Annotated in this window: 52 protein-coding genes (1 of these 52 only partly in view); 26 read left to right on the forward strand and 26 right to left on the reverse strand. The window is 68.7% G+C overall.

What is annotated here, in order from left to right; translation table 11 throughout:
- Positions 1-237: 237 nt before the first annotated feature.
- Together ABZ345_RS16205 and ABZ345_RS16210 are read right to left on the reverse strand one after the other, a co-directional pair.
- On the reverse strand, positions 238-1,191 hold the full coding sequence (locus ABZ345_RS16205) for a Rieske 2Fe-2S domain-containing protein (protein ID WP_359848366.1): 954 nt from the start codon (positions 1,189-1,191) through the stop codon (positions 238-240).
- Between the two features lie 66 nt (positions 1,192-1,257).
- Complete coding sequence (locus ABZ345_RS16210) at positions 1,258-2,463, reverse strand: hypothetical protein (protein WP_359848368.1); 1,206 nt, start codon at positions 2,461-2,463, stop codon at positions 1,258-1,260.
- A gap of 205 nt (positions 2,464-2,668) precedes the next feature.
- Between ABZ345_RS16210 and ABZ345_RS16215 the strand changes: the two genes are divergently transcribed.
- Positions 2,669-4,813 (forward strand): MMPL family transporter, encoded by a 2,145-nt coding sequence (locus ABZ345_RS16215; protein WP_359848370.1) that lies wholly within the window; start codon positions 2,669-2,671, stop codon positions 4,811-4,813.
- Positions 4,814-4,861: 48 nt separating this feature from the next.
- Here ABZ345_RS16215 and ABZ345_RS16220 read toward each other — a convergent pair whose 3' ends face one another.
- Together ABZ345_RS16220 and ABZ345_RS16225 are read right to left on the reverse strand one after the other, a co-directional pair.
- Positions 4,862-6,298: a HAMP domain-containing sensor histidine kinase gene (locus ABZ345_RS16220; RefSeq protein ID WP_359848372.1), complete on the reverse strand. Its 1,437-nt coding sequence runs from the start codon at positions 6,296-6,298 to the stop codon at positions 4,862-4,864.
- Positions 6,295-6,978, reverse strand: a complete 684-nt coding sequence (locus ABZ345_RS16225; protein ID WP_359849067.1) for a response regulator transcription factor — start codon at positions 6,976-6,978, stop codon at positions 6,295-6,297. The genes ABZ345_RS16220 and ABZ345_RS16225 overlap by 4 nt, the downstream gene beginning before the upstream one ends.
- 254 nt (positions 6,979-7,232) lie before the next feature.
- Between ABZ345_RS16225 and ABZ345_RS16230 the strand changes: the two genes are divergently transcribed.
- Positions 7,233-7,874 carry a hypothetical protein gene (locus ABZ345_RS16230; protein WP_359848375.1) on the forward strand — a complete coding sequence of 214 codons (642 nt, stop codon included), beginning with the start codon at positions 7,233-7,235 and terminating at the stop codon, positions 7,872-7,874.
- On the opposite strand, the gene ABZ345_RS16235 is transcribed toward ABZ345_RS16230, so the two are convergent.
- On the reverse strand, positions 7,843-8,841 hold the full coding sequence (locus ABZ345_RS16235; RefSeq protein ID WP_359848378.1) for a LysR family transcriptional regulator: 999 nt from the start codon (positions 8,839-8,841) through the stop codon (positions 7,843-7,845). The two genes, ABZ345_RS16230 and ABZ345_RS16235, sit on opposite strands and share 32 nt — an antisense overlap.
- A 141-nt stretch (positions 8,842-8,982) precedes the next feature.
- Between ABZ345_RS16235 and ABZ345_RS16240 the strand changes: the two genes are divergently transcribed.
- Together ABZ345_RS16240 and ABZ345_RS16245 are read left to right on the forward strand one after the other, a co-directional pair.
- Positions 8,983-9,783, forward strand: coding sequence for an alpha/beta fold hydrolase (locus tag ABZ345_RS16240; protein ID WP_359848381.1), 801 nt, complete (start codon positions 8,983-8,985; stop codon positions 9,781-9,783).
- A 9-nt stretch (positions 9,784-9,792) separates the two neighbouring features.
- On the forward strand, positions 9,793-10,587 hold the full coding sequence (locus ABZ345_RS16245; protein ID WP_359848384.1) for an SDR family oxidoreductase: 795 nt from the start codon (positions 9,793-9,795) through the stop codon (positions 10,585-10,587).
- 102 nt (positions 10,588-10,689) lie between these two features.
- Here ABZ345_RS16245 and ABZ345_RS16250 read toward each other — a convergent pair whose 3' ends face one another.
- The 4 genes from ABZ345_RS16250 to ABZ345_RS16265 form a co-directional block, all read right to left on the reverse strand.
- The gene (locus tag ABZ345_RS16250; protein WP_045313469.1) at positions 10,690-10,893 is read right to left on the reverse strand and encodes a cold-shock protein; all 204 of its coding nucleotides are present in this window, start codon (positions 10,891-10,893) and stop codon (positions 10,690-10,692) included.
- 172 nt (positions 10,894-11,065) lie between these two features.
- Positions 11,066-11,629, reverse strand: coding sequence for a Type 1 glutamine amidotransferase-like domain-containing protein (locus tag ABZ345_RS16255; protein WP_359848388.1), 564 nt, complete (start codon positions 11,627-11,629; stop codon positions 11,066-11,068).
- A gap of 160 nt (positions 11,630-11,789) precedes the next feature.
- The gene (locus tag ABZ345_RS16260) at positions 11,790-12,170 is read right to left on the reverse strand and encodes a hypothetical protein (protein WP_359848391.1); all 381 of its coding nucleotides are present in this window, start codon (positions 12,168-12,170) and stop codon (positions 11,790-11,792) included.
- On the reverse strand, positions 12,167-12,724 hold the full coding sequence (locus ABZ345_RS16265) for a MarR family transcriptional regulator (RefSeq protein WP_359848394.1): 558 nt from the start codon (positions 12,722-12,724) through the stop codon (positions 12,167-12,169). The genes ABZ345_RS16260 and ABZ345_RS16265 overlap by 4 nt, the downstream gene beginning before the upstream one ends.
- A 145-nt stretch (positions 12,725-12,869) precedes the next feature.
- Here ABZ345_RS16265 and ABZ345_RS16270 point away from each other — a divergent pair, with 145 nt between their 5' ends.
- Complete coding sequence (locus tag ABZ345_RS16270) at positions 12,870-13,802, forward strand: CPBP family intramembrane glutamic endopeptidase (RefSeq protein WP_359848397.1); 933 nt, start codon at positions 12,870-12,872, stop codon at positions 13,800-13,802.
- On the opposite strand, the gene ABZ345_RS16275 is transcribed toward ABZ345_RS16270, so the two are convergent.
- Positions 13,742-14,455, reverse strand: coding sequence for a TetR family transcriptional regulator (locus tag ABZ345_RS16275; RefSeq protein WP_359848400.1), 714 nt, complete (start codon positions 14,453-14,455; stop codon positions 13,742-13,744). The two genes, ABZ345_RS16270 and ABZ345_RS16275, sit on opposite strands and share 61 nt — an antisense overlap.
- 85 nt (positions 14,456-14,540) lie before the next feature.
- On the opposite strand from ABZ345_RS16275, the gene ABZ345_RS16280 reads away from it, so the two are divergent.
- Positions 14,541-14,999, forward strand: coding sequence for an SRPBCC domain-containing protein (locus tag ABZ345_RS16280; RefSeq protein ID WP_359848403.1), 459 nt, complete (start codon positions 14,541-14,543; stop codon positions 14,997-14,999).
- A gap of 18 nt (positions 15,000-15,017) precedes the next feature.
- Here the strand turns inward: ABZ345_RS16280 and ABZ345_RS16285 are convergent, their stop codons facing one another.
- A complete protein-coding gene (locus ABZ345_RS16285; RefSeq protein ID WP_359848406.1) occupies positions 15,018-15,809 on the reverse strand; it encodes a PIG-L family deacetylase in 792 nt (263 codons plus the stop codon).
- A 390-nt stretch (positions 15,810-16,199) separates the two neighbouring features.
- Here ABZ345_RS16285 and ABZ345_RS16290 point away from each other — a divergent pair, with 390 nt between their 5' ends.
- From ABZ345_RS16290 to ABZ345_RS16300, 3 genes are all read left to right on the forward strand, one after another.
- The gene (locus ABZ345_RS16290; RefSeq protein WP_359848409.1) at positions 16,200-16,739 is read left to right on the forward strand and encodes a L,D-transpeptidase family protein; all 540 of its coding nucleotides are present in this window, start codon (positions 16,200-16,202) and stop codon (positions 16,737-16,739) included.
- 37 nt (positions 16,740-16,776) lie between these two features.
- Positions 16,777-17,217, forward strand: a complete 441-nt coding sequence (locus tag ABZ345_RS16295) for a hypothetical protein (protein ID WP_359848412.1) — start codon at positions 16,777-16,779, stop codon at positions 17,215-17,217.
- A 76-nt stretch (positions 17,218-17,293) separates the two neighbouring features.
- Entirely contained in the window at positions 17,294-18,133 is an 840-nt protein-coding gene (locus ABZ345_RS16300; RefSeq protein ID WP_359848415.1) for an LLM class flavin-dependent oxidoreductase, read from the forward strand.
- 25 nt (positions 18,134-18,158) lie between these two features.
- Here the strand turns inward: ABZ345_RS16300 and ABZ345_RS16305 are convergent, their stop codons facing one another.
- A complete protein-coding gene (locus tag ABZ345_RS16305) occupies positions 18,159-19,052 on the reverse strand; it encodes an excalibur calcium-binding domain-containing protein (RefSeq protein WP_359848417.1) in 894 nt (297 codons plus the stop codon).
- Between the two features lie 212 nt (positions 19,053-19,264).
- On the opposite strand from ABZ345_RS16305, the gene ABZ345_RS16310 reads away from it, so the two are divergent.
- The gene (locus tag ABZ345_RS16310) at positions 19,265-19,969 is read left to right on the forward strand and encodes an excalibur calcium-binding domain-containing protein (RefSeq protein WP_359848419.1); all 705 of its coding nucleotides are present in this window, start codon (positions 19,265-19,267) and stop codon (positions 19,967-19,969) included.
- A gap of 10 nt (positions 19,970-19,979) precedes the next feature.
- On the opposite strand, the gene ABZ345_RS16315 is transcribed toward ABZ345_RS16310, so the two are convergent.
- Positions 19,980-22,688 (reverse strand): hypothetical protein, encoded by a 2,709-nt coding sequence (locus ABZ345_RS16315; protein ID WP_359848422.1) that lies wholly within the window; start codon positions 22,686-22,688, stop codon positions 19,980-19,982.
- A gap of 142 nt (positions 22,689-22,830) precedes the next feature.
- The gene (locus ABZ345_RS16320; protein WP_359848425.1) at positions 22,831-22,986 is read right to left on the reverse strand and encodes a hypothetical protein; all 156 of its coding nucleotides are present in this window, start codon (positions 22,984-22,986) and stop codon (positions 22,831-22,833) included.
- 172 nt (positions 22,987-23,158) lie between these two features.
- Here ABZ345_RS16320 and ABZ345_RS16325 point away from each other — a divergent pair, with 172 nt between their 5' ends.
- Positions 23,159-24,022, forward strand: a complete 864-nt coding sequence (locus tag ABZ345_RS16325; protein WP_359848428.1) for a peptidase inhibitor family I36 protein — start codon at positions 23,159-23,161, stop codon at positions 24,020-24,022.
- Positions 24,023-24,028: 6 nt separating this feature from the next.
- Here ABZ345_RS16325 and ABZ345_RS16330 read toward each other — a convergent pair whose 3' ends face one another.
- Positions 24,029-24,439, reverse strand: coding sequence for a hypothetical protein (locus tag ABZ345_RS16330; RefSeq protein WP_359848431.1), 411 nt, complete (start codon positions 24,437-24,439; stop codon positions 24,029-24,031).
- Positions 24,440-24,578: 139 nt separating this feature from the next.
- Here ABZ345_RS16330 and ABZ345_RS16335 point away from each other — a divergent pair, with 139 nt between their 5' ends.
- Together ABZ345_RS16335 and ABZ345_RS16340 are read left to right on the forward strand one after the other, a co-directional pair.
- Positions 24,579-26,084: a carboxylesterase family protein gene (locus ABZ345_RS16335; RefSeq protein WP_359848434.1), complete on the forward strand. Its 1,506-nt coding sequence runs from the start codon at positions 24,579-24,581 to the stop codon at positions 26,082-26,084.
- 53 nt (positions 26,085-26,137) lie between these two features.
- On the forward strand, positions 26,138-26,794 hold the full coding sequence (locus ABZ345_RS16340) for a hypothetical protein (protein ID WP_359848437.1): 657 nt from the start codon (positions 26,138-26,140) through the stop codon (positions 26,792-26,794).
- A gap of 7 nt (positions 26,795-26,801) precedes the next feature.
- Here the strand turns inward: ABZ345_RS16340 and ABZ345_RS16345 are convergent, their stop codons facing one another.
- Positions 26,802-27,998 carry a helix-turn-helix domain-containing protein gene (locus ABZ345_RS16345; protein WP_359848440.1) on the reverse strand — a complete coding sequence of 399 codons (1,197 nt, stop codon included), beginning with the start codon at positions 27,996-27,998 and terminating at the stop codon, positions 26,802-26,804.
- Between the two features lie 210 nt (positions 27,999-28,208).
- Between ABZ345_RS16345 and ABZ345_RS16350 the strand changes: the two genes are divergently transcribed.
- Positions 28,209-28,505, forward strand: coding sequence for a hypothetical protein (locus tag ABZ345_RS16350; RefSeq protein ID WP_359848443.1), 297 nt, complete (start codon positions 28,209-28,211; stop codon positions 28,503-28,505).
- 7 nt (positions 28,506-28,512) lie between these two features.
- Here ABZ345_RS16350 and ABZ345_RS16355 read toward each other — a convergent pair whose 3' ends face one another.
- Entirely contained in the window at positions 28,513-29,151 is a 639-nt protein-coding gene (locus ABZ345_RS16355; protein ID WP_359849070.1) for a DNA alkylation repair protein, read from the reverse strand.
- Positions 29,152-29,551: 400 nt separating this feature from the next.
- On the opposite strand from ABZ345_RS16355, the gene ABZ345_RS16360 reads away from it, so the two are divergent.
- Positions 29,552-32,278, forward strand: coding sequence for a BTAD domain-containing putative transcriptional regulator (locus ABZ345_RS16360; protein ID WP_359848446.1), 2,727 nt, complete (start codon positions 29,552-29,554; stop codon positions 32,276-32,278).
- Here the strand turns inward: ABZ345_RS16360 and ABZ345_RS16365 are convergent.
- From ABZ345_RS16365 to ABZ345_RS16375, 3 genes are read right to left on the reverse strand one after another with little or no spacing between them, the layout of a single operon-like run.
- Positions 32,244-32,624, reverse strand: a complete 381-nt coding sequence (locus ABZ345_RS16365) for a MerR family transcriptional regulator (RefSeq protein ID WP_359848449.1) — start codon at positions 32,622-32,624, stop codon at positions 32,244-32,246. The two genes, ABZ345_RS16360 and ABZ345_RS16365, sit on opposite strands and share 35 nt — an antisense overlap.
- 9 nt (positions 32,625-32,633) lie before the next feature.
- On the reverse strand, positions 32,634-32,993 hold the full coding sequence (locus tag ABZ345_RS16370; protein ID WP_359848452.1) for a hypothetical protein: 360 nt from the start codon (positions 32,991-32,993) through the stop codon (positions 32,634-32,636).
- Between the two features lie 35 nt (positions 32,994-33,028).
- Positions 33,029-33,472: a hypothetical protein gene (locus ABZ345_RS16375; protein WP_359848455.1), complete on the reverse strand. Its 444-nt coding sequence runs from the start codon at positions 33,470-33,472 to the stop codon at positions 33,029-33,031.
- Between the two features lie 96 nt (positions 33,473-33,568).
- Between ABZ345_RS16375 and ABZ345_RS16380 the strand changes: the two genes are divergently transcribed.
- On the forward strand, positions 33,569-34,309 hold the full coding sequence (locus tag ABZ345_RS16380) for a hypothetical protein (protein WP_359848458.1): 741 nt from the start codon (positions 33,569-33,571) through the stop codon (positions 34,307-34,309).
- Here ABZ345_RS16380 and ABZ345_RS16385 read toward each other — a convergent pair.
- On the reverse strand, positions 34,306-34,521 hold the full coding sequence (locus ABZ345_RS16385) for a hypothetical protein (RefSeq protein ID WP_359848461.1): 216 nt from the start codon (positions 34,519-34,521) through the stop codon (positions 34,306-34,308). The two genes, ABZ345_RS16380 and ABZ345_RS16385, sit on opposite strands and share 4 nt — an antisense overlap.
- A gap of 95 nt (positions 34,522-34,616) precedes the next feature.
- Here ABZ345_RS16385 and ABZ345_RS16390 point away from each other — a divergent pair, with 95 nt between their 5' ends.
- Positions 34,617-37,364 (forward strand): AAA family ATPase, encoded by a 2,748-nt coding sequence (locus ABZ345_RS16390; RefSeq protein WP_359848464.1) that lies wholly within the window; start codon positions 34,617-34,619, stop codon positions 37,362-37,364.
- 252 nt (positions 37,365-37,616) lie between these two features.
- The gene (locus ABZ345_RS16395) at positions 37,617-38,189 is read left to right on the forward strand and encodes a dihydrofolate reductase family protein (RefSeq protein ID WP_359848467.1); all 573 of its coding nucleotides are present in this window, start codon (positions 37,617-37,619) and stop codon (positions 38,187-38,189) included.
- Here ABZ345_RS16395 and ABZ345_RS16400 read toward each other — a convergent pair.
- The gene (locus ABZ345_RS16400; protein WP_359848470.1) at positions 38,171-38,896 is read right to left on the reverse strand and encodes a MerR family transcriptional regulator; all 726 of its coding nucleotides are present in this window, start codon (positions 38,894-38,896) and stop codon (positions 38,171-38,173) included. The genes ABZ345_RS16395 and ABZ345_RS16400 overlap by 19 nt on opposite strands.
- A 56-nt stretch (positions 38,897-38,952) precedes the next feature.
- On the opposite strand from ABZ345_RS16400, the gene ABZ345_RS16405 reads away from it, so the two are divergent.
- The gene (locus ABZ345_RS16405; protein WP_359848473.1) at positions 38,953-39,711 is read left to right on the forward strand and encodes a hypothetical protein; all 759 of its coding nucleotides are present in this window, start codon (positions 38,953-38,955) and stop codon (positions 39,709-39,711) included.
- 4 nt (positions 39,712-39,715) lie between these two features.
- Here ABZ345_RS16405 and ABZ345_RS16410 read toward each other — a convergent pair whose 3' ends face one another.
- The 3 genes from ABZ345_RS16410 to ABZ345_RS16420 form a co-directional block, all read right to left on the reverse strand.
- Entirely contained in the window at positions 39,716-40,366 is a 651-nt protein-coding gene (locus ABZ345_RS16410) for an HAD family hydrolase (protein WP_359848476.1), read from the reverse strand.
- A gap of 8 nt (positions 40,367-40,374) precedes the next feature.
- Complete coding sequence (locus ABZ345_RS16415) at positions 40,375-44,238, reverse strand: amino acid adenylation domain-containing protein (protein WP_359848479.1); 3,864 nt, start codon at positions 44,236-44,238, stop codon at positions 40,375-40,377.
- A 170-nt stretch (positions 44,239-44,408) separates the two neighbouring features.
- Positions 44,409-45,422: a hypothetical protein gene (locus ABZ345_RS16420; protein WP_359848482.1), complete on the reverse strand. Its 1,014-nt coding sequence runs from the start codon at positions 45,420-45,422 to the stop codon at positions 44,409-44,411.
- 291 nt (positions 45,423-45,713) lie between these two features.
- Between ABZ345_RS16420 and ABZ345_RS16425 the strand changes: the two genes are divergently transcribed.
- From ABZ345_RS16425 to ABZ345_RS16450, 6 genes are all read left to right on the forward strand, one after another.
- Positions 45,714-51,653, forward strand: coding sequence for an RHS repeat-associated core domain-containing protein (locus ABZ345_RS16425; protein WP_359848485.1), 5,940 nt, complete (start codon positions 45,714-45,716; stop codon positions 51,651-51,653).
- 63 nt (positions 51,654-51,716) lie between these two features.
- Positions 51,717-52,229: a hypothetical protein gene (locus tag ABZ345_RS16430; RefSeq protein ID WP_359848488.1), complete on the forward strand. Its 513-nt coding sequence runs from the start codon at positions 51,717-51,719 to the stop codon at positions 52,227-52,229.
- Between the two features lie 104 nt (positions 52,230-52,333).
- Positions 52,334-52,981 carry an ABC transporter permease gene (locus ABZ345_RS16435; protein ID WP_359848491.1) on the forward strand — a complete coding sequence of 216 codons (648 nt, stop codon included), beginning with the start codon at positions 52,334-52,336 and terminating at the stop codon, positions 52,979-52,981.
- The gene (locus tag ABZ345_RS16440) at positions 52,968-54,089 is read left to right on the forward strand and encodes an ATP-binding cassette domain-containing protein (protein ID WP_359848494.1); all 1,122 of its coding nucleotides are present in this window, start codon (positions 52,968-52,970) and stop codon (positions 54,087-54,089) included. The genes ABZ345_RS16435 and ABZ345_RS16440 overlap by 14 nt, the downstream gene beginning before the upstream one ends.
- Positions 54,086-54,820, forward strand: coding sequence for an ABC transporter permease (locus ABZ345_RS16445; protein WP_359848497.1), 735 nt, complete (start codon positions 54,086-54,088; stop codon positions 54,818-54,820). The genes ABZ345_RS16440 and ABZ345_RS16445 overlap by 4 nt, the downstream gene beginning before the upstream one ends.
- Positions 54,817-55,770, forward strand: a complete 954-nt coding sequence (locus ABZ345_RS16450) for a glycine betaine ABC transporter substrate-binding protein (RefSeq protein WP_359848500.1) — start codon at positions 54,817-54,819, stop codon at positions 55,768-55,770. Before ABZ345_RS16445 ends, ABZ345_RS16450 begins: the two co-directional genes overlap by 4 nt.
- A 4-nt stretch (positions 55,771-55,774) precedes the next feature.
- Here ABZ345_RS16450 and ABZ345_RS16455 read toward each other — a convergent pair whose 3' ends face one another.
- Complete coding sequence (locus ABZ345_RS16455) at positions 55,775-56,272, reverse strand: hypothetical protein (protein ID WP_359848503.1); 498 nt, start codon at positions 56,270-56,272, stop codon at positions 55,775-55,777.
- Between the two features lie 124 nt (positions 56,273-56,396).
- Here ABZ345_RS16455 and ABZ345_RS16460 point away from each other — a divergent pair, with 124 nt between their 5' ends.
- A protein-coding gene (locus ABZ345_RS16460; protein WP_359848506.1) for an FAD-dependent oxidoreductase crosses the window boundary here: on the forward strand, positions 56,397-56,985 show its start. The gene runs 992 nt beyond the window's last position; 589 of the gene's 1,581 nt are visible here — the first part of the coding sequence; it begins with the start codon at positions 56,397-56,399; its stop codon lies beyond the right edge, outside the window.

The raw sequence follows: 56,985 nt of genomic DNA on the forward strand, positions 1-56,985 counted from the left end.
CACGATCCAGGGGAGCTGCTCGCCCTTCCTCACACCAAGGTCAACACGCGGTTGATCAACAGTATTCCAAGATCATTCTGTTAGGAGTTCTTAGCGCTTCATCTCGTCCGACCGACGCGACGCCGCGCGGGTGTGAGTTCAGTGCGGACGTGTGTGAGCTCAGAGCTGTTGACCTCAGTGAGCTCACACACGTTCGACGCTTCGTCAGGACTTGCGGGGGGACCGAAGCCTCGAAGATCAGGCGAGCACGACCTGGCCCTCAACGACCTTGATCGGGATTTTGGTCAGCGGTGCGGGTGCCGGCCCTCCGGTCACCTGTCCGTTCTCGTCGTAGGTGGCGCCGTGACAAGGGCACCGGAACCCAGGGCCGACGTAGGCGACCGGGCAGCCCTGGTGACGGCAGGTGGCGTTGAACGCCAGGAAGGTGTCCTGCGCTGGGCGCAGGAGGTGGGCGGGCGTCCCGTTCGGCGTGGTGAAGCTCTTCGACGAGCCGACGACGACGTCGTCGACGGCAGCGATCACCGGGCCGTGGCTCACCGAGTCCGGTGGCGAGCCAGCAGGGCGTCGGGCGAGTGCCAGCGCGCTGCCCGCGGTGACTCCGGCAGCGGTCGCCGCCGCCGCGATCAGACTGCCCCGCAGCACGGTGCGCCGCTCGACGTCGTCCTCTACGGTCCCGCCTTCCTCCGGCGTGGGGTGCACTGGCAGGCCGAGCCTGTGCCGCACCTTCGCACGCAGCCGGGCGCTCAGTGACAACACCCCGGCGTCGCCCGCGATCAGCAACGGGGTCCAGGCGACGGCGAACACGATGTCGGCCCCGACGTAGTACGGCCGAGTCGTCCAGCTCACCGTCAGGAAGAAGCTGAGCGAGAGGAGGACACCACCGAGTGCGGCGAGCCGGGTGAACAGCCCGAGCAGGGTGGCGAGCCCGACCGCGATCTCCCCGAAAGCGATCGCCAGCCCGGCGACGGTCGCGTGGTCGGCTGCCAGCGAGACCAGCGGGCCGATCGGGGAGGTCGCGGCGGCGTTCACCATCTGCGCGTGGACACCGAGTGGCGAGGTGCCATCCAGGTAGTGCGTGTCGAGGAGCTTGGAGAGACCGGCGTAGAAGAAGGTGCCGCCGAGAAAAGCACGCAGCGGCAGCAGTACCCAGACCGGCGACTGCCTCGGGGAATCCAAACGCAGCTGGATCATGTCGTGGCCGAGTACACCGACGTGGGCTGCGATACCTCAGTGAGTTCACGCATGTTCGGCCCTTCGTCAGGACTTGTGGGGGGAGACGGTCATGATGCCGGTGCACATCTCGTCGCTGGTGCCGTCGCCCCACACCACGTAGCGGGGCGGCAGCTTGCTCAGCTGCGGCAACCGTTTGCGCAGCCCCGCGTCGTGCGTGCACGTCACCCGCAGCGTGTCGCCCGGACCCATCTCCACCGGCGACGGCAACTTCACCAGCCGCTGGTTGTCGAAGTCGAACTGCGGCACGTCCAGCACGACCTTGGCGTTCGGCTTGCCCGGGTTGAGTTCGACCTTGATGGCCCGCCCGAGCAGGTGCATGTGGCCGAAACCGGCGAACAGCGTCATCGGCTCCTCCACCTCGTGGTCGCAGGTTTGGGTGTCACCGGGCTTCGGTGCGCTCTGGCCGCACTCCTCCACCTGCCGGTCCGCGCTGCCGCCGACGTCCGGCCCGAACCGCTTCGTCACGTCCGCGATCGAGGCCGCCCGGTCACAGAGCGGGCCCGACTCGTCGGCGGCGCAGGGCAGGTCGGTCGGCGCGTCGAGCGCCAACGTGTCGAGTTCCCGGGTCTGCGGCGTGCCGTCCGTCAGCCGCAGCCGCACCGCCGAGCGGTCCGACCCGGCAGGCTTGCCGTCGGTCGCGAGCAGGTTGTAGTGCATTTGCAGGACGATCAGGCTGCCCGGCTCCAGCTTGAAGCCGACGTCCTCGGTGAACAGCGTCTCCGAGGCGCCGGGCGCCCAGGTGTCCACCCACGCCGCCTCCCCCTTCTCCACTTCGGCGCCGTCCACGCCGGTCCCGCCGAAACACTGCCAGCCGAGGCCGGGGGTCTTGGCGTCCTGCTCGCGCACCGCGGCAGCACCGCCCGGCGGCACCGCGTACACGATGGCGTGGTGCGCAAGGGCGACGTTCTCCGGCGTGACCTGGGTCCCGGTCAGGAACGCCGCCTTGGTCACGCCCGGATCGATCACCTGGCACCGGTACTCGTCCGTGCCGCCGCCCTCCGGCGGCTTGGGCGTGTAGGCCTCGGCCATCTTCAGGTCGACGAACCGCTCGCCGGCGCGCAGCGGCTGCGTTGGAGCCGGCGGCTGGCCCCCGTGCGCGTTGTGCGAGCCGGGCGGGACGGGCGCCGCACCGTTGCCGGTGTTCGTCCCGCAGGCGACGACGGTGAACGCCGTCGCCAGCGCCACGGTGGCCGCCCCAAACCTCCACAGTGGACTACCAGATTTCCTCATGTCCTGAACGCTAGGCCGAAATTCGTCCCGTTTCGTCGTACCGCGGTCGTCATTTCGGGAGGGAGGCGGTACGACGGTACTACTCCGTTGAGTCCTCTTAGGACTACCGGCGGTCCTGAGCACCGCATTAACGGTCCTCTCAGATTCGCTCGGTAGGAAGTCGTCGCCAGACAGGCGAAGTGACACCTATGCAGGAGGCTCGTAAATGGCAGTCAACGCAGCGCCGTCCGGGAAAATACCGGCCGGTCGGCTGGCAGGCCGGTGGGTGCCGTGGTTGGTGATCGGTTTGTGGTTGGTGCTGACGGTCGTCATGGGGCCGTTGAGCGGAAAGCTGAGTTCGGTCACCACCGACAAAGCTGTGGACACCCTGCCGGCCGGCGCCGAGTCCACAAAGGTCGCGGTGCTGGAGGACAGTCTCCCTGGCGGGGAAGACAACACGTTCGTCTTCGTGTACCACCGCGCCAGCGGCATCACCGACGCCGACCGCGCGACGGTCGAGCGCCACTACAACGTCCTTGCCAAGCAGTACCCGCCGAAGGTGGTGGCCTCGGCCGGCGAGGACGAGGGCCCGCGGACGAGACCCTCCACCGACGGCAAGGCGATGATGTTCACCCTCGATGTGAGCGCGACCTACGGCGCACCGGAGGCCATCGTCGGCCCGTTGCGCGACGCCGCGAAGGACCGCCCCGCCGGCCTGGAACTCGACGTGACCGGCCCGGCCGCGGTCGACGGCGACATGGACGCCGTCTTCGACGGCATCGACCTGCAGGTCCTCCTCACCACCCTCGTCGTCGTCACGCTCCTGCTCATCATCACCTACCGCAGTCCGGTGTTGTGGCTCATCCCGCTGGTGGCCGTGAGCGTGGCCGCCCTGACCTCGATGGCGACCGTCTACTTGCTGGTCAAGGGTTTCGGCATCGTGGTCAACGACCAGAACTCGGCGTTGCTGACGATCCTGGTGTTCGGGGTCGGCACGGACTACGCGCTGTTGCTCATCGCCCGATATCGGGAAGCGTTGCACCACCACGAGAACGTCCGGGTCGCGATGGTCCACGCGCTGCGCGGCGCGGCGCCGGCCATCGTCGCATCGGCGGCCACCGTGATCGCCGGTCTGCTCTGCCTGCTCGTCGCGGACCTGAACAGCACCAGCGGGTTGGGCCCGATCGGCGCGGCCGGCATCCTGTGCGCGCTGGTGGCCATGCTGACGCTGTTCCCCGCGATGCTGGTGGTGCTCGGCAGGCGGATCTTCTGGCCGGCCATCCCGCGGTTCAGCACGGCCGTGGCAGAGAAGCCGGGGCTGTGGGTACGGCTCGGCGCCGCCATCGGTCGCCGCCGGTGGGTGGCGGCGCTCGGCTCGCTCGGAGTCCTGGGCGTGTTCGCCATGGGGCTGGCGGGCAACACCGGCGCCCTGCGGGAGCAGGACCAGTTCGTGTCCGCGCCGGAGTCGGTAAGCGGTTTCACCGTTCTCCGCCAGCACTTCCCGGAGCTCGGCGGCCAGCCGATGACGATCTTCACGCGGCCGGCGTACCAGGAGCAGGTGCTCGACGTCGTCAAGGGCACTCGCGGTGTGGCAGTGGCCATCCCGGGTCAGACCAGCGGTGGCTGGGCCGACATCTCGGTGTTCCCGACCGACGCGCCGGACACCGTCGCGGAGTACGACACGATCAAGCGGGTGCGCACCGCCGTGCACGCGGTGAGCGGGGCGGAGGCGATCGTCGGCGGGCCGAGCGCGGAGAACCTCGACACCGAGGTGACCAGCAGCCGCGACGAGAAGCTGGTGATCCCGTTGGTGCTCGCCGTCGTCCTGATCGTCCTCGGGCTGCTGCTCCGGGCGATCGTGGCCCCGCTGGTCCTGATGGCCACCGTGATCGTCTCGTTCGCGGCGGCCTTCGGCGGCAGCGTGTTCGTCTTCGACACGATTCTCGGGTTCAAGGGCGTCGACTACTCGGTGCCGCTGCTGGCGTTCCTGTTCCTGGTGGCGCTCGGCGTCGACTACAACATCTTCCTGGCCAGCCGGGCCCGGGAGGAGACCGTGCGTCTCGGCACCAGGGAGGGCATGCTCAAAGCCCTCTCCGCCACCGGTGGCGTCATCACCTCGGCAGGCCTGGTCCTGGCGGCCACGTTCGCGGTCCTCGCCACGCTTCCGCTGGTGATGCTGATCGAGGTCGGGTTCCTGGTCGCCTTCGGCGTGCTGCTCGACGCCCTGCTGGTGCGGTCGGTCCTGGTGCCCGCCCTCACCCTGCTGATCGGCCGGCGGATGTGGTGGCCGAGCCGGCTGTCCCGGCCGGTGGAGCTGCCTGATGGTCAACGGCCGCTCGCCGACGACAAGGAGCCCGCGCTGCAACGGTGAGCGCGGCGCCACGGACGAGATCCGGGACGGGCCCAGGCCTGTCCCGGATCAGCGCATTACGATGTCCTCCCCGGCGGTGAGCCGCGCGATCGGGGCGGCCGGAAGGTCGACTCGAAGCAGCGCGCCACCGCGTGCGGAGCGGGCGACGGTGGCCCGGCCGCCGTGGGCGTCGACGACCCGCTGCACGATCGACAGCCCCAGACCGGATCCTGGCAACGCCCTGGCGCTGTCGGCGCGGTAGAACCGGTCGAACACCCGCGGTACGTCGGCGTCGTCGATGCCCGGCCCTGCGTCGTCGACCTCGAGCACCGCCGACGCTCCCCTGGCATGGAGCCGGACCTGGACCGGCTGGTCCGCGGGGGACCACTTGCCGGCGTTGTCGATGAGGTTGAGCACCGCCCGTTGGAGTGCGGCGGGACGCCCGCTCACCCAGACGGAGTCCACGTCGAGCGCGACCTCGACGTCGGGCATGCGGGAACTTGCCTTGGTCGCGGCGGCCACCACCACGTCGGCGAGGTCGAGCAGTTCGGTGCTCTCGTCGCTGACGTCACCGCGCGCCAGGTCGGTCAGCTCGGCGGCAAGGGTGCTCAACTCGGCCACCTGGGCGCCGAGATCGTTGAGCAGCCGGGTCCGGCTCTCCGAGGGCAGTGCGCTGTCCAGGGTGCCGCGCCGATCGAGCCGGATCAGCAGCTCGATGTTGAGGCGCAGGCTGGTGAGCGGGGTCTTGAGCTCGTGGGCGGCGTCCTCGGCGAGCAGCCGCTGGGCCAGCCGGGAGTCCCGGAGCGCGGCGAGCATGTCGTTGATCGACCGGATCAGCTGCCGGATCTCCCCACCGCCCTCATCCGGGATGTCGGCGTCGAGATCCAGGGTGTGCGCGACACGGACCGCGGCGGCGGCCAGCCGGTCGATCGGTGCCAGCCCGGTCCGTGCCACGGCTCGCCCGACGAGGGCGCCGCCGACCACGCAGAACAGCCCGATCAGCAGCATGCCCAACCCGAGCTGGTTGGTCTGGCTTTCGTCGGCGACGCCGGCCACCTGGACCGCGCCGTCGCCCGCCCGCAGCGTGTAGATGAGGAAGTCGTCGTCGCTGTCGGTCGACTCCATCAGGTCGGCCGACGCGCCCTGCGCCACGCGCCCGGCGTGCTCGCTGACGGGGGGCAGTGCGGGTTGGCCGACCGGCGTCCGGGTCGAGCCGTCGGGCAGGATGACCCGCACCAGCCGACCGGATCCGGGATACGGCGGTAGCTGGACCTGCGCCAGACCGGCGCGCTCCGCGTTCGCCGCCAGGACGCGGGAGTCGGCGCGCAGCTGATCCTCGGTGGTGTGCCGCAGCTCCCAGTCCAGCAGCTCGATGGCCACCTGGAAGGCCAGGAACACGCTGACCGCGATGGCCGTCGCCGCGATCACCGTCAGCCTGGTCCGCAGGGACCGCCGGCGCCACCACCGGGTCAGCCGGCGCGGTTCCCGGTCGGCGGGCGTGCTCACGGAGGAGTCTCGCGCAACGTGTATCCCAGGCCGCGCAGCGTGTAGATCAATCGCGGCTCACCCTCGGCCTCCAGCTTGCGGCGCAGGTAGCTCACGTACACCTGGAGGTTGTTCGAGGTGACGCTCATGTCGTAGCCCCAGATCGCCTCGAACAGCGCGCCTCGGGTCAACACCCTGGTCGCGTTGCGCACGAGGACCTCCAGCAGGAAGAACTCGGTCCGGGTCAGGCGGAGTGGCCGCGCGCCCCGCCACGCCTCGAACCTGTCGGGATCGACCCGGACGTCGGCGAACGTCAGGATCTGCGACTCGTCGTCGCCCGTCGCGCGGCGGCGCAGCAGAGCCCGGACCCTGGCCAGCAACTCCTCGGTGGCGAACGGCTTGGGCAGATAGTCGTCGGCGCCCGCGTCCAGCCCCGCGACCCGGTCGGAGACCTGATCCCGTGCGGTCAGCATCAGCACCGGCAGGTCCTGACCCGCCGCCCGCAACCGCCGGCAGGTCTCCACCCCGCCGAGGCGGGGCATCATCACGTCGAGGATCAGCAGATCCGGTGCGTCGCCGCCGATCCCGTCGAGCACGGCGAGACCGTTGGCGACGGTGCTGGTGTCGTAACCCTCGACCTGGAGCACCCGCTCCAGCGACTCGCGGATGGCCGCCTCGTCATCCGCGATCATGATCCGCACGTCGGCCTGCCCCTCCCAGTCGATGCTTTTGCCGCTCATCGTTCCCGATCAACCTGAGGCCAGGATTAGAGCGTCGTCGCTGTGGTGCCGCGGGTCGTGGATGCCCAAGTGATCAGTTCAAAATGAGCCGGACTGCTCTACGTCAAGAAGGTGACTCCGGCCGGAGAAGAGTGAAACGGCGTCGGCCGCGTAGTCCAATGAGGGGCTCCCACCACCGGGGGAGCCGTGCCGGGCGAACGCTCCTCGGAGGGCGCATGGATCTGCTGCAGATCGTGATCGTGTTCGGAGTCTTCTTCCTGATCATGGCGGCCGTGTACTCGATCATCAACGCCGGGCAGCAGTCCGCGCTGCTCCGCTCTGTCACGGCGGCCGCCGGAGCGCTCCGGCGGCAGGCGGGCGAGCCTGGGTGGCGGCAGGTCCCCGACGACGAGGACGTGCCGGTGGGCCGGATGAGCGCCTCCGAACGGACGCGGCGCGCGGCAGTGGCGGGAACCTGTGAAGGGCGGACTGTGCGAGCCGCTGTCTTCTCCTCGATGGTGCCCTCTGGTCGCTATCAAGGCGTCCCCCACGGGGGAGTCGCCGTCCTGGGCCTCGTGGTGGCGGTGGACGTGCCGGAGCTGAGCGGAGATCTGCGGATGGACCCGCCCAAGGCCTCCAGGGGCTACGAGATGTCTGGCGGCCTGGCACCGTTGGTGGCGGGAGACACCGAGAAGAAGCTTCTCGCCCAGCTCAAGTCGTACCAGCCGCCCGCCGTGGACATCGCCGACGGCGTTGCGTGCTTCACCTTCACCGACATGGACCTCGCCGAACAGGTCGACGAGCTGGCCGGCCTGGCGTGCGACGTGGTCGACATCCTCGTGGACGTCAGGAAGTCGGTTCCGCCCGGTGGGGAGTAGGCGTCAGCGCTGCGGCATCGAGGAGGTCTTCCGGCGGCACCCAGAGCGGGCCGCCGTCTCGCTCGGGCTGCAGCCAACGGCGGCGTTCGGCCGTTTCCCTTGCTAGGCCGAGGAATTGCTGAACGGCTTCCGACTGCTCGCCTTCGCGCCACGCCAGGGACCACGGATACACGGGCCGGAGTTCCTCTGGTTGATGGATCGGTATGCCCTTGTCCGCGTACCGGCGGGCGTAGCTGTCGAATTCGAGGACGTAGGCCTGGGTGCGGGCGCGGGTGAGCGCTGCGTGGCAGTGGTCGAAGGTGCCGGGGTTGCCGAGCCACTGCAGCGCGAGGCCGGTGTGCTGCTCGAGGGAGCTGAGGTAGCGGCCGTGTGTGTTGTAGAGCGCTGAGCCGGGTGGGTCGCCGAAGACCTCGATGGGGCGCTCGTGCAGTGAGGCGGAGGGACGGGGCGTGTCGCCGGGCCGGGCCACGAGCCAGAACGGTTCGAGCCGCAGCAACGCGTGTTGCCAACCCGTCGGGTGGTCGGTTCTCATCGCCGCGGTCACTCGGATGATCGCGACGTCGAGTTGGTCGGCCAGCAGCGCGGCCAGTTGCCGGGTGCTGTCCATCGAGCTCTCCACGACTCGCACGTCCGGGAACCGCTCGTGGAAGGCGTCTGCGATGACGCGTCCGCTGTCCAGGCTGAAGATGTGCGCGATGCGCACGCGATCGGGTTCCGGTTCGCGCTGCATGCGGTCCGCGAGGGCCAGCAGTTGCCTGGCCTGTTCCAGGAATTGTTCGCCGCGCGGCGTGAGTGTGACGTGGCGGCTGTCGCGCAGCAGGAGTTGACCGCGGAGGTGGTCCTCCAGCTTGCGGATCTGCTTGGACAACGCCGGCTGGCTGATGAACAGCCTGGCCGCGGCCCGGCCGAAGTGCAGTTCGTCGGCGACCGTGACGAAGTAGCGCACCAGCCTGAGGTCGAGATCCATGCGGTCCTCCCGGCTTGACCGTAGGGCTGGACTGGCAACGATGCCAGCGCGGTTATTGATTGCGGTGAAACGGGTCTTGGACGCCGCGCTGCCGCCGGGTGTTGTCTGGCCATCAGAAACCACGGCGAACGGAGGATCTTGATGCCGGACCAAGGACCGCCGGTTGTGTTCATCCACGGTCTGTGGCTGCACGCGACCAGTTGGCAGCCCTGGATCGACCACTTCGCGGCAGCCGGATATCCCGCCATCGCGCCTGGATGGCCCCACGAGCCCGACACCGTCGAAGGGGCCAGAGAGCACCCGGAGGCGGTCGCGGACACGACCATCGACCAGGCCACCGAGCACTTCGCCTCGATCATCGCCGGACTTGACGAGGCGCCGGTCATCATCGGCCATTCCTTCGGCGGCCTGATCACGGAGAAGCTGCTCGGCCAGGGCATCGGACGCGCCGGCGTCGCCATCGACCCCGCCCAGATCAAGGGAGTCCTCCCGCTTCCGCTGGCCCAGTTGCGCTCCGGGCTGCCCGCGCTGGGCAATCCGGCCAATCTGCACCGCGCCGTCACGTTGAGCGAGAAGGAGTTCCGCTACGGCTTCGGCAACGCGCTGACCGAGCAGGAGTCGGCGGACATCTACCGGCGGTGGGTGGTCCCGGCGCCGGCCCGACCGCTCTTCCAGGTGGCAGCGGCGAACTTCGTGCTGCACTCGCAGGCGAAGGTCGACACGCACCGCGCCGATCGCGGACCGCTGCTGCTGATCTCCGGGACCGCCGACCACACCGTGCCCGACGTCGTGACCCGCTCGACCCTCAAGCAGTACCGGGATTCCACCGCGGTCACCGAGTTCAAGCAGTTCGAAGGCCGCGGCCACTCCCTCACGGTCGACAGCGGCTGGCTCGACGTCGCCGACGCCGTGCTCGGCTGGCTGCACACCCACGGCATCTAGGGAGAGCACATGGATCTCGGACTCGACGGCAAGGTCGCCGTCGTCACCGGTGCCAGCAAGGGAATCGGCCTGGCGATCGCCGCCGCGCTCATCGCCGAAGGTGCCTACGTCATCGCCGGCGCCCGGTCCAGCAGCGCCGAGCTGGACGCGCTCACCGAGGCGGGCAAGGCCGTCGCCGTCGCGGTCGACCTCGGCACCGTCGACGGGCCCGGCCGGCTCGTGGACGCGGCGCTGGCCGACCACGGACGCCTCGACATCCTGGTCAACAACGTCGGCTTCGTCACGCCGAGGACCACCGGGTTCCTGCTCGTCACCGACGACCAGTGGGCGCACTCGATCACGCTCAACTTCCTGGCCGCGGTGCGCACGACCAGGGCCGCCCTGCCCGCGATGCTGACCGCCGGCCGGGGCAGCATCGTCAACACCGCCTCGGTCAACGCCAGCCTGCCCGACCCCACCGTGATCGACTACGGCGCGGCGAAGGCGGCACTGGTCAACCTCACCAAGGCGCTGTCCAAGGAATTCGGCCCGCACGGCATCCGGGTCAACTCCATCAGCCCGGGTCCTGTCGCGACCGACCTCTGGCTGGGCACCGGCGGCGTGGCCGAGACCATCGCCGCCACTGCGGGCGCGACACCGGGTTCCGTCGCCGATCAAGCCGCGGCCCAGGCGGTCACCGGCCGTTTCACCCGGCCGGAGGAGGTCGCCGACCTCGCGGTGTTCCTGGCCAGCGATCGCGTCGCCGGCAACGTCACGGGCGCGAACGTGGTCATCGACGGCGGCTTCACGACCGAAACCCACTGACACCCGGGCCGGTGACGGACAGAGCCCGGCCGGATGGTTCATCCGGCCGGGCTCTGGTGTCGTTCGTGCGTGCCGCTGGTGGATCAGCGGCTGACGAGCGGACTAGGCGGGAACGATGTTCTCCGCCTGCGGGCCCTTCTGGCCCTGGGTGATGTCGAAGGAGACCTTCTGGCCTTCCTGAAGCTCGCGGTAACCCTGGGCAGCGATGTTCGAGTAGTGGGCGAAGACGTCGGCGCCGCCGCCGTCCTGCTCGATGAAGCCGAAGCCCTTTTCAGAGTTGAACCACTTGACGGTTCCGGTGGCCATGGTGCTCTCCAAGCATGAATGTGGCACCCGCACTGTGCGGGAGCCGGATGGTCCGCCACGGCCGGCGACGACGAACAGCAAAAAACCCGTGACCTGCGATCACGGGCGCCTCGTACGTCGTAACCATGACAGACGCCATCACGCTACACCGGATGACCACCCGGTGACGAGGCTATGAGGCGAACAGCTTCCAGTGTCCCTCGGAGACGACCTCGACGGTGCCGTCGGTCACCTTGATGGCCGTCTGGTCGTCGATCGCGTACGCCGGACCCGCGATCTCGGCTGCCCACCTCGTGGCGGCGGCCATGGTGTTGTCCGGCAGGTGACCCAGGTGCGGGAAGATCGAGAAATCGACGACCCCGAGAGTGCTGTCACCCCCATTGGGTGACGTCCACTCGACGAAGTCGTCACCTATTCGGGGGGTCATGACCATGCTCCCCGCACTCAACCCCACCCAGACGGTGTCCTGCAGCGACGGCAGGAGGTCCGCCAGCCCGGACTGCCGCATCCAATGACACAGGTACATCGCGTCGCCGCCGGCCACCAGCAGGACGTCGGCCTCCCGCACCCAGGGGCCCACCGCTGCTCGCCGATGCTGGGCAACGCTGTCAGCTCCAAGACGCCCAGCGACTTCCAGCCCAGGTCGCACATGGGTAGTGGTGTCTGGCCGGTGATGAAGCGCCACACCGAGGCCGGTCCGCACATGGGGTGGCCGTACTGCGCTGTGGGGATGCACAGGGCACTGGAGTCGGCGATCGGCTTGCCCAGGAGGTCGACCAACGCGTCGCGGATGCTCGGGTTCGTGACGCCTGCGGACGTGAGAAGAAGCCTCACGCTTGCCTCCTGTAGCCGTCAGTTCGGGTGTATGGGAGACAGACTGGACGCCACAGCGAAACTCATCGCTGTGGCGCGGCTGCCGCCATGATCGGGTGCCAGCGGGTGGCGTCGAAGATCAGGGTGATGGACTCGATCCGGCCGTCCCGCAACCGGAAGTGTTCGGCGGTGCGCTGGACACCCACCGGCGTGGCGGTGTGCACGTCGTAGACGAGCGTGGCCTCGGACTCGCCGTACAACTCGCTGATCATCTCCACGCCGGTGACGATCTGGAGGAAACCGGTGAGTCCGGCCAGGTGGCCGGTGGTGTCGCCAGAGCTGATCAGCGGGCTCTGGAAGGTGAACGTGCCGGCGAGCTGGGCGGCCGCGGCGGTCACGTCCCCGGCGAACCTGGCCTGGTGATAGGCCTGAACGGTCTTCTGGGTCGTCGCGCTGGTCGTCATGCCTGTTCCTCCAAATAGCGGGCCAATTGGTGCTGGTTTTCGACAACACGCAGGCACAGGTGCCGCAGCAGGACCGTCTCGGAGGGGGTGAACCCGCTGAACACGGCCGCCATGGCCCTCTGGGTGGGTCGTCGGAACTCGTCGAGCCACGTGCTGCCCGGCGGTGTGATCCGGACGAGCACGGAACGCCGGTCCTGGGGAGCGGGGACCCGCACGGCGAGCCCCGCTCGTTCCAGGGTGTCGACCAGGCCGGTCACGTTCCTCGAGCTCACCCCGGCGGAGCCGGCCAGGTCCTTGATGCTGATGCCGTCCTCGGTGCTGCCGAGGCGAACCAGGATGTCCAGCGCGCCGGGGCTGAGCCCGCGACTGTCGGTGCCGTGGGAGCGCAGCCGGTCCAGAGCCCGTGCGGCCGCTCGGATCGCCGCGGCCGCCTCCAGCACGCTGGTGTCGTCACCGAGGGCGAACTGGGCGAGCGCGGTCCTGGCCCGCGGGTCGAACAGCAGGTCGTCCGAGTCGCGACTGAACTCGGCCTCGTCGTTGTCTACGTGCTTCATAGTGAAGCAGTACTTTAGTACGTACTTCTCTATCTGTCACCAGAGCATCGCAGCGAGGCGGCAAGGCCGGGTAGAGCAGGCTCCACCATCAGAACGGCCCTTGACTGCACTGACTCGCGCAAGATCGATTCCTAGTGTTCCGACCATGACTTCGATCCCTGTTGCGGACTCCGGCCGCCCCGCTTCCCACGGCTGGCAGGCACTGGTCCAGCGCTTCCCGCTGATCACGTTCTTCACCCTGGCCAACGGCATCAGCTGGCTGGCCTGGGTGCCCTACATCCTGTCGCTGGACGGGTTCGGCGTCCTGCACTTCCGGTACCCGGACCTGGTGATGGGCAACCAGCTCACCGCGATCCTGCCCGGCGCTTACCTCGGCCCGCTGACCGCCGCGTTCACGGTCACCGCGGTCACCGAGGGCCGCGAAGGTCTACGGCGGTGGCGCAAGCGGCTCTTCCAGTTCCGCGCCGGCGTCCTGTGGTACGCGTTCGCTCTGTTCGCCGTCCCCGTGGCGGTCCTGCTCGGCACGCTGGCGGTGACGGACGCCCAAGGTTTCCAGGTGCCCTCGCTGATGGTGCTGGCCATCTACGTGCCGATGCTGGTGCTTCAGTTCTTCACGACCGGCCTCGCCGAGGAGCCGGGCTGGCGCGACTTCGCCCTCAGCCGCCTCCAGCAGCGTCACCAGCCGATGATCGCCACGTTCGTCCTCGGCATTCTGTGGATCATCTGGCACCTGCCGCTGTTCCTCACGCCCTGGGCGGGCCCCGACGTCACCCCCGAAACGATCGTCCGCTTCGCCGTCATGGCCATGGAGATGAGCTTCCTGATCACCCTGGTCTACAACAAGGGACGCCAGAGCCTGCCCCTGGTGATGCTGCTGCACTGCTCGATCAACAACTTCCAGTCCGTCGCCTTCTCCGAGTTCTTTCCCAATGCCAGCGAAGAACTGCTCTGGGGGCCCGCGCTCGGCCTGGGTGTGCTGAGCATCGTCGTCATCGTCGTCACCAAGGGACGGCTCGGCTACACCTCGCCTGACTCGCGACGTGAGGGTGCGTCGCAGATCAGTCGCTCAGCGGCATGACCGGACGGCCACGTGGCGAGTCCTTGCTCGACCAGTTGAGCGGCGCGGTGAACTTCCTGGGTGACGGCGTCGATCGCGTCGGGCAGCGGGTGACCGGGGCGCAGGTGGGTGCGGAGGGCGCGGAACTGGACTCGCCACAGGCCGAGGAGAGTGGCCGCGGCGATCTGGGGTTCGGGGTCTTCTGGTCGCAGTCCGGTGCGGGTGGCGAGTACTTCGGCGGCGATGTCCACGAACCGGTCGGCGGTGTCGCTGCGGTACGCCCGCAGCGATGGGGTGGTTCGGATCAGGTCGCCGAACTTCTGGTACTGCGCCAGTGCGCGATCCTGGTCGGCGTCGGCGGCAAGACCCGCGACGAGGCCCTCTCGTTCCTGGTCGAGGACAGTCAGCATCGCGGTGACCGGGGGGAGCCCCAGGTTCGACAGGTGAGTGCGCAACGCGTCGGCGGTCGCTTCCAGCCGGTCGAGGAGCAGCGCCTCCTTGCTCGGGAAGTAGTTGAAGACGGTCTTCTCGGACACCCCGCACGCCTCGCCGACGTCGGCCACCCGGACAGCGTCGAAGCCGTGCTCGACGAACAGCCGTGCGGCGGTGTCGGACAGTTGCTGGCGCATCGCGCGCTTCTTGCGCTCGCGCAACCCGGTTCCCGTTGTTGCCACACGATCATCCTAGTTCAGCGACACGAAAAGTTCTGCTACTGTAATTTTACAGCTGCTGAAGTCACTTTGTGTCGAGGAGACCACGATGTCCGAGATCCACATCGTTCGCGACTACCCGCACTCGCCCGTGAAGGTCTGGCGGGCGATGACCGACCCCGACCTGATCCCGCACTGGACGTCGACGGGGAAAGGCGCTCGTGCCGTTGGGTTCCAGCCCGTGGCCGGCAACCGGTTCCAGTTCGTCGCCAAGCCGATGCCCGGCTGGCGCGGGATCGTCGACTGCGAGGTGCTGGAGGTGCGCGAGCGGGAACTGTTGCGCTACACGTGGGTTGGCGCGCCGGGCGAGACGCCCAGCCACGTCCTCTACCGGCTGGAGCCCACCCCCGAGGGAACCCGTTTCACCTACCACCACAGCGGATTCACCGGAATCGGCGGGTTCGCCATGGCCAGGATGCTCGGCGTGATCCGGGCCAGGATGCTCAGCGTCGGGGTGCCCGCGCTGCTCGCCGAGCTCGACGAGACCGGCGCGCTGCGATCCCGATGAACATTCCCGCACAAGCGATCAGAGCCCGGCGAAGAGGTCGGTTTCCGGGACAGGTGATCCCGTGGTGTCCCGTGCCCGGATGAAGTCCTCGACGCCGAACGCCTCGGCGAACTCGGCCGGTGGCAGCCTGCCGGCGATCGACGAGCCGAGCTGGGAGGCGTGGCAGTGCAGCGCGGCGCGTTTGCGGTCGACGACCGCGCGGGTGTCGATGGTCGTGGTGATGCGCCGGTCGACGTCGTCGAGTCCGGCGGGCAGGTCCCGGTGGATTCCGACCGAGGTGGCCACCCGGATCAGGCGCTCCCAGTACGCCCGGCCGTGGGCCTTGAAGTACAGCTTGGCCGCGACTCCGGACAGGTCGAACGCCGCCGAAGCGACCCGCGCGGCGTGCAGGTGGTCGCGGTGCTGCGCTGCGTTCTCGGCGTCGTAGGTCACCACGACTTGTGGCTCGTAGTGCTCGATCAGCCTCGCCACCCGGTCGGCGGCAACGGACACCGGCACGTCCACGAAGGCGCCGCTAGGCTTCTCCCACGCTGCAATGCCCGAGTCGTGGTAGCCGAGCAGTTCGACGTCGGTCACGCCGAGGACGCGGCACGCCGCTTGCAGCTCGCCGAGCCGGTGCGAAGCGACCTGTGAAGGATCATGGGTGGGTGTGAACGGTTCGGCGCCGTCCGGTGCGTCGCCGAGTTCGCCGTTGGTGCATGTCACGAGCACGATTCGGGTGCCGAGCGAGGCATAGTGGGCGAGGATGCCGCCGGTGGACGTCGACTCGTCGTCAGGATGGGCGTGCACCGCGAGCAGTGTTCGGGTCATGGTGTCCAGTCCAGTAGATGGTTGATGTGTGAGATGGGTATGTTCCGGCGTCTCGCGAAAGTTCCTCTCGTAGCACGAGTTTTGGGTCCTGTTGTGGCGGCGGCGGTCGTTGCGGCACTCGTGGTGGTAGCAGCCAACGGGTCTGCGGAGGTTGCTCCCGCGCGTGCTGCGGACGAGGGACAGCCCACGTCTGTTGAGGTGACAGTGGCCAGTTCGTCCGCCGGTTCCAGCTCCAGCGTCGCGCCCACGCCGACGTCGGCCAGCAGTGCGGTGACGTCGTCCGCCGCAGTGACCAGTTCCTCGGTGGCGCGGCCTGCTCCTGCGCCTGTGAAAACGGAGCAGCGGGTTGAGGCGCCGTGGTTCGCGGATCGGGTGGGGAGCGCGACCCAGGTGATCTCGGTGGTGGGTGCGGGCGGTTCCAATGCGACGTTGTCGACGTGGCAGAAGTCCGGGAGTGACTGGACTTCTGTGATCGGTGGTGTTGCGGCCAAAGTCGGTCCGCCCGGCATCTCGAGTTCTTACGGTGAGTCCTCGTCGGCGACACCGGCCGGGGTTTTCGCGATCACCGGCGCGTTCGGCAGGCAGGCCGATCCTGGTGCCGGAGTGTCGTACTTCCGGCTCGACGACTCGGACTGGTGGGTCAGTGACGTCAACAGTCCTGACTACCACACTCATCAGCGGTGTGCTCGTGGCGCGTGTCCATTCAACGAGAGCACGTCGGAGAATTTGGCTGGGCAAGGCGCTGTTTACGACTACGCCCTGGTGATGGGCGTGAACGCGCAACGTGTTCCGGGTGGAGGCAGCGCGTTCTTCGTGCACGTCACGAACGGCGCCGCGACCGCGGGCTGTGTGGCGATTCCGGCGAGCACGCTGGTGTCGATCATGCGCTGGGTCGGTCCTGGCACGGTGATCGCGTTGTCGCCGCGCTGAACCGGGGCTTGTTCACCGGGCAGGCTAGTTTGCTCGGGTGAGTCTCCTTGATGACGTCGCCGAGCGCGACGGATGGCGGTGCTGGGTGTGCGACGAACCGGTCGACCCCGGCATGTCGGTGAACGACCCGCGAGGGCCTAGCGTCGACAGCCGGACCGCCGACCGGAAGGCCAAGGTCGCCGAGCGGCTCGCGCACCGCGGGTGCAACACGCGCAAGGGCGCGGTCAAGGTGGTCATCGCCTGGCCGGAGCGGCTGCACGTGGCCGAACCCGCGCCGCTGATCACCGTCGCCGGTCGGCTGGAGCGCAAGGGCGGTCGCGAGATGGTGGCTCGTTGTCCGACCAGGCAGGACGCCCAGGAAGCGGCGGACTGGCTGCTGGACCGGTTCTCCCGGCTGGTGCCGGGGCTGCCGGTGACCACCACCGTCGAGCCGGGCGGCGGGCAGTTCCTCGTCGTTCTGGCCGCCGGACGTCGCTGAAATATTAGAAGAGCTGATGGAAACCATCGGAATCTATCGCTTTTGTTGATGCAGTGCGGCTTCTAGCGTTCTCGGCATGAACCCACGCTGCGCGCTCTGGTTTCCGTTGTTCGACGCTCTTGCCGACCTGCTCGTCGTCGCTCGCCTGGCCGCGGAGGCGGAGGAGGCGGGCTGGTCGGGACTGTTCGTGTGGGACCACCTGCGCTGGCGTGAACCGGTGACCGAGGTCGCCGATCCGTGGATCACCCTGGCCGCGGTCGCCACTGCCACCGAACGACTGCGGTTCGGGCCGATGGTGTCGGCGATCGCGCGGCGGCGGCCCGCCAAGCTCGCGCGTGAGACCGCGACGCTGGACCGGCTCAGCGGTGGGCGGCTGACGCTCGGCGTGGGGCTGGGCAGTGATCGGTTCGCCGGTGAGTTCTCCCGCACCGGTGAGGAGTGCGACGACCGGGTGCGGGGGCGGATGCTCGACGAGTCGCTCGAGATCCTGGCGGCTGCCTGGTCGGGGGAGACCGTGCACCACCGCGGCGAGCACTACACCGTTGACGGGGTGCGGTTTCTGCCTCGGCCCGTGCAGCGGCCCGGCGTGCCCGTGTGGGCGGCCGCGTTCCCCGGCAACATCAGGCCGATGCGACGGGCGGCGCGGTTGGACGGGTTCTTCCCGGTCAACCTCACCTCGCTCGACGAGTTCGCGGCGGCGGTGGGCCAGGTCAACGCTCTGCGTGACGATCCCTCGGCGCCCTACGACTTCGCCGTCGAGATCGAGCGGGACGCGGACGTCGCCGCCTATGCCGAAGCCGGGGCGACCTGGTGCCTGACCGGGTTCGACCCCGAGTCGATCTCGCTGGACGAGGTCCGGGGCGTGCTGCGTGAGGGGCCGGCTGTACGCGAACGGCCCTCACCCGTCGTCGGGTGAGGGCCGCTGTTCGACGTTGTTCTTGCTACGGCAGGGATTCGCACGCCACGCCGTCGTGGTTGCCGTCGAGTTGCGCGACGTCGCCGTAGTACGGGTAGTAGTAGTCGAACCACGCCTGTGCTTCGCGGTGGGTGGCGAAGTCCGAGCAGTCCTTGCTGTTACCGGGGTTCGCGGGGATTCCCCGGAGTTCCGGCGACGGCCTGCCCGCGCCGACCCACTCGTTGTAGTTGATGGCCCGGTGGAACGCGGGGCCCTGGTAGTAGATCGTCGGGTTGGTGCCCACCTTGTAGAAGTGGTCGTTCACGACGCGCTGCACCACCTGCGGTGTCGGGAACGCTTCTTCGCTCCACTCCGCGTAGCCGATCGAGTAGCCGTAGCCGTTCGCCAGGTCGGGCATCCGCGTGATGTTCGGCGCCCAGGACAGCTTCATGAAGCCCTCGTTGGAACGCCGGTCGTAGGCGCGGAAACCGGAGGCGGCCCACTCGTCGTAGGTGAGCTTGTGGTTCACGCCGTCCGCGCCTTCGACGAAGATCTCGTTGGACGTGGCCCACTGGTAGTAGTAGCTGCCCGCGATCCAGCCCGCGGTGCGCGGAGCGGGACTGCCGGACGCCCGCCACTGCGACTCGGTGAGGCGGTCCCAGTCCCAAGTGGACTCCGGGTCTCCCCAGAACGTGACCGCGTAGACGGTGGGGGACCAGGGGTATTTCACGTAGTCGGTCGGCGAGGCCGCGGGCTGGGGGAATCCGGCGGACGCCCACTCGTCGTAGCCGATGGCGCGGGCGTTGCCGCCGTCGACGCGCCACACCGTCGCGTCGAAGGGCTGCTTGTAGTAGCCGTCGGCCGCCGCCGCGGTCGCCGGCGTCGTCACGGCCACGGCCAGTCCCAGCGCTACACCCGCGCCGGCCAGCGCTGCCGTCACCCGCGTGATCATGTTCAAATGACTCGCCTTCCGTCCGCTCCGAACCCGATGTCCGGTTGGACTTTCGGCGTTCGGGCCCATTCGTTACGGTCCGGAGTCGAAAACGGTTGCAGTTAACCCGATCGGACTACTTGATGGCCGTGCAGGCTGGCAGATGAGCCGTCTGGGTGAAACGGGTAACGCTGCGTAGTAGGCATCGCGACGTACCGGCCGTGACCGCACACGTGTCCTTGCGACAACTGCCGAAGAACGTCCGCGTGATCGCCGCGGTCGTGCCCCTGCTGATGATCGTCACGGCCTGCGGGCAGGAGCCCAAGCCGGTCGCGGCCGCCACTTCGACGAGCACCACCACTTCCACGACTTCCGCCACGACAACGACAACTCCGCCGCCGGTGACGGTCGCGTCGATTGTGGACGGTCGCACGGTGACCTTGTCCAACGGCACCACCGTGCAGGTGCTCGGACTGGCTCCGCCCGGCGAGTGCTGGGCCGCGTCGTCGGTCGAGTTCGCGACGAAGACGTTGGTGGGCAAGGCGGTCAGTGTCGTGGGATCGCGGTTGTTGGCTGACGGTCAGGATTACGCCGTTCTCGCGGTGAGTCAGGGTGTTGGTCGTGCGGTGAGCGGGGCGGATGCGGCGATCGAGCAGGCTCAGGCGGTCGCCAAGCAGGCGGCGGTCGGGTTCTGGGGGCCGTCGTGCGGTGGGCTTGACGTGAAGCCCGCGCCGCAACCCGTTGTGCCGCAACCTGTTGCGCCCCAGCCGCAACCTCAGCCGCAGCCCGCGCCCGCACCGCCCGCGTCCGCGTACTACGCGAACTGCTCGGCGGCCAAGGCGGCTGGAGCGGCGCCGCTCTACCGCGGGCAGCCCGGCTACCGGTTGGCGCTCGACCGCGACAACGACGGCGTCGCCTGCGAGTAGGCAGGCGTTTTCAGCGGTGTGCGCGGCTCCAGAGAGCGGGCCAGCCGCCCTTCCCCAGCAGGGCGGCCGGAACGAGCAGACCGTGCTCGTCCACCTGGTGCCAGAACAGATCCACGGGTGCGCCGAGTTCGGCCGCCGCGGCCAGGGCGCGCTGCCACGGGCCGTGCTCGTCGGACAGGTCGCTGGCGGGAAAGCCTGGCACAGCGGTGGTTCCCGGCGGGGTCACGACGTCCGTTGTGGACTGAGGTGCGCAGGTCGTTGCGATGGCCAGCACGCACAGCAGTTCGGGTGTCGGCCGGCGGGCCACCGAACGGGCCAGCGCCTCGTCGGCGATCAGCGTGCCCATGGCGCCGCGGACTGCTCGGGCCACCGCGTCCTGGGCGTGCGCCGGGGCGATCTCCGGGCGGCGGACGAGGGCTCGCAGGGTTCGGGGCAGCGGTGAGCCGTCGGTGAGGGCGGCCAGGCGGTCGTACTCGCGCAGGTCTGGGTCGAGCCGGGCCACCGCTTTGGTGAGCGGGCGGGCGCGGGTCGCCTGCCACAACGTCGACGCGTCGAGGCTGGTCAGGGCCGTGCGGACGACTTCGACGGGTGGGCCCGCCCGTCGGAGTGCGATGACCGCAGCGTCCGGGTCGAAGTCGGCGGGCTGGCCCGGGCGGCCGAGACCGCGGGCCAGTTCGGCGTAGGTGCGGCGCGCGGGGGCGGCCGCGGACAGTTCCCGGGCGACCGCCGCGGTCAGGGCCTTGGTGAGTTCCGCTGGCAGGCGGACTGTCGAGCGGCGGGCTCCGCCTCGCGTTCGTGGCGGTGGCACGGGGAGCAGCGGCTCGGGGGCGGACGGGGCACGCCTCGGGATGCTGTCGACCCACTGCCTGATGTGCTTTTCGAGGGCAGGGGCGACGTCGTCGTTGAAGCGGGCGCGCAGCTCGTGGACGTGCCAGCCCCCGGTGTGGCGGCGGATGTCGAGGTTGGCGGCGATGCGGCCGTCGGCGGGGTCGCGGAAGGCGATGAGGACGCACTGGCCCTTGTGGGCCTGGGCCGCGTACCAGGACTCGCCGATGCAGTTGCCCATGTAGCCCGACCACTCGGCGAGCTGTCTGGGGTCGCGGCCCAGTTCCACGGAGAGGCCGGCGACGGACTGCTTGTCCAGGGCCGTCACCTCGGGAGGGATCGGGAACGTGCCGGTGCTGGCCTCGGTGATCACGGCGTCGGCGCTCACGCCGGTCGCCAGCGAAGGCCAGTTGTTGCAGCGGGGTGGTGGGGTGGCGCCGAACATGACGAGTTGTGCGGTGCCGGCGGCTTCCAGCGGTACGGACGTCACACGCTCGGGTGGTTGCTCGGCGTAGGTCAGGGCCGGGTTGGGGCGCTCGTGGCGGACGTCGGCGCGGTCGTTGCCGTAGAAGGAAGCCAGTGCGTCGGCCAGGTCGGCCAGCCAGAGCAGGTCGTGCGGGGTCTCCAGCGCGGCCGGGTCTTCGGCCAGGCGCTGGGACAACGGCTGGGTCGGGGCGTCGGCGTGCGCGTCGGCCAGCGGCGGCTGGTCCCAGCTGCCGGGCGTCCGCGCGTAACCCGTTGCGGTGCGCCACTTGTGGAGTTGGGCGACGCTCCAGGGCTGGCAGGTGTCGTGGCAGTGGTGGAGAGGTTCGCCGAGCTCGTCGAGGCGCTCGGTCACGGCGTCGAAGATGACCACGCCGTAGTTGCGGGCCATGGCTGCGCGGGTCCGCACGTGGGTCTCGGTCTTCGCGCCGATCGTCCGTCCCGTGCTCAGCGCCTCGACCAGCTGGTGGACGTAGTTTCCCGGGCGTGCGGGATGGCTGTAGGCGCCTTCGAAGCGGCGGGCGGCTTTGGAGCGCTCGTCCTCGGTGAGGAAGTCGGCCGCGACCAGTTCGTCGCGGTGTTTCGAGGCTGCGGCTGCCAGGCCTTCGTCGGACAGGGTCCTGGCGAACCGGAGCAGCGCGGTGGCGGCGATGGCGTCGTGCAGTAGCCGGCCGAGTTCTGTCGCGGGCCAGAAGTGGGGCGGGGTCCAGCGTGCCGCGTCGGCCAGGGTCGGAGCTCGGCCCGCCGACCAGCCCAGGCGTTGCAGGAGCGGTAGGTCGAAGTGGTCGCGGTGGCGTTCGCGGAGCTTGTCGATCCGGTCGGCACGGGTCTGCGACGCGGCCCGGCGTTCCCGGCGCTGGTGGTCGAGGAGCACCGAGCACACGTGGTCCCAGAGACTGATGATCAGCGTCAGGCGGCGGGGACGTTGGTAGCCCGTCAGCACACAGGCGAGGTGATCGGCCAGAGTGGACGCGGCGCCGCGCGGGAACGGGTCGATGCCGGACGGGGTGCGCAGCTCGAGCACGCGTTCCAGCTGTTCCGGGCCGAGCAGGTCGGAGGCGGCGGACGTGAGGTGCAGGACGGCCCAGCGCTGTTCGGCGACCGCGGCCTGAGCGGCGGCGCCGACGCGTTTCGTGGCTGATGGCCCGAACATGGCCACCAGGGTCGCCGCCCGGTCACCGAGGCGATCGTCGGTGCCGAGAAGCTTGAGCGCGGCCAGAACCGCGTCGCGGCGGTCTCCGTGAGCGCCGGCCAGGCGCGCTGACGTGAAGCCGTCGCCCAGGTCGACACCCGCACCCGCGGCCGTGTCGGTCAGCAGGGCGAGCCGCTGGAGCGCTTTCCCGGGATCAGCGCAGGCTGGGCCGACGGCGACAGGAGAGCCCGGCGGGTGGGCGCCGGCGCGGGTGGTCACGGGCACGGCTCTACCGCCGGGCGCGGGCAGCCAGCAGCTCACCCCAGGGCCGGCTGTCACCCCAAACGCCAGTTGAATCGACATCGACACCATGATGACGCACCCGCGCCACCGGTTTTAGCGTCGTGAGCTGCGGGTTCGGTCAGAAACCGCCGCGTTCGACGACGTTGCGCGCCTCCCGCGTCTCCGTGTTGGCCTCGGCTTCGGCGAGGGCGCCCGGCACCGGGTTCGTGTCCTTCTCCGCGACCCACTCCTCCGGCTTGGGCCGGTCGGGCAGTGCGTTCCACTTGTCGTTCATGAACCCAGTGTGCCCGTAACCGGCGCTGACTGTCCGGTGACGACCGGTGTCAGCGAGATGTCAGCGGCTGCCGAGAAGCTGCTCCCAGCGGAAAACAAGAGCTTCCCTGCAAGAAAGCGGGCTCCGGCAATTTCGGCGGGGCCGGATCCTGCTAAGAAGAGAAGGGCACATCGTGCTTAAGAAGTTCACTCTCGTGGCGATGATGGGTGCGCTGATCAGCGTTTCCTTCGGCGCGGTGACGGCCAGCGCGGCCACGGCCCGCAACGGGTCCTGCGAGGACGGCGAGTTCTGCCTGTACTACAACAGCGACGAGGCCGGTTCGGTTTCCGACTTCAACACGTCGATTTCCGACTACGGTGACGAGCAGCCCAGCTGCTACGACTTCAAGGGCGCCGGCAACGGCAAGGGCCTGTGCGTGAAGAACGAGGCCGCCTCGGTCTGGAACCGCACCGACAACAAAGTGACCGTGTACTTCAACAGCGGTTACGCGGGCCCCAGCCAGACGATCGCCGCGAACTCCAAGGCGAACCTGAACTCGACGCTCAAGAACGAGAACGCCTCCCACAGGCTCAACGACGGTGGCGGCACGACCCCGCCCGGCGGCAGCTACGGCGAGCCGAACAACAACCCGCACCCGAACGCGACGGCCCGTGCGCCTCAGGCCACGAAGAAGACGCAGTTCGTGGACGACGAGATCCGTCGCCTGACCGGTGAGAAGGACTGCTGGGTGGGCGACTACCGCAGCGGCGAGTCGTCGACGAGCAACCACAACACCGGTAACGCTCTCGACTGCACCATCTCCAACGCGATCGGCACGTACCCGACCACGGCCCAGAAGGAACAGGGCTGGAAGCTCGCGAACTGGCTGAAGAAGTACGCGGCCAAGCTCGACGTCCGCTACGTCATCTGGCAGGGCAAGATCTGGAGTGTGGCCCGTTCGTCCGAGGGCTGGCGCAACTACACCGCGGACAGCGGTGTGACCGGTGGCCACTACGACCACGTGCACGTCTCGATGCAGAACCCGTACGGCGACTGATCTCGGTCAGTTGAATCGTCGAGAGGCCGCCTGATCCCGATCAGGCGGCCTTTCCGCGTTGTGGGCCATGATCCGGAACGTCACCGCGTCGAACAGGTCCCACCCGTCCATCTCCACGTGACCTGTCGAGTCCGGCTGCCAGCCGCGGGAGATCACCTCGTCCATCAACGCCCGCGCCACGCCTGGCAGGTGGAGGTTCAGGTGCCGGCCGTCGGCGTGCTTCGCCGTGCCGTTGTCGTACTCGTCCGAGGTGAAGTGCCCCTCCGCGGGCCGGGATCTGAACACCACCAGCACGTGCCCGGCCGAACCGAACTTGCGGAACCTCACCAGTTCGCGGTATTCCCGGCAGCCGTGACCGACCGTCCAGATGAACCGGTCGTCGCCCACCACGAGCTTTCGGAACTTGTGGCGCCCCATGCGGTTCACCTTAGGAGTGGCGGCAACTTCTTTAGGACCTCTCCAGCGACCACCTTTGTCGTAGCCGCCGACGACCTTCGCGGCTCGCCGCGAACAGGCCACCCCAGGTGGACTGGGCGCCACGACTGAGGGGGTTGTTGTGAAACAACGTTGGCTGGTGCCGCTCGTAGCGGCAGGACTCATCGCGGGCACGACCGCGGCGCACGCGGACGATTCCGTTGTGCGGACCGGATTCGGGGCCGTTCGAGGTGAGGTGAACGGGCATACGAGGGTGTTCGAGGGCATTCCGTATGCGGCGCCGCCCGAACGGTGGCGCGACCCGAAAGCGCCGCGGAAGTGGGACGGCGTGCGGGATGCGACGAAGCCGGGGCCCGCGTGTGCGCAGCTGCCGGGGGAGTTGCCGGAGGGCAGCACGGCGGAGGATTGCCTGTACCTCAACGTTACGACGCCAGCCAAGTCCAGGAACAAGCCCGTTGTGGTGTGGGTGCACGGCGGCGGGTTCTTCATGGGGGCCGGGAGCAACTACGACTCGCGGCGGTTCGCCGAGCAGGGCGATGTCGTCGTGGTGACGGTCAACTACCGGCTGGGGATCTTCGGGTTCTTCGGCATGCCCGGGCTGGAGGGTTCGGGCACGTTCGGGTTGAAGGACCAGCAGGCCGCGCTCAGGTGGGTGCGGAACAACATCCAGAACTTCGGCGGGGATCCGCGCAATGTCACGCTGGCCGGGCAGTCGGCCGGTGCGATGAGCGTGTGTGCTCAGCTCACTTCGCCTGGTGCGGCTGGGTTGTTCGACAAGGCCGTCATGCAGAGCGGGTCGTGCAGGACGGGGTGGCTCGACAACTTCGAGTACCGCGGTGAGGTGGAAGCGACGATCTTCCAACCCGTGAAAGCCTTGGAGGAGCACGGAGTGGAGATCGCGCACGAACTCAAGTGCGCGGATGTGGCCTGCCTGCGCGAGAAACCAGCCGAGGAGCTGATGCCGCAGCACTTCGCGTTCATCCAACCTGCTTACGGCACACCGGTTCTGCCTTCGTATCCGGGTGATGCTGTCAAGCAGGGCAGGTTCCACAGGGTGCCGGTGCTGAGCGGGACGACGAAGAACGAGGCGACGCCGTGGGCTGCCGCGTACGACAGCGGGAAGCCGATGAGCGCCGAGACGTTCGAAGCCGTGGTGAAGGAGACGTTCGGGGAGCGGGCCGATCAGATCAAATCCCTGTATGCGCCGGAGAAGTACGGGTCGGCGGCGCTGGCGTGGGCGGCGGTGGTGACCGATCGGATGTGGTCGTGCACCCAGTACGAGACGGCGCGCGGGCTGGCGGCCAGGACGAAGGTCTACGAGTACGAGTTCGCGGATCCGAACCCGCCCAAGCTGTCGCCGGTTCCGCCGCCGATGCCGCTGGGAGCGCAGCACGCGTCGGATCTGTGGGACTTCTTCGACCTCGGTGGGCGCGCGCCCCGGTTCACGGGCGACCAGCAGCGGTTGTCCGAGCGGATGATCCACGGGTGGGCGAGGTTCGCGCGCACCGGAATTTCGGACTGGCCTCAGTTCACCGGGAACCGTGGTTATGTGCAGTCGTTCGCGCCGGGCGACGTGCGCCCGGTCGACCTGGCCGAAGAACACCACTGCGACTTCTGGAAGGACTGACGGGCTCACAAGGTCGCCGCCTGTGTATCCCTGCATTGCACAAGGAGCGAGTAATGGCACGACGAGTTGTTGCGATAGCCGCCACCGCCGCCCTGACGTTCGCCGTGATCCAGCCGACGGCGAGTGCCGGGCCGGTGGGCAGCGGGTGGACCGAGTACGACCCCGCGTGGAACCTGCAGATCCAGAGCAGCGGCGAGATCAAGAGCTACCCGAGCAGCACGACCAGCGCGACCGGGCCCGGCGGGTCGTACCGCAGGGAAGGCGGGGTGCAGAGCTTCAAGCTCTTCAACAAGGGGTCGAACCGGGTCGAGGCGCGGATCCAGGACAACTACCGGACCGGGCAGCGGCAGTTCGAGGGCGAGCTCAAGGTCACCGCGGGCACCGAGGACGAGAGCGCCATGCAGATCTTCGGCAACGACGGCGACGGCGCCACCACGTTGATGATCAGGTCCCACACCAAGAACGGCGGCACGCTGCGCGGTGGCGGCAAGGACCTGGTCAGCAACATCAACGGCAAGTGGGTGCGGGTCAACGTCACGCACAACGCGACGTCCACCGGTGGCAGCTACTCGATCTACATCAACGGCAAGCTCGTGCACACGAACAACGGGCCGAAGGGCGACCACTACTTCAAGTACGGCGTCTACGGCACGTTGCAGGCCGCGAGCGCCGAGCACCAGTGGCGCAACGTGCACTTCTACCGGAAGTGACGCCGGGTCAGGCTCGCAGGTCGTGGACGATCAGTGACGCGGCCAGCAGCCTGATGTCCGCGGGGTCGGCGGGGTTGTAGCCGGTCAGTTCGGTGACTCGGCGCAGCCGGTAGTTCAACGTGTTGCGGTGCAGGTGCAGGCTTTCGGCCGTGCGGTGGCGGTTGTGGTCGCTGTTGAGGAACACCCTGAGCGTGTGCAGCAGGTCGGGGTGTTCGGCCAGGCGGTCCATCACGCGGGCGAGGCGCTTGCGGCCGGGGCCCGGACGGCAGAGCTGGTACTCGAGCAGCACGTCGTCCAGGACGTACGCGCCGGGCGGGCGTCCCAGGCGTTGCACCAGTTCGGCGATGTCGGCGGCCTGGCGCGCGGCGGTGGGGACGTCCTCCCGGCTCTCCGCCGCCGCGATGCCGCCGACCAGGCTGACGCCCGCCGCGGTGTGCAGCTTGCGGACCAGGTCGGCGGCATCGGCCAGCTCGGCTTCGAGGGCGTCTGCGGAGGTGGGCAGCAGGATGGTGCCGCCGTCGTGGTCCAGTGCGGAGAGCGCGTGCTTCGGCAGTTCGGCCCGCAGCCGGCGCGCCAGCGTGCCCTGTGACGCGGGCTCGACGCGCACGGCCACGACCACGTGGTGGCTGGACAGTTCGAGGCCGATCCGCTCGGCCAGCGGCTCTGCCTCGCGGCCGGTCAGCAACGCGGCCACCAACGCGCGGCCTGCCTCGCGGCGTTCGGCGTGCAGGGCCTGCTGCTCGGTCAGGTAGGCGGCGGCGACGGCGGGAACGGCGGCGCTCAGGAACTGCAGCAGCGCCGGCACGGTCGCCAGCAGGTCACCGATTTCGTCCGGTTCGGCGACACCTGCCATCGACAACCAGCCGACGTGTGCGGCGACGTGGTAGGTGCTCAGCACGACGTCGAGGGGTACGCCTTGCTGAGCCCTGCGCACGGCCGTGGCGATCTGGTCGGCGAGTTCCTCGGGGGCCGGTGGTCGTTGTTCGCGCAGGGAGCGCAGGAACACCTGCAGGTTGCGGGTCACCGCCTCGGTGATCTCGCGGTCGACGAGCTGGTGCGGGAGCTGCCGGTAGGCGGCTGATCTGGCGAAGAACGCCTCCAGCACCTTCTCGGCGATGCTGGGAATCTGCGTCGCGGCCCGCTCGTACAGCGGGGCGAGCGGGTTCGGTGCCGGGATGTCGACCACCGGCAGAGGCTTGCGCATGCGACCGCACCAGTGCCATCGCCCGAAGCGGTCGACTTTCGTGGGCGTGTTGCACGAACGGACGCGCTGAGCGTTGTGCATCTGACCCAAACGTTTGACCTGTTCGAGTGATGGACGGTGGGGCGGACTTCTGAGCCGCGCCAGAATGGGCAGCTCCACCGGCTTGGGCAGGGTGACTTGACACCGAAGGCGAGCAGCATCCAGGACTGCATGAAGCTGTTACTGCGACGCGGGTTCCAGCGGACAGTCGTGCACGACGCCGTCACGCGCGTCAACGCCGTGATGTTCCGGAGGCTGTGGCGCGGCACCAACGAGACGGTGCTCGCCTACTCCGAGTCGGAAGCGCTGGCCTACCGCGTGCGCGAGGGCGACGTCGACCCTGCGGACCCGTTCGTCGTCGACCCCGACGTCGCGCTGTGGCAGTGCGGCGGTGAGTTCCTCGACGTCGCGGTGCAGTTGCTCGAGCTGCCCCCGGCACCGGGACAGTCCACGTTCGCGGCCAGCTGACTGCGAGCTACCCCTGGCGGCGGACCATCTCGTTGATCCAGACGGGCGCGAACGGCGAGGTGCAGTTCGGCGGCGTCGGGTAGTCCTTCAGCACTTCGAGGCGTTCACCGATCTCGATCGCGCGGGCCCGCGACGACGGGTGTTCGATGCCGATCTGGGCCAGGCAGTGGTTCATCGCCCACTGCAGGCGCTCCGGGGCGCCCTTCATCTCGGCCTCGATGGTGTCGAGCAGACCCGCCAGGTCGAGACCTTCGGGCTTCTTCGCCACCCGTTCGGTGGTGAGGGCCCACCCCGCGCTCGCGACGACGGGATCCGGGTCGGAGAACCAGGCAACGCGCAGGTCCTCGGCGTGGGCGCTCTTCTTCACCACGTAGTTCACGAGCCAGTCGTGCACCTTGGGCCGGCGGGCCTCGCGCAGCATCGTGTCGAGCTGGTCGCGGGTGAACGCCTTGGGGCGGCAGATCAGCAGGGCCAGCAGCCGCGCCGCGGTGTCGCCGGTCGCCCACAGCTCGAGCGACAGGTCCTGCTGGGTCTTGAGGCGTTTGGCGATCGCGCGGAGCTTGCCGAGGTTCACGCCGTGGTCGTCGCCGTGCTTCTCGTTGACCACGCGTGCCTGCGGGTCCTCCAGTGCGGCCAGTTCGGCCATCACCTCGGCCACCGCGGTGTCCGCCACCCCAGCCTCCCGTCCTCGATGGCGGACAGCCTAGGTCAGGCACCGCCGCTGTGCCTGGACGTGCCGGTGGGTGCTACGACGAACTGCTGATTGAGCTTGGCGGCGCCGCCGGTGTAGTGGGCGGCGTCGGCTGTCGGACCGTGCTGGTGCTGATGGCGGACGAGATGTGCGACTGAGCGGACGCCTGCGAGCGCGACGGTGGCGGCAGTCGGCGCAACCGCTGTGCTGACACGGCGAAGGAGCGTTCGGCGCTGGGAAATCCGGGTGGACAATGTGCGCTCCGCGGCGTGAGGACGGTAGGCCTCGGTGGTTCGGCGGAGATTCGGTAGTCGTGTGATCGGCTGCTCAGACGGCTCCTGAGGGGGAGTTGGTGGTGGAGTTCGGGCTCCTCGGCGATGTCGAGGTCCGGGTGGACGGCCGGGTCGTGGACGTCGGCCACGCCCGGCAGCGGTGCGTGCTGGCGGCGTTGCTGGTGGACGCGAACCGGTTGGTGCCGGTCGACGTGCTCGTCGACCGGGTGTGGGGCGAGCAGGTGCCGCGCCGGGCGCGCAACGCCGTGGCCGGGTACGTGTCGAGACTCAGACAGGTGCTGCCTGCAGATGTTCGCATCACCGGCAGGCAGGGCGGTTACGTGCTGACCGTCGACCCGCTGTCGGTGGACCTGCACCGGTTCGACCACCTGGTGCAGCGGGCGCGGTTCGAGCCGGACCGGGCGTCCGTGCTGCTCACCGAAGCGCTCGGGTCGTGGCGCGGTGAGCCTTTCTCCACTTTGGACACACCGTGGCTGGCCGGGGTGCGGTCCGGGGCGCAGGCGCGCAGGCTGGCCGCGCGGCTCGACCTCAACGACCTGGCGCTGGACCAGGGGCGGCACGGCGAGCTGCTGGCCGAACTGGAGGCCGCGGCGGTGGAGTCCCCGCTGGACGAGCGGCTGGCCGGGCAGCTCATGCTGGCGCTGTACCGGTCCGGACGCCAGGCCGACGCGTTGCTGCGGTACGAGCAGGTCCGGGTGCGGCTGGCCGACGAGCTGGGTACCGATCCCGGGCCCGGGTTGCGCTTGCTGCACAAGCAGATGCTGACCGCGGACCCGTCGCTGACGATCAGCTCTCCCGCTGCTTCGAGGCCGGTGCCTCGGCAACTGCCCGCACCGCCGCGGTCGTTCGCCGGGCGGGGCCGGGAACTGGCCGCGCTCGACGCGATCATGATCGGGCAGCAGCCGATCGTCGTTTCCGGGACGGCCGGGGTGGGCAAGACGGCGCTGGCGGTGCACTGGGCGCACCGGGTCGCGGAGCGGTTCCCGGACGGTCAGCTGTACGTGAACCTGCGCGGGTTCGATCCCAGCAGTGCGGTGATGGCGCCGGGTGAGGCGGTCCGCGCGTTCCTCGACGCGCTCAACATCGACCCGCAGCGCATCCCGGCGAGCCTGGACGCGCAGACGAGTCTGTTGCGCAGTGCCTTGGCGGACAAGCGAATGCTCATCGTGCTGGACAACGCGCGGGACGCGGATCAGGTCCGGCCGTTGCTGCCGGGAAGTCCCGGGTGCCTGGTGCTGGTGACGAGCCGCAACCGGTTGGCGGGTCTGGTCGCGACCCATGGCGCGTATCCGTTGGCGTTGGATCTTCTGTCCACAGGGGAGGCTCACGACCTGCTGGTCGATCGCCTCGGGGTGGACCGGTTGCGCGCCGAGCCCGAGGTCGCCGACGAGATCATCACGCGGTGTGCGGGCCTGCCGATCGCGTTGACGATCGTGGCCGCTCGTGTTGCCTGCACCAGCTTTCCGTTGCGCGCGATCGCCGCTGAGCTGCGCGGAGGGCTCGATCCGTTCGACGGCGGTGACTCGGCCACCGACGTGCGGGCGGTGTTCTCCTGGTCGTACCACGCACTGGAGCCCGCTCCCGCCCGGCTGTTCCGGTTGCTCGGCCTGCATCCCGGCCCGGACGTCTCGGTCGCGGCCGCTGCCAGTGTTTTCGGCGCGTTGCCCGTCCGGCCGTTGCTCGCCGAGCTGACCCGTGCGCACCTGCTGACCGAGCACCAGCCCGGCCGGTACGTGTTCCACGATCTCTTGCGCGCCTACGCGATCGAGCAAGCTCAGACGCACGACATCGATGCGGAACGACGTGCTGCCACGGCACGACTGCACGACCACTACGTGCACACCGCCCACGCCGCGACCCGGCTGCTGAGCCCGACGCGGGACGTGATCACCCCGCCGGCGCCTCAGCCCGGTGCTCATCCGGAGGGCCTCACGGACTTCGCGCAGGCCCTGGCGTGGTTCACGACCGAGCACCACGTCCTGCTCGCCGTCGTCGACCACGCGGCCGCCACCGGGCTCGACACGCACGCCCGGCACCTCGCGTGGGCACTGGCCGAGTTTCTCGAACGCCGTGGCCACTGGCCCGATCTCGCTGCCGTCGGCCAGGTCGCTCTCGACGCCGCACTGCGGCTCGCGGATCCGTTGGCGCAGAGCCATGCCCACCGCTACCTGGCCCGTGCGAGCACACAGCTGAACAACCTCGACGACGCGCACACGCACTTGCAGCGCAGCCTCGACGTCTCCGGGGAACCCGTCGGACAGGCGCTGACTCATCGCGAGCTCGCGTACGTGTGTGAACGGCAGGGGCATCACGACCAGGCGTTGCACCACTCCTCACAGGCGATGGAGCTGTACGCGGCGGCCGGTCATCGGCGTGGTCAGGCTGGCGCGTTGAACGCCGTCGGCTGGTACCAGGCGTTGCTGGGCGACTGGGAGCAGGCGTTGACGTCGTGCCAGGCGGCGCTGGGGTTGCTGGAGCCCGACGACCTCGACGGGCAGGCGTCGACCTGGGACAGCCTCGGCTACATCCACCACCATCGCGGTGATCATCGTGAGGCGATCGCCTGCTATCAGCGGTCGCTCGAGGTGTTCCGGTCTCTCGGGGACCACTACTGGACCGCTGACGTGCTGATCCACCTCGGGGACAGCCATCTGGCGGCCGGTGATGCCGTGTCCGCTCGTGCGGCTTGGCAGGAAGCGTTGGGGATTCTGGAGGATCTCGGCCACCCGCACGCCGACGACGTGCGGTCGCGGATCAATCCACTGCCGACTCGTCCAGTGCCGCGATGATCGGGCACTGCTCCTGGACACCGTTGGCGGCGACCTCCAGCAACGCCAGGCGCACGCGGTCGAGGTCGCGCTGACGTCGTTCGATCTCGGCGACCTTCTCGGTGATCACCTCGCCGAAGTCGTCCGCGCCAGGCTGGGAGACGGCCAGGATCTGCTCGACCTCGGCGAGGGTGAAGCCGAGCCGTTGCGCGCGGCGGATGAACTTCAACCGCCGCAACGCCTCGGGGTCGTAGTGCCGGTAGCCGCCGTGGGTGCGGGCGGTGGGTGTGACGAGGCCGCGGCGCTCGTAGAACCGCACCGTGCTGATCCCCACCCCGGCGGCGCGGGCCAGTTCGGATATGCGCACCAAGGGAAACTACCTCCGGACCAACGCGCGCAGCTGGGCCGCGCCCCAGAACAGCTCCAGGACCAGGAACACCGCCAGCACCGGCGTCTGCCCGTGCCACAAGGCCCACGCGAACCAGATGCTGAACAGGGCGCGCCCGACGGTGTCGATGCCGATGAGCAGCGGTTCGGGTTTTAGCCACCGCGCGACTGACCACATCACCACGACGGTGCCGAACAACGTGGCGAACAGGAGCGTCATGGCGTCGTGGGCGGGGGAGCCGAACAGGCTCAGCGTTGCGGCGGCGGTCCAGGGCGTGAGGAACGCCGCGCTCGCCACCAGGTCGTACAGCGCACCGGCCTTGCCCCACCGGGTCACGTCTCGCGTCATGGTGATCACGATGGACCCTGCACCTTGGTGCAGAGTCAACCCCGCTGCGGCCGATCGCGGCGGCGCCACAGGTAGAGGCCGCCGAACAGGACCATCAGCGGTCCCAGCCCGCACGCCAGGAACACCACCGCGACCGGGTAGCCGTCCGTCTCCTTCGAGTACACCGCCAGCGGCTCGCCGATGTCGTACGCGCGGAGGCGGTCACCCCGGCTGGAACCCTCTGGCAGGAAGCCGGGCAGTTCGACGGTGCGGGTCACGGTGCCGTCGTCACTGGTGAACGTGCCGCGGCGGGTGGAGCAGCGCTCGGGGCGATCCCAGACGCACGTTGGTTCGTCGTCGATCACGTAGGTGCCGGGGGTGCCGCGCTCGAACTGGTAGTCGATCGCGGCCGGCAGGTCCGGTGCGAAGAACAGGAGCAGTACGACACCGGCCAGGACCATGAGTCCGGCGATGAGGCGGGGCGAGGGCGACTTGAACACCGCTCACCACCCCCGTGCCGGGCACGCGCGTGAATCCCCCATCAGGCCAGGGTATCGCTGCTAGCCTGCGATTTTCGTCGATCGCCGAGGGGGAGCGTGACCGGCCAGATCCTCCGCCACGCCGGCCACATCGAGGCTGTTCGCGTGCGGTTCACGGCCGTCCACGACGCCAGCGCGGACGTCGTCGGCGACGAGACCGTGTACGGACGGCTGTGCCGGTGGATCATCGAGACCGTGCTGGACAAGCACGCCCGGCAGGACGAACTGGTCGAGTACGTCGAGGAGAACCTGCGCCTCATCGTGGCCGGGCTCTGCGACCTCGCCGGGGAGAGGCCACCGGAACCGGACCCGGTCCGCGAAGCCGCCGTGCCCTCCCTGGTCGTGCCCGTGGAGGAGCCGAGCCGGCCGGCCATGGAGCAGATCGGGCCTCTCAAGGACGTGCTGGACGAGCTGACCGGCAGGCCTGAGGTCATCGCCGCGCACGCGAGGACCTGGTGGAACATCGCGGCCGAGCAACGGGCCATGGCCGACGAGCTCGAAGGCTTCCTCGAGCGGGACGTGCCCGCGTGGGACGGGGCCGAGGAGCATCAGCGGTTGATGGGGCACAACGTCGAGGCGATCAGAGGGCTCTGCGCGGTGTCGGCGGCGTTCGCGGAGATCACCGAGAGCGTCGAGGTGCTGGTCGCGCAGACGCGGCGGCTGGTGCGGGAGCTGGTCGTCAGCCTGGCGGTGGCGCCGTCGGACGTGACGTTCCAGCGGCTGGCCTGCCGGATCGCGGTGTACGGGGTGGCGCTGGACGCCACCCTCACGCACCTGGAGAACCGCCTGAAGGGCTAGGCCACGCGGCGGGCGCGGCGGCGGGCGAGCGTCGGCAGGAACCACATGTAGACGCCGGTGCCCATCAGGACGAACAGGGGCAGCAGCGGGACGTAGGAGACCCAGATCGCGGAGTTGTTCACGGTCAGGGCCACGGCGGTGAAGACGACGGTGGCCATGAAGATCATGCTGACCACGCGGTGGAACTGACGGATCCGCTTGTTGCCGCTCATTGTGGTTGTCCTCCCGGTTGGTGTTGCGGACAACGTTAGGAGTGGGAGGACGGCCGCGCTTCTCGATTCCTGACCGGCTAGTAGTGTCGCGGGCCATGCAGTTCACGTCCCCCGTGCTGGTGGGCCGGAGCGAGGAGACAGCGGCACTGCGGGCCGCGGTGGCACGGGCCGAGCATCGTCGCGGTGGCGCGATGTTCCTGGTGGGGGAACCGGGAATCGGCAAGTCGCGGCTCGCTTCGGAGATCGCCGCGCACGCCTCGCAGCGCGGGTTTCGCGTGCTCAGAGGCCGAGCGAGCCGGGCGGTGCCGTTGCGGGCGCTGTGCGAGGCGGTGCTGTCGGCGTTTCGCCGGACCGTGCCGGACGAGCGGCAGCTCGGCGCGTATCTGCCCGTGCTGCGCAGGATGACCCCGGACGCACCCGCCGGCGTGCCCGATCCGGCCGTGGTCAGGGCCGAGGCGGTGCTGCGACTCCTCACGGCCGAGAAAACCGTTGTCCTGCTTGAGGACCTGCACGACGCGGACGGCGAGACGCTGGCCGTCGTGGACTACCTGCTCGACAACCTCGCCGGCGAACCCGTCCTGCTTCTGGCAACGCTGCGGCCGCATCCCGATGGCGCACAACAACTCGCGGCCGCGGCCGCTGCGCGCCGGGTCGCGGGCGTATTGCGGCTCAACGGGTTGACCGACGAAGACGTCGCCGAGCTGGTCCGGCACTGCCTCGGCGAGCCCGCGCCGGACCACGTCCTCGCCACGCTCACCAGGATCGCGGACGGGGTGCCGTTCGTGGTCGAGGAGCTGCTCAACGCCGACCTGCGAGCCGGTGTGCCGCCCACGGTCGCCGCGGCGACGTTGCACCGGGTCGACGCGCTTGGCCCCGATTGCATCGCCCTGCTCGAAGCCGCCGCGATCTTCGGCACCACCTTTCCGCTCGACGTCGTGGCAGCCATGACAAAACTGGACAACGCGGCAGAGTTGCTGCAGGACGCCGAACGCGCGCAGCTCGTCAACGGCCAAAGGTTCCGCCACGCGCTGACCGCCGACGCGATCCGCGGCCGGATGACGCCGACGCGACGGGCAATGCTCGCCCGTGAAGCAGCCCAGACGACAGAAACCTTGCGCCCCAACGAGTTAGAACTCATCGCCGAGCTCTGGGAAACAGGAGGGGACCACCGGAAAGCCATCGGCTGTCTCGTCAAGGCAGGACGGCACGCGGCCGCACTGGGCAGGTTCGGCACCGCGGTGGAGCTGCTCGAACGCGGTCAGGCCCTGCAGGGCAACAACCCGGACCTCGCCGCGGACCTCCTCGACGCGCTCGCCGCGGTCCTCCCGCTGGCCGCGGTCGTCGTGCCTGCCGACAACGGCGCGCGAGCTTTCGCACTGGGAGAACGACTTCAGCAGGCCCTCACCGCGTCCCACGCCAACCCGGAACGCCGAGCCGCGGTCCGGCTGGCACAGGCGAGGGTCGCGGCCGTCGCGGGCGAGTGGGAACGCGGGCTCGACCTGATCGCGGCGACGAAAGATCCCTGCCCGGCCGTGGACGTCGTCAAAGCCACGCTCCTGCTCGGACTCAACCAGCTCGACCTCCTGCCCAAAGCGCGCGCACTGGCCGAACGCGCCGCGGCGACTGGTACTCCGGAGGTCGTCTGCGAAGCCCTCGAGGTGCTCACCCGGTGCACCAGAGGGCAGGACCTCGCCGAGGCACGGCAACACATCCAACGCTGGCTGCAGGTCGCCGAACAGCACGGGCTCGCGGCGTGGCGGCTCAGAGCGTTGCTGGAACTGGGAATCACCGACAAGTACCTGACCATCGGCGTCGACACGCTGCTGTCCGCCAGGCGCGCGGCGGAGAACTCCGGCGCCATCGTCATCCTGATCGCCGCCGACCTGCACCTCGGCGCGACCTACATCGTCCGCGGCGAGTACGACAAGGCCACGAGACACGGTGCCAGCGCGAAAGAAGCCGCCGAGAGGCTCGGCCTGCACGCGTTGAAGGCGCTCGCGGTCGCCATCGAGGCGGGCATCGCGTCCATGCACGGCAACCGCAAGGCGACGGACCAGGCTCTCGCCCAGCTGCGCGACCACGGTGGTTCCGCGGAGATCTGGGCTTACACCTCGGCGATCTGCGCGGTGATGGAGGAGCAGTACGACCGCGCGCTGGCCGAGTTCGACGAGATCGAGAAGGAGGTCACCGAACCGCGAATCCTGCGCGGCACCTTCTACCAGGGCCCGCGGCTGCTGGTCAGGGTCGCGCACGGCCTCGCGGACTGGCGCGAGTACGAACGCCTGGCCGAGTCTCATCTCTCGCAGGTCCGGTTGCACCGCACGTACTTCGCCTGGAGCCGCGCGATCCTGTTCGGCCGCGACGGCCAGACGAGCAGGGCGAATGAGGCCGCGAAGGAAGCACTCGAGCTCAGCACCGGCCTCGGTCTGCCGCGCCACCTCGGCCTGAGACTCGCGGGCCCGGCGGCGCTCGCCGGCGGCTGGGGCGAGCCGCTGGAGTGGCTGCGCGAGGCCGAGGAGCACTTCCACCAGTTCGACGTGCCGGCCGCCGGCGCGTGCCGGGCGGTGCTCAGGGAAGCCGGAGCACCCCAGCAACGACGGCGGCGCGACCACGGCACCGTGCCCGCCGAGCTGCGCAAGGCCGGTGTCACGGTCAGGGAGTTCGAGGTGCTGCGGCTCGTCGTCGAACGGTTCGGCAACGCCGAGATCGCCGAACGGCTGTTCCTGTCTCCCCGCACGGTCGAGCGCCACGTCGCCAACCTGCGCGTTCGCACCGGCCTGGCCACCAGGGCCGACCTCATCCGCTACGCCCGCCCACTAATTGAGGGGTCCGCCCCCATGTAGGCGCGCGCGAAGATCGGAACACTCCTCCCCAGCCCGAGTGATGCCGGGCGTGGCAGAGGGGGAAGAGAGATGGGTGCAAACGGCTGGCCTGGTCCAGTGCGGCGCTGAGGCGAGGACGGCGCTGGACTCGGTGGGGTGTCCAGCGCCGTCGTCACCGATGTCGGAAAATTCCCGGAGCGAGATGTCGATACCCGGCGTCTCCCGTTCGACGCACTGATGACAGCACGTCAGAACAGCCCAAGGAGAACTCCGATGCGCACCCTGATCGCCACCGCGTTCGTCTCGCTCGACGGCGTCGTCGAAGCCCCCGGCGGCGAGCCCGGCCACCGCAGCTCTGGCTGGACCTTCAAGGACATCGAGTTCGACGAGGCCGCCTACGAGATCAAGGGCCGCGAGCAGGACGAGGCCGCGGCGATGATGATGGGCCGCGTCAGCTACGAGGCGTTCGCGCCGGTGTGGCCGACGCTCGACTACTTCCCGCGCTACAACGTGATCCCGAAGTACGTCGTCTCCAGCACGCTGAAGGAGGACCAGCTCGTCGACAACTGGGGTGACATCACGATCCTGCGGTCGCTCGACGACGTGGCCGCGCTGAAGGAGACCGAGGGCGGCCCGATCTCGATCCACGGCAGCGCGACGCTCAACCGCAACCTGTCCGACGCGGGCCTGATCGACCGCTACCACCTGCTGGTCTTCCCGGTGCTGCTCGGCGCGGGCAAGCGGCTGTTCAGCGAGACCGACAAGGACAAGCAGCTGCTCAAGGTCGTCGAGAGCGAGTCGTACTCGAACGGCATCCAGAAGCTGGTCTACGACGTCGTGCGCTGACGCACCAGCTCGTCGAGGCGGATCCACGCCGGCGAGTACTCACGGACGTGCGCGCCGAGCAGCGACTTCTCGTCGGCGGACAGCACCTCGTGCACGGTCTGCGCCGCCTCCTGCTGCAGCCTGGCCGCCATGACGTCGGCCAGGCAGTCGAGGCGCGGGTCGGCGGGATCCCAGTCGTGGGCCTGGTCGTAGGTGACGTAGAACTGGCGGAACTCCGGATCCGCCAGCTGCTCCACCTTCTGCTCGATCCACCCCAGCGCCTGGTCCGGGTAGCTCGCCGCCAGCACGATCCAGCCGTCACGTTCGAACTGCACACCGCGCTCGCTGACGCCGAGCGCCCGCAACCGGTCGAGGTAGTCCGCGATCTCGGCGGGCAGGAACATCCGGTCTCCTGCCCGCAGTGCGGCGACACCGAGTTCGCGTTGCCGGAGCTCCTCGATCTGCCGCGTCAGTCCCAGGCGGATCTCCTCGATCGCCGTGGCGAACTCGTCCGGAGTGGCCCGCATGAGCTCGTGGACGCGGGTCAGCGGCACCCCGGCGGCGGTCAGGGTCCTGATGCGGATCAGGTCGACGACGGCCTGGGCGGGGTAGCGCCGGTAGCCGGACGCGTCGCGTTCCGGTTCGGGGAGCAGGCCGGTCTGGTGGTAGTGGCGCACCGCCCGCACCGTGACGCCGACGTACTCGGCCAGTCGCTTGATCGTGAGCACGTGGTCCAGTTTGAGGCTTGACCTTGACGGTGCGTCAGCCTTTGAGCATTGCCGTCATGTTCACGAACTGGCATCGCCCACTCCTGGTCAACACACTGCTCATGCTCGGGCTCGCCCTGGTGGCCGCGGCCGGGATCCTCGTCGACGACCGCATGCTGCTGGGCGAGCCGATCTGGCTGAAGCCGCTCAAGTTCGGCCTCGCCTTCGCCCTCTACTCGGGCACGCTCTCGTGGCTGCTGAGCACGCTCACTCGCGCCCGTCGCTTCGGCTGGTGGATGGGGACGTTGTTCGCGGTGGCCGCGTTCGCCGAGGTCGGAGCGATCACCACGCAGGCCGCGCGCGGCACGTTCAGCCACTTCAACACCTCGACCGACCCGATCACCCTGCTCGCCACGCAGATCTTCACCAACGGCGTGGCGGCGTTGTTCCTGTTGCAACTGGCCATCGTGACGCTGGTGTTGTTCCAACGCGGTGGCGACCGGGCGTTGATGCGGGCTGTCCGGTGGGGGCTCTCGCTGGCGACCGTCGGCATGCTCCTGCCGGTGTACTGGATGGCCACCGAGATCCACCAGCGCACGGTCGTCGACGCCAACGGGCAGGAGATCGTGATGTACCAGAGCCACGACGTGGGCGCGGGCGGTGACTTCCGCGTGCCGCACTTCATCGGGCTGCACGCGATCCAGGTGTTGTTGCTGGTCGTCTTCGCGTTGCGGAGAGTGGACGAACGGAAGCGCGCGCGGCTGGTCACCGTGGCCGCGCTCGGTTGCACCGCGCTGCTGGCGGTGGCCGTGGTCGCCACAGCTGCCGGCTACTAGGGCGTCAGCCGCATTCGTGGACGGCGGCGACGACCCCGGGGAACGAGTCGACGAGCCAGGTCGGGTTGGCGCTGAGCAGCTGTTCGACGCTGTGCACGCCGTAGGTCACGGCGATCGACGACATCCCGGCCCCGTGCGCCATCAGCACGTCGTGCGTCGTGTCGCCGACCATGACCGCGTTCGCCGCCGGCACACCAAGTCGTTGCAGAACCACCAAGCCGGCCTCGGGGTCGGGCTTCGGCTTCGAGACCTGGTCCGCACCGACCACCACGGAGAACTCCTCGCGAAGGCCGGCCGCGACCAGCAACGACTCGGCGGTCGCGATGAACTTGTTGGTCGCGACCGCGAGCAGGAAACCGTCCTCCCGCAACGACCGCAGCCCGTCGAACACACCGCGGAACACCAGTTGCGGAGCCATCGGCAGCACGATCTTGGGGAACGTGGACCAGTAGAGATCGACACAGGTCGCGACCACCGGGTCGTCCTCGGAGACCCCGAGCACCTTCGCGAACGCGGCGGGCACCGGGAGCCCGATGGTGCCGCGGATCGAGCCCGAGTCCACTGTGGGCAGATCGAGCTGGGCGAACACCGCGGCGAACGTGGTGATGATCCCGCGCGGGGTGTCGACCAGGGTCCCGTCCAGGTCGAAGATCACGCATCGGCTCACTGCCTGCCTCCCGCGATGGCGAGCGTGACCGCCTTCGTGACGGCCGCGATGAGCTCGGACATCTGCTCGTTGGTGAGCAGCACCGGCACCCGCGCGACCTCCTGCTGCACGGTGGAGCGTTGCTGCATCGACGCCAGCAGTTCGTCGATGTCGGGCTCGCGCAGCAGGCTGTAGTGGTCGGCCTTCAGCTCGACGACGACCGGTTCGGTGACCGAGAAGCCCTCGCTGCCCTCGATGAACGAGTAGTCGTCGCCCTGGGCCTTGAAGATCGTCAGCGGCGCGGTGATCGTGCGCTCGGCCAGCTCGCTGAAGGTGTACTTGAAGGAGAACGTCTCCGTGACGATCCGGATGATCCGTCGCACGAGCTCGCTGTCCAGGTCGCGGAACTCGCTGCTGACGAACGCGGCGAACGTGTCCTCGTCGCGGGCGACCTCCAGGCAGCGGGCCAGGCGCGCGTCGGTGATGCTGCCCGCGAACACCGAGAACAGGATCGTCACGAACGCCTTGTTGTCGTACGAGGCCTCGTCGCTCGCCCGGTCCGCGCGCACCTTCGGCGAGCCCGGCGCGATCAGGAACAGGTTCGCGACCTCGTCACCGGCCTGTTCGAGCTGGTAGGCCGTCTCGAACGCCACCCGCGCGCCGAAGCTGTAGCCCCACAACGTGTACGGGCCCTCCGGCTGGACGTTCTTGATCGCCTCGATGTCGGCGGCGGCCATCTCGCGGATCGTGCGGTACGGCGTCTCACCCTCGTTGATGCCGTGCGCCTGCACGCCGTAGAACGGCCGCTCGGACCGGCTCGCGAGCGTGCGCAGGTTCATCGGGTAGCCGCCGAGGCCCGGCCAGCAGAACACCGGGACGGCGTCGCCGTTGGGCTGCAACGGAACCAGCCGCGAGATCGGTCCTTCGTGGACACCGTCGACCCGGCGCGCCAGCTGCTCGATCGTCGGCGACTCGAAGAGCACCTGCAACGGCAGGGCGGTGCCGAAGTCCTTGTTGATGCGGTTGACCAGGCCGACGGCGATCAGCGAGTTGCCGCCCGTCTCGAAGAAGTCGTCGTGCGTCGAGACGGTCTCGCGCTTCATCAGCTTCTTCCACATCTCGCTGATGCGGCGCTCGGTGATGGTGCGCGGCGCGACGAACGGCCGGTCCTGGTCGTCGACGTTGGTCTTGTCCGACGCTTCCAGGGCTTTGACGTCGATCTTGCCGTTGGCCGTGACGGGGAGCTTGTCCAGCACCACGACCTTGTTCGGGATCATGTAGTCCGGCAGGAAGTTGACCAGGTCGTCGCGGATCAGCTCGGCCGGGCCCTTCATGTGGACGACGTCCTCCTTCATGCCGGGGCTGCGGCGCTGGTCGTAGGAGACCTTGCCGCCCAGGAAGAAGTACGACGGCCCGGGGCCCTCGCCGATGTCGGTGAGGATCCCGTTGATGCGCTTGGCCGACGGCAGGTCGTTGTCCGACTTGGAGCTGTAGCCCGACGACATGAAACCGAGGTCGACGTCGTTGGCGGACAACCTGTGCATGGTCCGGCCGAGATCGACGTACTGCCGCCAGTCCTGCGCGGCCCGGCTGACCGCGGTCACGCCGAAGCTCGCGCGCTCGTACACCGCCTGGTTGATGGCGATGACGTGCTTGCGCAGCACCAGTTCGTCGGACACGCGCTCGAACTCGCCGTCGCGGTAGCGGTACTGGCCGCCGGGGAGGTTCGCGACCCTGCCCGGATGCGTCTGGACGTAGAGGTCGACGTCGTCGTCGGGGATTCCGGTGTAGGCGCACAGCTCGAACGTGCCGAGGTAGTAGTCCTCGTCCGAGACGTCCAACAGGTCCTTGGTCCGCGGGGTGTACTCCGCCGCCGTGACGTCGAGGCCGTAGCCGGGCAGGACCTCCTCGAAGAGCCCGACCATGTGGCCGGTCTCGATCTCCAGCACCTCCTGGATGTTGTTGAGGTACACGGACTCGATCGCGGCCTTGCGTCCGATGAAGTGCAGCTTCGCCTGTGGCACAGGGCTTTCCGGCACCGATGAGATCAGCACGAGCTGGTGGCGGAGCGGGTGGTAGTAGTACAGCCCGGCCGGCAGACCCGCGATGTGGTGCAGCTCGAGGTGCAGCTGCGTCGCGTACAACGAACCCGGCGACGCGTAGCCGTACTTCGGCAGCAGACGCTGGTCGCTGAAGTGCGCGCCGAAATAACGCAGGATCTCGCCCAGCTCGGCGAACCGCAGGGACTTCGGGTCCTTGGAGCCGGCGCCGGTCGGCTTGCGTTCCAGCAGCCGCCGCAGGTCGTCGTCGGTGACCTGGCCGCCCTCGTAGAACCGGTAGGACTTGCGCGAGAACACCACTTTCCGTTGCAGGCACGACGCTTCCTCGCCGGGCAGCGCGAACGACTCCCGGCCGCCGAGGTCGTCGCGCACACCGGGGTTCGACAGCTGCGCGCGGACCTGCAGTCGGCTGGCCTTCGACTGGTGGTGGGAGCCCGCGTTGCCCTGGTCCATCAGGGCGGCTTCCTTGGGGTTCAGCTCGACGCACGCGATCAGGTTCTGGAACCCGGTCCGCTCGTCGGACTTCACGATCACGGCCGCGTTGCGCACCCAGTCGTGCGTCTCGATCGCGAGCCGGATCTCGTCCAGTTCGACGCGATACCCGCGCAGCTTGACCTGGCTGTCCGCGCGTCCGGCGAACTGCACGGTGCCGTCCAGGTTCTGCGTCACGAGGTCGCCGGTGCGGAACATCCCGTCCACGAACCGTTCCGCGGTCAGCTCCGGCTGGTGCAGGTAGCCGCGGGCGACCTGGATGCCGCCGATGTAGAGCTCGCCGATCTCGCCGGGCGTGACGAGGTCCCGGTTCTCGTCGAGCACCAAGTACGTGGTGTTCGCGACGGGCAGGCCGATCGAGATCGACTTCGGTGCGTCGGCCAGCTCGGCGGGATCGACCACGTGGGACGATGAGTTGATCGTCGTTTCCGTTGGCCCGTAGAGGTTGATGAGCCCGATGCCCGGCATGGTCTCCACGAAGCTCTGCGCCAGCGTGCGGGACAACGCCTCGCCGCCGCTGAAAACCTGCCGCAGGGACGTGACCGTGTGGAACTCCTCCGTGTCGATCAGCGCCTGGAGCAGCGTCGGCACGCACTGCAACGTCGTGACGTCGTGCTCGCGCATGGTCTCGATCAGCATCTCGGGGTCGCGGTAGATGCCGGGACGTCCCATCACGACGGTGCTGCCGACCGCGGGCGCCAGGATCTCCCACTGCGCCGCGTCGAAGCTCATCGGCGTCTTCTGCACCACGCGCTTCGTGCCGTCGATGCCGTGGACGTCGTGCAGCCACAGCATCTGGTTGACGATGCTGCGGTGCTCGATCATCACGCCCTTGGGACGGCCGGTGCTGCCGGAGGTGTAGATGATGTACGCGAGGCTGTCGTGCGCGGGGGAGAAGCCGTCGTCGAACGCCTCGTCGCAGTCTTCGAGCGTGACGATCCGCGTGGTGCTCGGCGCGAGCTCGGCAAGACGCTGCTTCAGCGCGGGCTGCGTCACCACGACCTTGGTGCGCGAGTCCTCGATCATGTACCGGAGCCGCTCCTCCGGGTACTCCGGGCTCAGCGGCAGGTAAGCGCCGCCGGCACAGAGGATTCCCCACGCGCCGACCACGAGGTCGAGCGACGGTTCCACGAAGATGCCGACGCAGTCGTCCGCGGTGATGCCGAGCCGGCACAGGTGCGTGGCCAGCGCGGAACTCTGCTCGAACAGCTCGCCGTAGGTGATGCTGTCGCCGCCGAAGACGACGGCTGTGCGATCGGGGTGTTGCTCGACCTGCTTGCGCAGCAGGTCGGGGAGGCAGCCGCCGTCCACCGCAGCTTCGTTCGACATCTCAGAAGTCCCCCAAGGTATCAACGGGCGCCAGTGGCACGAGGCAGCACACGTTGAAAAACGTACGATCGTCACCTCGAAACCGGCTGGAGCGTCCCGCTGTCCTGTCGGGATCGACCTCGGCGAACCCGGGACCCCGCCGGACACCAGGCCCGGCGGGGCCGCGTGCGTCAGCTCAAGGGTCGGGAGAACACCTCCAGCCGCGGCCGGGAATCGGTCGCGGTCTGCAGGACCGCGTAGAGCCGCTTGGCGTCGGCCGACCAGGCCAGGCCGCGGTTCGCGAGCACCGCGCCGCCGAGGTCGTAGGACTTCACCGGCACCGTGCCACCGACCGGGAAGATCGTGACGGCCTTGTTCCTGGTGGTGTAGGCGCCGGTCGCGACGTGCGTGGCGGTCGGCGAGGCGGCGACGGCGTTCGGATACGGCCCGGTGCTGTAGGAACCCCTGCCGGACAGGTCCTCGGTCGCGAAGCCCTGCACCTGCGTGCGCGAACCCGCCGCGGTGTACGCGCTCGTGCCGTCCGGGCTCAGCGCGATGTCGGTCAGGTTGCCGCCCGCAGCGTCACCGGAGGCGCCCGGCTTCAGCTTGCCGTCCGTGCCCGCCTGGTAGACGTGCACGCTGGACAGGCTGGTGGTGAGCTGGCCCGCCACCACGGTCGTGCCGGCCGAGGTGACCAGCGGCGCGCTCTGGAACAGGACGTCGCCCTGCTCGTCGAGGCTCACCGGTGCGGCGGCGGCGGGGTCGAGTTTGCCGACGCCACCGTTCCACGCGTCCTCGCAGCCGTAGCCGAACCACACGACGGCACCTGTGCGGGCGAGGTGCGCCGGACAGGTCCGCGCTCCCGTGGGATACCGCGCCTTCTCCGCGAAGGTCGTGGTGTCGACGGCGGAGATCGCGTCTCCCGCCGCCTGCGCCACGTAGAGCGTCCTGCCGTCCTCGCTCAGCACGAGGCCGGTGGCGCCGAACTGGTTGTCGATCTTCTTCTTCACGCGTCCGTGCTCGTCGACCACCACGACGCTGTTCGAGGAACCTCCGCCGCTGACGAACACGCGCTCATGCGCGTCGTCCACGACGAGGTCACCGAACCCCGGCAACGGCAACAGGTCGTCTGTCGCCTGCGCGGTGGTAGCCGCCGAACCGAGTGCGAGCACCGTCAGTCCGACGGTGAGAACTCTGCGAATCACCTTGACCCCCAAGGTCAGCGCACTAGATGTCCACAGTGGACATTTCCCCCTGGTGCTGTGCTTCGATAGTGGCCCGGCTACGGCGAGATGCGCAACGCCGGACGGGCGGATTACGCTGATCGGCGGATGGCGAGCGGTGGCGGTGTCACTACCGTCGGTGGTGCTTGCTGGGGGATTGACTGTTGTGCCCGGGTTGGGGAACTCGGGTCTCGTGGCCGAAACGCTTGTCGCACAAGAATGTGCTGACGGCGTGTGCTCGGCTGCCCCCTGGCGCGTAGGGGGAGGGTGACTGTGGGGACAGTCCGGAAACTCGGAACGATCGCACTGCTCGTCGCGCTGGTCGCGTCGGGCTCACCGGTCCAGGCGGCGCCGGTCGCTGCTCGGACCGAGCAGCAGAAAACCGGGCAGCAGAAAGCCGAGCTGCGCTCACAAATCCGTTGTGTCACACCGGAAACAGCAGCGGCCAGGAGATCCGACGCCGGCGCGCCCGCGCCTCGTGCGCCGCAGTCGGCGGAGGAGACCACGTCCGCCTACTCGGCGCTGCTCACGCCGCAGCGGATGATTCCCGGCGAGGAGTACTCGGTCGAGGTCAAGGTGACCAACACGACCGCGGCGCCGTTGCCCAAAGCGAACTTCGTCCTTTCCTACCACTGGAAACTGCCGGACGGCACGGACTACACGAAGCCGTCCAACCGCGCGGACACGGCGCTGCCGAACGACATCGCGCCGGGTCAGTCCGTCACCGTGCAGGCGGTGGTCAAGGCGCCGATCAACACCGATCTCGGTCAGCAGCGCGAAACCTTCGTGCTGGACTGGGATCTGCGCGACAAGCACACGGACAAGTGGCTCTCGGACACCGCGAAGGTGCCCACGCTGAGCCAGCCGGTCACCGCCGAGTACCCGACTTCCGACCAGCTCGGGCTGGAGAAGTTCTACCAGTACAACGGGATCAACGCAGGCACTGGCTGGTCCTCGACGGTGAACCAGTACTCCGGCAACGCCGTCATTGGCTTCAACGCCTACACCAACCCGAACCGGGGCTTGAGCACGTTCGTCCGGCTCAACTACAACAGCCTGGACAACTCGAACTCCTACCTCGGCACCGGCTGGTCGCTGACCACGTCGAGCCTGCACCGGCTCGGCTCGCCACTGCAGTTCCACCGGCCGTTGCTCAGCGACCCGGACTACCCGGCGAAGGTCACGCTGATCGACGGTGACGGCACCAGCCACTGGTTCGAGCTGAACAAGAACGGCAGCAACGACAAGAAGAAGTGGTCGTACGACAGCCCGGCCGGAGTGCACCTGCACCTCGCCCGCAATGGTGGTGACGACAAGTCGCGCACCTGGGTGATGACGCACCCGGACAGCACGCGGAACTTCTTCGACGCAGACGGCTACCAGACCGCGATCGCCGACAAGAACAACAACGAGCTGAAGTTCACCTACGTCCGCACCACACACGGCAACCGCAACACCGGTGTGCTCACCGAGATCACCGACACGACCGGCCGCCGGGTGCTCACGCTGGACTACTACCAGCGCGGTGACGACTTCTTCTCCTTCGTGGACAACGTCAAGGTGTTCGGGAAGAACCTGACGAACACCTCGATCACCAGCCAGCTGCGCTCGATCACCGACATCAGCGGCCGCCGGACCACGTTCGCCTACAGCGACCGCGGCCAGTTGCAGGAGGTCGTGGACGGCGCGGACACGCCTGGCCAGAAGGTGGTCTCGCTCCTCTACGCCGATCCGCGCGACCACGACTCGAAGCTGGTGCGGATCAACGACGCGCTCGGCCGCGGCACCCAGGTCAAGTACTTCGAGGAGCCGGGCGATCACTTCCGGCGGTACCGGGTGCAGGAACTCGTCGACCGCCGCGGGCACACCACCGCGTTCGACTACAGCGACCCCGACGGTCGCAACGGTGAATCCGTCTCGTCCACCGTCACCGACCCGAACCGCAACGGCACGACGTTCCAGCTGGACGGCTTCGGCAGGCCGGTCAAGCAGACCAACGCCAAGGGCGAGGTGACCGACCTCGCCTGGGACGCCGACAACAACGTCCGGTTGATGCGCGAGCACAACGGCGCGACGACCACGTGGAAGTACGACCCCAAGACCGGGTTTCCGCTGGAGATCAAGGACGCCGAGGCGAACGCCCACAACACGGCGCCGACGAAGCTCGGTTACCGGACGAAGCTCGACGGACACACCGCCGAGTTGTCGGAGAAGACCACGCCGGAAGGTCGCAAGTGGACGTTCGGGCTCGACGAGCGGGGCAACCTGACGTCGGTCACCGACCCCAAGGGGTTCGTCAGCAAGAACGAGTACGACGAGTTCGGTCAGCTCAAGGCCGCGACCGACGCCAACGGCCACACGAGCCGGTTCGAGGACTTCGATCCGACCGGCTACCCGCGCCGGTCGATCGACGCCCTCGGGTGTGTCTCCACAACGGCGTACGACGTCGTCGGCAACGTCGTGTCGTTCACCGATGCCAAGCAGAAGACCAGCACCTACACCTACGACATCTTCAAGCGGCCGGGTACGACCAGGGTCCCGCAGGACGCGGCCGCCGGGAAGTTCATCGTCACACCGGGACCGCGCTACGACCAGAACGACAACGTGCTGGAGAAGACCGCTCCGAACGGTGCCGTCTCCACCGCGAGTTACGGCGCGATGGACGAGATCACGTCCGTCACGACGCCGAAGGACAGCGCCACCGGCAAGGTGAAGACGTCGACCTACGAGTACGACGCGGCCGGCAACCTCGTCAAGGACACCGCGCCCGAGGGCACGCTGACGAGGAACGACGACAAGGACTTCGCGACCACCTTCGCCTACGACCAGCTCAACCGGCTGGTCGAGACGACCTTGGCGACGGGTGACCGGTCGACCAACGCCTATGACGTCGTGGGCAACGTGGTGTCCGAGACGAGCCCGCTCGGCAGGACGTCGCGCTCGGAGTTCGATCTCAACCACCGCGTCACCAAGGTGATCGACGCGGCCGGCCACAGCACGGGGTCCGAGTACGACCGAGACGGCAACGTGCTGGCGGCGATCGACCAGAACGGCAACAGGACCGTGCGCGTGCTGGACGAACGCGCGATGGTGCGCGAAGTCCGTTCGCCGCATGCCGCCAACGTCGAGCGGGTCAGCCGGTTCGAGTACGACGCCGTCGGCAACAAGACGAAGACGATCACGCCGAAGGGCGTCGAGACCGGCGACGACCCGGACGACTTCACCGAGCAGGTGATCTACGACGAGCTGAACCGGGTCAAGGAGAAGCTCGCGCCGTTCGACAAGGACGACGCTCGGGTCAAGACACCGGACCGCACGCTCTACGGCTACGACGAGGTCGGCAACCTCGTCGAGACCAGCGCGCCACCGTCGGCAGGCCAGACCGTCCGCAACGTCACCACGAACTCCTACTTCGACAACGGCTGGCTGAAGTCGTCCGTCGACCCGTGGAACATCACCGCCACCTACGAGTACAACGCCATCGGCAAGCAGACCAGGCGAGTGCTCACCGCGGCGGGTGGTTCGTCCACCAGGTCGATGGAGTGGGAGTACACCCCGGACGGCAAACAGTTGTCCCGCAAGGACGACGGCGTCCCGGTCGGCAAGGACGTGCTCGTCGTCGACAACTCCGACCAGGCGGTCGAGGTCAAGGGCGAGTGGGGCACGGCGGGCACGGCCGGCGGTGACCACGAGGGCTTCGACTACCGCACGCACAACGCGGGCGACGGCGCCGACACGTTCAGCTGGCTGATCGACGTGCCGCGCTCCGGCAAGTACGAGGTGTTCACCCGTTACGCCAACACCGCCACCGCGAAGAACGCTTCCTACGCGGTGGAACACGACGGCGGCACCGAGACGAAGCAGGTCGACCAGACCCAGCAGCCGGGACAGTGGGTGTCGCTCGGCAGCTTCGGCTTCACCGAGGACGCGGTCAAGAAGATCACGCTGTCCGACCAGGCGAACGGCACCGTCGTCGCCGACGCCGTCAAGGTCGTCCGCGACGGCAGTGGTGAGACCGACGACGAGCAGAAGACGTTCGGCTTCTCCTACGACGCCAACGACAACCTCGTCGAGATGACCGACAGCAGTTCGGCCGCCAAGGTCAGCAGGTACGCGGTCGCCTACACCCAGCTCGACCAGATCAAACAGGTCCAGGAGATCGGCGCCGAGAGCAAGGTCACCAGCTACACCTACGACGCCGACGGCAACCCGAAGACCCGTGAGCACCCGTCGCAGTCGTCGTCGTTCGAGTACGACGTCCGCAACCTGATCACCAAGGTCACCAACACCGGCCACACGCCGGACGCCAAGCCGCAGGTGGCGTCGTTCGAGTACGACGCACGCCGGCAGGTGCTCGAAGAGACCAAGGCCAACGGCAACGTCGTGGGCTACGAGTACTTCCTCGACGGGATGCAGCGGCACTACGCCGAGAAGAAGCCCGACGGGACGCTCGTCAACGAGCACACGGTCGAATACGACGCGAACGGCCAGCGCACCAAGGACATCGCCAAGACGATGAACGCCGACAACAACTCGGCGTACCTCGACCGCACGCTGACCTACGAGTACGACCCGGTGAACCGGCTGCGCAAGCAGGTCAAGTCCGACCCGGCGGGCAAGGAGCTGGAGACCGAGTCGTACGTCCACGACGCCAACGGCAACGTCGTCGAGCAGACGCTCGAGGGCAAGACCACGAAGTACACCTTCGACCGCAACAGGGTCACGTCCGCGTCCGTCGACGGGCAGACGGCACGGCACTCGTACGACCCGTTCGGCCGGCTGGACAAGGTGACGGCGCTCGGGAAGACGATCGAGAAGTACCGCTACGACGGCTTCGACCGGATCGCCGAGCAGCAGAAGCTCAAGAACGGCAGCACGGACCTCGTCACGATCAAGTTCGCCTACGACCCGATCGACCGCACGACGACACGGACCGAAGGCGGCAAGACGACCGACTACGCCTACCTCGGCCTGTCGTCGGAGGTGCTGACCGAGCAGCTCGGCGGCAAGCTGACGAAGTCGTACCAGCACAGCCCGAACGGCCGGAGGCTGTCGCAGACCACGCACAAGGACGACGGCACCACCGAGCAGGCGCAGTTCGGCTTCAACCCGCACACCGACGTCGAGCTGCTGACCGACGACAGCGGCAACACCAAGTCCACCTACGGGTACACGGCGTACGGCAAGGACGACGAGGAGTCGTTCACCGGCATCGACAAGCCGGACGCGCAGCAGCCGGGCAAGGAGCCGTACAACTTCTACCGCTTCAACGGAAAGCGGTGGGACAGCACCACCGGCAGCTACGACATGGGCTTCCGGGACTACAACCCAGGCCTGAACAGGTTCCTCACCCGCGACAGCTACAACGGCGCGCTGGCGGACCTGCAGCTGGGCACCAGTGCGTGGACGGGCAACCGGTACGCGTTCACCGGCGGCAACCCGATCAGCCGGGTGGAGATCGACGGCCACTGCTGGGCGTGGGACTGGATCTGCGACACCGGTGACGCCGTCGGTGACGCGGCGAACGCGACGGGCAACGCGATCGGTGACGCGTTCAGCTACATGGGCGACCACATCGACGACATCGGCGGCATGCTCGGTGGTGCCGGGATGATGATCGGCGGTGGCCTGCTGATCGAGGTGAGTGCTCCGCTGCTCGTCGCACCCGCCGCGTGCGCCACGGGGGTGTTGTGCGCACCCGGTCTCGCGGGTGGTGCGCTGGGCGTCGCCGGAATTCTCACGGGCGGCGGCATCATGGCCGGCGGAGCGGCGTTGTTCGCGCAGAGCGTCGGTGGTCTGTTCGAGAGCTCGCCCGGATCCAGTTCGGTGCAGCAGCCGGACAAGCCGAGGGCGCCGGAAGACCCGAACATCGCGAAGGACAACTGGCGCGGCCGCTACAACGCCGACCTGGGCAGGCAGGGCAAGCCGCGGCTGCCGGACGACTGGGACGCGCACCACGCGATCCCGCAGGAGTACCGCAACCACCCGGAGTTCAAGGACTTCGACTTCGACGCCCCGTCGAACATCCGCGGTGTTCCCGGCAGCCGGACCAACAGCCCGAACCACGGCCGGGCGGACAACCACCACCAGGACATCACCAACCGGTGGGCCGACTTCGGCCGGCAGAACCCGAACGCCAACCGGAGCCAGATCGAGGACTTCGCGCGGCGCATCGACGAGGAGTTCGGCGGTTCGTTCTGGTACTGGCCGTGACCACCCCGGCGGGGAGGCCCTCGCGGCGCCTCCCCGCCCCGTCCCACAAGTAAGGTGCAGGTCGTGAACGGCTTCGACTACGAGCGGTGGATCACGTCGATGAACGGGCTCGCGGATCGGCTGGTCGCGGGCTTCGAGGAGAAGTTCGGGTACCCGCCCGGCGAGAACAAGGTCACGCCCGCCACCGAACCCGTCCCCGACGGCGTGGACGACCTGCCCGCGCCGCTCGCCGAGTTCTACCGGCACGTGGCGGAGGTGTCGCTGCCGGACCTGCAGAACGGCTACTTCATCTCGAACGCGCGGCACACGGTGGGCGGACGTGACGGCAGGCAGATCGTCCGGGTGGAGGGCGCTCTCACCAGTGATCTGGTGACGTTCGGCGCGGACGGTGGCGGGACGCACTTCGCCCTCGGACTTCCTGATGGCGCGCCCGTGTACCAGTTGCCGCCGGGTGCGGTCGACCGCCGTGGCGTCTACGACGACTGGGACTCGCGCGTGCGAGTCGTGGCCGCGTCGCTTCCGGAGTTCCTCACCGCTCTGCACGACTTCTTCGCGTCCGAAATTTCGGGGCGATAGCACGAGAAATCGCACTCCGCCCGTTCTGGTTCGGTGACGAATGGTTGCCCATTCGCCGCCAATGGGGTTGGGTTGACGCCAACTTCGGCGGGCGGGGCCTCCAGGTGAATGTTCTCGAGTACGTGGCCGATCGCTGGGATCGGCTGTCTTTGCAGGCGTTGTTGCACCTGAGCGCCGTTGTTCAATGCACGGTTCTGGCGGCTGTCCTCGGTGTGGTGATCGGGGTCGCGGTGTATCGCAGCCCGGTCGGATCCGCGCTGGCCACGGCGTTGGCGAGCACGATTCTCACCATTCCGTCGTTCGCACTGCTGGCGTTGCTGATTCCGGTGTTCGGGCTCGGCGCGGACACGACGGTCGTCGCATTGGTGCTTTACGCGTTGCTGCCGATCGTGCGCAACACGATCGTGGGACTCGCGGGCGTCGATCCCGCGGTCAGCGACGCGGCCAGAGGGGTCGGGATGAGCAGAATCGGGGTGCTCACGCGGGTCGAGTTGCGGCTGGCATGGCCCGCGATTCTGGCCGGAATGCGGGTTGCGACGCAGATGCTGATGGGCATCGCGGTCATCGCGGCGTACGCGAAAGGGCCCGGTCTGGGTTCCGAGGTGTTCTCCGGGCTCGCGAACGCCGGGAGCGCCAACTCGGTGAACCAGGCCCTCACCGGCACGATCGGCGTCGTCGTCCTCGCGCTGCTGCTCGACGGCATCTACGTGCTGGTCAACCGTTTCACCGTCTCCAGGGGTGTCCGTGGCTGAAAAAGGCAGTGAGATCCGGCTCGACCACGTGACCAAGCGGTATCCCGGGCAGAAGGCGGCGGCGGTCGACGACTTCTCGATGGTCGTGCCCGCGGGGAAGATCGTGGTGTTCGTCGGGCCGTCCGGGTGCGGCAAGACGACGACCATGCGGATGATCAACCGGCTGATCGAGCCGACCTCGGGCACGATCACGATCGGCGGCGAGGACGCGCTGAAGATCGACCCTGACGACCTGCGGCGGCGCGTCGGGTACGCGATCCAGCAGGCAGGGCTGTTCCCGCACTTCACGGTGGCGCAGAGCATCGGCATCGTGCCGGGCCTGCTGGGCTGGGACAGGAAGAAGATCGCGGCGCGCGTCGAGGAGATGATGGACCTCGTCGGGCTCGACCCCGGTGAGTTCGCCGACCGGTTCCCGCGCCAGCTCTCCGGTGGCCAGCAGCAACGGGTCGGGGTCGCGCGTGCGCTGGCCGCCGACCCGCCGGTGTTGCTGATGGACGAGCCGTTCGGCGCGGTCGACCCGATCACGCGCGGGCACCTGCAGGACGAGTTGCTGAGACTGCAGGGCGAGCTGCACAAGACGATCGTGTTCGTGACGCACGACTTCGACGAGGCGGTGAAGCTCGGCGACAAGATCGCGGTGCTCGGCGACCGGTCGGCGATCCTGCAGTACGACACGCCCGACGCGATCCTGGCCAACCCGGCGGACGACACGGTGGCCGGATTCGTCGGCGCCGGTGCGTCGCTGAAAGCGTTGACGTTGACGAGGGTTCGCGACGTCGAGCTGGGACAGGCGGTCACCGCTCGTGTCGACGCCGATCCGTCCACTGTGGAGCTGGGTGAGCAGCGGTTCGTGCTGGTGCTCGACCAGCGCGGCCGGCCGTTGCGGTGGGTGCACCAGAAGGAGCTGACGCACGCGAGGTCGCTGGTGGGCATCGGACGGCCGGTGCAGGACTCCGTGACGCTGCAGTCGACGCTCCGGGACGCGCTGGAGGCGATGGTCAACGAGGGCGGGCGCGCGGTCGTCACCGGCAGTCGCGGTGAGTACGTCGGCACGCTCGACCTCGCGACCGTGACCGATGTCGTGCAACGGTTGCGAGCGACCGCATGACGGCCGGCCGGATCAGGTTCTGGGCGCAACCGGTCGCGGTGCTGCTGATCGTCGGCGGCGTGCTGGCGTGGGTGTTCTCGAGTTCGTTGACCGCCACCGAGAAGAGCACGCTCAACGCGTCATCGCTGCTGCGGGCGCTGGCGGATCACCTGATGATGACGGTGGTGGTGACCGCGATCGTCGTGCTGGTCGCGGTTCCGGCGGGCGTCGTCGCGACCCGGCCGTGGGCGCGCTGGCTCGCGCCGGTGTTGCTGGCCGTGGCGAACGTCGGCCAGGCCGCGCCCGCGCTGGGCGTGCTGGTGCTGTGGTTCCTGCTGACCGGCGCGTCGGGCGGGCTGTGGGTGGCCGCGCTGCCGCTCGCGTTCTACTCGTTGCTTCCGGTGCTGCGGAACACGATCGTCGGCCTGCAGCAGGTCGATCCGTCCCTTGTGGACGCCGGACGGGGCATCGGGATGTCGGCGCCGGGTGTGCTGTGGCGGCTCGAGTTCCCGCTCGCGACACCGCTGATCCTCGCCGGCCTGCGCACCTCGCTGGTGCTCGCGGTCGGCACGGCGACGTTCGGGTTGTTCGTCAACGCGGGCGGGTTCGGGTTGCTGATCGACACCGGCTACAAGCTGAACCTGATGAAGGTCCTGGTGACCGGCTCTGCGCTGGCGGCGGGTCTCGCGCTGCTGGTCGACTGGGTCGGCGCGGTCATCGAGCAGTGGTTCGGCCCCAAGGGGTTGCGATGAAGAGGGTTCTGCTCGTTCTGGTGCTGTGCCTGGCCGGCTGCGGCCTCGACGTCAACACCGCGTTGCCGTACAAGGTGTTCCCTGGCTCCATCCAGCCGGAGTCGTCGCTCAAGGGCGTTGAGATCACGGTGGGGTCCAAGGACTTCACCGAGAACATCCTGCTCGGGTACCTGGCCGAGATGGCGTTGTCGGCCGCGGGTGCGGACGTGGTCGACCTGACCGACCTGAAGGGCTCGCAGACCGCGCGGCAGGCGTTGCTCACCAGCGAGGTCGACGTCACCTGGGAGTACACCGGCACGGGCTGGATCAACTATCAGGGCAACGAGCTTCCCGTGCCCGGCGGGGAACAGGCGCAGTACGACGCGACGAAGAAGGCGGACCTCGAACGGTTCGGCGTCGAGTGGCTCGCCTACTCGCCGCTCAACGACCAGTACGCGTTCGCCGTCACCGAGGCGTACGGCTCGGAGCACGGTCTCAGGACGACCTCGGACCTCGCGAAGTTCCTCGGCCAGAACCCGGACCAGGCCGTCTTCTGCCTGGAGACCGAGTTCACCAGCCGCCAGGACGGTTTCCCCGCGGCGCAACGCACCTACGGCTTCCCGGCCACCGAGGTGAAGAACTTCGGCATCGGCACGATCTACTCGGCCGTCGCGGGCGGCACCTGCCCGGTCGGCGAGGTGTTCACCACCGACGGCCGGATCGCCGCGCAGAAGCTCCGCGTGCTGGAGGACGACAGGAAGGCCTTCCCGCAGTACAACGTCGCCCCGACCGTGCGGGCGGAGTTCCTGGCCCGCCACCCGCGGGTCCGCGGTCCGCTCGAGACGGTCAGCCGCGCGCTGACCAACGACCAGATGATCGAGCTGTGCCGTCAGGTCGACGTGGAGGGCAGGGACGCGGGCGCGGTCGCTCGTGACTGGATGGTGTCGAAGGGGCTCGTCCGAACGGACTGACAGCTCACCGCATCGCCTTGCCGACCGGCGGGATCACCGACACCATCGACGCGGCCAGCCACAGCAGCAGAGCGATGCCCGGCACGATGATGAGCGTGCCGCCGTGGTTGATCGTCAGCCGGATGACGGCGAAGACGTAGTAGGCGGCCACGAGGAACCCGAGCCCGGCGAGGATCCAGCGCGCGAACCCGAGCCGGGCCATCAGCAACGCGGTGAGCAGCAGCACCACACCGCCCGCGACGTAGGTGGCCACGATCGCCGGGTCGCCGTTGCCGATGAAGCCGCGCCCGAACGCCAGTCCGAGCAACGCGACGGCGGCCTCCGGGGTCTGCCGGATGCCCTTGCCGTGCGCGGAGTTCAGTCCCGCCAGGACGAAGCAGAGCACCGCCACCAGCAGCCACAGGCCGCCGGCGAGGAACGCGGGTGCGGTGCTCGGCCTGGGCGGAGGACCCCACCCGTGTCCCTGTGGCTGCTGCGGTTGCCAACCCTGGTTCGGATGCACGGACCACACGATACGAGCCGGTGGGCGATCAGCGGTGCCGGTTCACCACGAAGGGTGGCCCGCTCGGCGAACAGAAGACTTGCGGTCATGGCGATGGGTGCGATGACAGCGACATGATGCCCGCATGCCTGACTACGACGTTGTGATCATCGGTAGTGGAGCCTCGGGACTGGTCGCCGCTCTGACCGCGGCGGCGCGCGGGCTGAAACCGCTGGTGCTGGAGAAGTCCGATCTGGTCGGTGGTTCGTCGGCGTTGTCCGGTGGCGGGCTCTGGGTTCCGGCGAACCCGTTGCTGCGCGGCACGGACAACGCCGGCGACGCGCTGAGATACCTGGCCGCGACCGCCGGTGCGGACAGTTCGGCGGTCCGGCAGGAGGCGTTCGTGAAGCACGGCCCGGACATGGTGTCGTTTCTTCTCAAGGAGGGCCTCAAGTTGCGGTGGTCGAAGGGATATCCCGACTACCACCCGACTCTGCCGGGTGCGAGCACGCGCGGCCGCTGCGTCGAGGCGAGTGTGGTCGACGGCGCGAAGCTCGGCGAGTGGATGAGCAAGCTGCGGTTGCGGGCAAGCGCGCTCGCCACGCCCATGTACACCACCGAGATCCGGTTGCTGGGCCTGGCGAAGCGGACGATCCGGGGCTGGTTCACCGAGCTGTGGGTGACGAGGATCCGCAAGATCGGCCGCAACCCCGCGTTGACCGGCGGAGCGTCGC

Origin of the sequence: Lentzea sp. NPDC005914 (assembly GCF_040629405.1) — a bacterium.
Classification (GTDB): Bacteria; Actinomycetota; Actinomycetes; order Mycobacteriales; family Pseudonocardiaceae; genus Lentzea.

What these genes read in the sequence shown, in the direction of transcription:
- ABZ345_RS16205 (WP_359848366.1), bottom strand. Translation starts at nt 1,191, where the DNA reads ATGATCCAGCTGCGTTTGGATTCCCCGAGGCAGTCGCCGGTCTGGGTA.
- ABZ345_RS16210 (WP_359848368.1), bottom strand. Translation starts at nt 2,463, where the DNA reads ATGAGGAAATCTGGTAGTCCACTGTGGAGGTTTGGGGCGGCCACCGTG.
- ABZ345_RS16215 (WP_359848370.1), top strand. Translation starts at nt 2,669, where the DNA reads ATGGCAGTCAACGCAGCGCCGTCCGGGAAAATACCGGCCGGTCGGCTG.
- ABZ345_RS16230 (WP_359848375.1), top strand. Translation starts at nt 7,233, where the DNA reads ATGGATCTGCTGCAGATCGTGATCGTGTTCGGAGTCTTCTTCCTGATC.
- ABZ345_RS16235 (WP_359848378.1), bottom strand. Translation starts at nt 8,841, where the DNA reads ATGGATCTCGACCTCAGGCTGGTGCGCTACTTCGTCACGGTCGCCGAC.
- ABZ345_RS16240 (WP_359848381.1), top strand. Translation starts at nt 8,983, where the DNA reads ATGCCGGACCAAGGACCGCCGGTTGTGTTCATCCACGGTCTGTGGCTG.
- ABZ345_RS16245 (WP_359848384.1), top strand. Translation starts at nt 9,793, where the DNA reads ATGGATCTCGGACTCGACGGCAAGGTCGCCGTCGTCACCGGTGCCAGC.
- ABZ345_RS16250 (WP_045313469.1), bottom strand. Translation starts at nt 10,893, where the DNA reads ATGGCCACCGGAACCGTCAAGTGGTTCAACTCTGAAAAGGGCTTCGGC.
- ABZ345_RS16260 (WP_359848391.1), bottom strand. Translation starts at nt 12,170, where the DNA reads ATGACGACCAGCGCGACGACCCAGAAGACCGTTCAGGCCTATCACCAG.
- ABZ345_RS16265 (WP_359848394.1), bottom strand. Translation starts at nt 12,724, where the DNA reads ATGAAGCACGTAGACAACGACGAGGCCGAGTTCAGTCGCGACTCGGAC.
- ABZ345_RS16270 (WP_359848397.1), top strand. Translation starts at nt 12,870, where the DNA reads ATGACTTCGATCCCTGTTGCGGACTCCGGCCGCCCCGCTTCCCACGGC.
- ABZ345_RS16280 (WP_359848403.1), top strand. Translation starts at nt 14,541, where the DNA reads ATGTCCGAGATCCACATCGTTCGCGACTACCCGCACTCGCCCGTGAAG.
- ABZ345_RS16285 (WP_359848406.1), bottom strand. Translation starts at nt 15,809, where the DNA reads ATGACCCGAACACTGCTCGCGGTGCACGCCCATCCTGACGACGAGTCG.
- ABZ345_RS16300 (WP_359848415.1), top strand. Translation starts at nt 17,294, where the DNA reads ATGAACCCACGCTGCGCGCTCTGGTTTCCGTTGTTCGACGCTCTTGCC.
- ABZ345_RS16320 (WP_359848425.1), bottom strand. Translation starts at nt 22,986, where the DNA reads ATGAACGACAAGTGGAACGCACTGCCCGACCGGCCCAAGCCGGAGGAG.
- ABZ345_RS16330 (WP_359848431.1), bottom strand. Translation starts at nt 24,439, where the DNA reads ATGGGGCGCCACAAGTTCCGAAAGCTCGTGGTGGGCGACGACCGGTTC.
- ABZ345_RS16340 (WP_359848437.1), top strand. Translation starts at nt 26,138, where the DNA reads ATGGCACGACGAGTTGTTGCGATAGCCGCCACCGCCGCCCTGACGTTC.
- ABZ345_RS16345 (WP_359848440.1), bottom strand. Translation starts at nt 27,998, where the DNA reads ATGCGCAAGCCTCTGCCGGTGGTCGACATCCCGGCACCGAACCCGCTC.
- ABZ345_RS16350 (WP_359848443.1), top strand. Translation starts at nt 28,209, where the DNA reads ATGAAGCTGTTACTGCGACGCGGGTTCCAGCGGACAGTCGTGCACGAC.
- ABZ345_RS16355 (WP_359849070.1), bottom strand. Translation starts at nt 29,151, where the DNA reads ATGGCCGAACTGGCCGCACTGGAGGACCCGCAGGCACGCGTGGTCAAC.
- ABZ345_RS16370 (WP_359848452.1), bottom strand. Translation starts at nt 32,993, where the DNA reads ATGACGCGAGACGTGACCCGGTGGGGCAAGGCCGGTGCGCTGTACGAC.
- ABZ345_RS16385 (WP_359848461.1), bottom strand. Translation starts at nt 34,521, where the DNA reads ATGAGCGGCAACAAGCGGATCCGTCAGTTCCACCGCGTGGTCAGCATG.
- ABZ345_RS16390 (WP_359848464.1), top strand. Translation starts at nt 34,617, where the DNA reads ATGCAGTTCACGTCCCCCGTGCTGGTGGGCCGGAGCGAGGAGACAGCG.
- ABZ345_RS16395 (WP_359848467.1), top strand. Translation starts at nt 37,617, where the DNA reads ATGCGCACCCTGATCGCCACCGCGTTCGTCTCGCTCGACGGCGTCGTC.
- ABZ345_RS16405 (WP_359848473.1), top strand. Translation starts at nt 38,953, where the DNA reads ATGTTCACGAACTGGCATCGCCCACTCCTGGTCAACACACTGCTCATG.
- ABZ345_RS16415 (WP_359848479.1), bottom strand. Translation starts at nt 44,238, where the DNA reads ATGTCGAACGAAGCTGCGGTGGACGGCGGCTGCCTCCCCGACCTGCTG.
- ABZ345_RS16445 (WP_359848497.1), top strand. Translation starts at nt 54,086, where the DNA reads ATGACGGCCGGCCGGATCAGGTTCTGGGCGCAACCGGTCGCGGTGCTG.
- ABZ345_RS16450 (WP_359848500.1), top strand. Translation starts at nt 54,817, where the DNA reads ATGAAGAGGGTTCTGCTCGTTCTGGTGCTGTGCCTGGCCGGCTGCGGC.